Here is a 56,406-nt window from a genome sequence, read left to right as displayed (position 1 = left end):
GACCACGGCCCACCAGGGCGAGCTGCGCAGCACCTGCTCCAGCCACACCAGGGCGTGCAGCACGGGCTGGGACAGCGTCTCCAGGGTGTCGGCGTAATTGGTGACCAGATGATCGACGAACCCGTCGATGGCCCCGCGCACCTGACGCGCGGGAATGATTTCAGGAAACATGTTTTTGACTCCATTTCAGCGCGTTCGCCACGCGCCGCGCCGTGCGCCAGCACGGCATCCGGCACGCTGGCCGGGGCGGCGCCCCTCGCGGGGAACCGTCATCGGCGAGGGCGAAACACGCTTACAGTCCGACGCGGGAGCAATACCTCCCGCGCATGCCCGCCTGGCGGGCAGTCCGCCTGCCGGAGGGCTTTTTCCCCTTGGGGTCATCCCAAGGGGAAAAAGTCCAACCCGGCGGGCCGTCCCGGCAAGCCGGAGCGGCCCGCCGCCGGAAAGGCGGCGCGGGTTACAGCGCGCTTTGCACGCGCCCGGCGACGTCGGCGGGGACCCACTTGGTCCAGACGTCGGGCTTGTTCTTCAGGAACCACTTGGCCACGGCGCCGGACTCGTCGCCGGTTTCCTCCATGTGGGCCAGGGTCTCGTTCATCACGGGCAGCGGCACCGAGACCTTCGACAGGAACTCGGTCAGCACCGGCGCTTCCTGCGAGAACTTGGTGTTCACCGCGGTGAAGACGGGATTGTCGGGATAGGCGCTGGCCTCGGGCTTGGCGCACTTGGGCGACGTCAGGCACTTGTGCTTGTCGGCATCGTAGGGCGGCATTTCCAGCTTGACCAGGTCCATGGCGCCGACCAGCGGCGTGGGCGACCAGTAGTAGAAGACCACGTTCTGCTTGCGCTTGTAGGCCGACATCAGGGCCGCCTTCTGCGCCGCGCCGGTGCCCGGCGAGTACAGCGTGTAGGTGTCGTCCAGCTTGAGGGCGTGGAACAGGTTGGTGCTGGTGACTTCGCAACCCCAGCCGGCCGGGCAGCCGTAGAAACGGCCCTTGCCGGGTTCCTCGGGGTCCTTGAACTTGTCCTTGAACTTCGGCAGGTCGGCCGCGGACTTCAGCTCGGGCAGGCGCTCGGCGGTGTAGCGCGGGATGTACCAGGCCTCGCCGCCCATGTAGAGATCGCCGATCCGTTTGACGCGGCCGGTCTTTTCGGCGCGTTCCCAGGGGTCGGCGACGCTGTTCAGCCAGATCTCGGTGTTGATGTCCAGGTCACCGCGCTCGAGCGCGGCCAGGGCGGGCAGGGTCTCGGTGGGCAGGGTTTCGGTCTTGCAACCGTAGCCCTTTTCCATGATGAAACGCTCGACATCGACCAGGACCAGATTGGATTCCCAGTTCATGGCGCCGAAGTTGATCGGACGCTTGAGTTCGCATTGCGGCGCATCGGCGGCTTGGGCCGAACCGGCGAAGGCGAACAAGACGGCCGCGGCGGCCAGGGTCTTGACGGGGGTGAAACGCATTGGCTTTTGCCTCCATAGGTTCAGGGACACGACGGCGCTGGTCCGGCCGTGCCATGGAGCTAAGGGGGTTGTGCGGAAGACGGGCAGAACCGCCAATACAAACCGACACTAGCAACAAGAAAATCCGCGGGGTGCGGGGTCTTGCAAGACAGGAGCCTCAAAAACGGAGTTTTCGAGAACCCACAGATAGTGAACAAACTGAAAGAAGAAGGCGGCATCTTAACCGAAATTGATGCATGACCCAAGCCCTGGCCTGAACAAAACAGATACATTCAGACGGTAAAACGTCCGGACAAACCCTGATTCCCAGGAGACGATTTCCCGTTTTTCCCAGGGGAATCCCCCCTCGAAAACACAGATACATTCAGTTAATATTTTGTTCGTATAAATACAACTGGCGCCCCGAAATCGCCGCTTTAGCGGGCTTCGCCCGCGTCGTCGCGGTACATGTAATCGCGTCGCCAGGGGTAGGCCAGGTCCGGGGGGTTGTCCAGTTCGTCTGCCCGCCCGGTGGCCGGATGCTGGCCCAGCACCTGGTGCAAGGCAATCCAGCCATGCTCGAACCCCATGGCGCAGCCGGCCAGGTACAGCCGGTAGGCGCGCAGCGACCGCGCGCCCTGTTCGCCGCCGAGTATCTGCGCGGCCTCCGGCAGGCGCGCCTCGAGCGCATCGCTCCAGGCCCACAGCGTGCGCGCGTAGTGCGGCCGCAGATTCTCGACGTCGACTTCCTCCAGGCCGCCGTTGGTCATGGCCTCCATGACCACGCTGATGTGGGTCAGTTCGCCGCCGGGGAAGATGTATTTCTCGATGAATTCGCCCATGCCGCTGCCCAGTTCGGCGTTGTAAACGCCGGCCGCGGTGATGCCATGGTTCATGATCAGGCCGCCGGGTTTGAGCAGCCGCCGCAGCTTGGCGAAATAGCCCTCCAGCTGGGCCCGGCCGACGTGCTCGAACATGCCGACCGAGGCAATCTTGTCGAACGGCGTGGCCTCGTCGAGCTTGCGGTAATCCAGCAGCTCCATGCGCACGCGGCCACCCAGCCCCTTTTCCTGGATCAGCTTGGTGACATGCGCGTGCTGGTTGCGCGACAGCGTGATGCCGGTGGCATCGACGCCGTAGTGCTCGGCCGCCCACAGCAGCAGGCCGCCCCAGCCCGCGCCCACGTCGAGAAAGCGTTCGCCAGGCCGCAGCCGCAGCTTGCGGCATATATGGTCGAGTTTGGCCTCCTGCGCCTGCGCCAGAGTCATGCCGAGTTCACGGTAATAGGCGCAGGAATAGACCCGGCGCGGATCCAGCCACAACGCGTAGAAGTCGTCGGACAGGTCGTAATGGAATTCGATCTGGCGGGCATCGCGCTCCACCGAGTGGCGCCACACGGACATCACTTTGCGCACCAGCTCGGTCAGCCAGCCGCCGCGCGCCGCGTCCACCGGCGAACCCCGCAGCAGCGCCGAGGCCGCCGCCATCACGTCGCGCATCGAGCCTTCGATGTCGATGCGGCCCTCGACGTAATCCTGGCCCAGTACGCCGACCGCGCCTTCGGCCAGGTGGGCCAGGGCGGTCTTGTCATGCGTCACGAAGCGCACCTTGGGATCCGGCGGCCCCATCACGGTGCCGTCAGGCAACACCAGCTGGACGGTCACGGGCAAAGCCTGGAGCTTGCGTTCCACCACAGACAACAAAGGATTCACGACCTCTCCTCTGAAATACGTACGGACACGACAGACTGTATCGGAAATCGGTTGAAATTTGCGTGTAAGGTGCTCCGTGATACAGTCATCGGCTTGGTGCAAAACACGCAATAAAGCGCTTCGCACCCTGTCCCTCGCGCGAGCCTTCTCGCGATCCACATGCCCCCTACCCTTTCCTCACGCGGCGCCCTGCCGGGCTGGCTCATTCTCATGGGCGCCCTGACGGCGATCGGCCCCTTTGCCATCGACATGTACCTGCCGGCGTTCCCGACGATCGCCGCCAACCTCGGCGTGCCGCGCGGCGACGTCGAACGCACCCTGGCCGCCTATCTGATCGGCCTGGCCCTGGCGCAGGTGTTCTACGGCCCGATGGCCGACCGCTACGGCCGCAAGCCGCCGCTGATGGTCGGCCTGGCGCTCTTCATGGTGGCATCGCTGGGATGCGCGCTGGCCGGCTCGGTCGAGGCGCTGACCGGCTGGCGCGTGGTGCAGGCCATGGGCGGCGCGGCCGGCATCGTGATTCCGCGCGCCGTCATCCGCGACCACTACGAGACCCACGAAGCGGCGCGCGCCATGTCGCTGCTGATGCTGATCATGGGGCTGGCTCCCATCCTCGCGCCGCTGGCGGGCGGGCAACTGCTGGGCTTCGCCAGCTGGCGCAGCCTGTTCTGGGTGATGCTGGCCGGCGGCGCCATGCTGATGACGGCGGTCATTCTGATCATGAAGGAATCGCTGGCGCCCGAACGCGGCGTGCCGCTGCGCCTGCGCACCATCGTGCAGAACTACCGCGCCCTGTTCGCGCATCGCGGGTTCATGGCGCACAGCCTGGCCGGCGGTTTCGGCCAGGCCGGCATGTTCGCCTACATCATCGGTTCGCCCCGGGTGTTCATCGAGCTGTACGGGGTCGACCCCAAGTACTACGGCCTGCTGTTCGGCACCAACGCGCTGTCGCTCATCATCTGCTCGCAGATCAGTGCCCGCCTGCTGCGCAATCACACGCCGCGCCAATTGCAGCGCCGCGCCCTGACCTCGCTGGCCTGCGCCAGCCTGGCGGCGGTGGCATTGACGCTGGCAGGCTGGATGACGCTGCCGCTGCTGATGGCCTGCCTGATCTGCTACATGGGCAGCCAGGGATTCGTGAATCCCAACTCGGCGGCGCTGGCGCTGTCCGACCAGGGCAAGCGGCTGGGCGCGGCCTCGGCCCTGTTGGGGACGCTTCAGTTGTCCTGCGGCGCGCTGGCCGGCTTCGCCGTCAGCGCCTGGCAGACCGACAGCGCCCTGCCCCTGACGACCACGCTGGCGACCTGCGCCTGCCTGTCGTGGCTGTCGGGCCGCGTGGCGCAATCGCACCCGGCCTGAAGCCGGGGACGCAAGGCGCCGGGCGAGGCGGCAGCCTAGCGCCGGACGTCCGCCGTCCAAGCCAGCCCGCCGGCGCGCGCCGTCCGGACGCGCCTATCGCGGCAGGAACGCCACGCTTTTCCACGCGCCGCGCCCTGATACTTGATTTATCTCGATTTTTCGTATTAGAATCTACGTCTTCACATGAAGTTTCCCGTGCTGGACTACTATGCTTTGTAGTTCAACACTCTGACCCCCAAGCGCATTTTTGCGGATGGCAGGCAGCGGGTATAAGCACTGGGCGGGATCCCAGGGGTTGAAATCGGTAGTCTTGACGACGCGGCATTTCAACACGCAGGTTCCCCCCTCATCCACTAAGACTGGGTGGCCGGCAAGATGGCAAGAACCTCGGGCAAGTCCCGGCGGCAAGCCTCTCACAGCCCGGCGGCTGAAACCCTGTCTACCCCCCCCGGTGATGCGCAAGAATAAATGAGGTGCATCCATGGCACGCGTATGCCAAGTGACCGGCAAAGGCCCGATGGTGGGCAACAACGTTTCGCACGCGAACAACAAGACCAAGCGTCGCTTCCTGCCCAACCTGCAATCGCGCCGGTTCTGGGTCGAAAGCGAAAACCGCTGGGTGCGCCTGCGCGTCTCGGCCAAGGCCATCCGCACGATCGACAAGAACGGCATCGACGCCGTGCTGGCCGAAATGCGTGCCCGCGGCGAACTGGCCTAATCGGCCCCCCGCCAATCTGACATACTAGGAGCACGACATGGCCAAAGGTATCCGCGAAAAGATCAAGCTCGAGTCGACTGCCGGCACGGGTCATTTCTACACGACCACCAAGAACAAGCGCAACATGCCCGAGAAGATGCTGATCAAGAAGTTTGATCCGGTCGCTCGCAAGCACGTTGACTACAAGGAAACCAAGCTGAAGTAATTCAGCCGGTATCCGGAAAGCCGAAAAAGGCCCTGCATCGCAGGGCCTTTTTCTTTGGCCGAGCGCAACGGGGGAATCAGGTCGCCACGCCGTTTTCCCTGGCGCGAGGGCGCCGCGCATGCTTCAATTGGGCCGAAACTGCAATCGTGCCCTACATGAGCCCGGCTTCGATCGGGCTCTCTTGCCAGCGATACCCGCCATGCTCCGTCCTTGCCTGACCCTGCTGCGCCGCGCGCTCGCGCCCGCGCTCCTGGCCCTGGCGCTGACCCCGGTCGCGTCCGCCAAAGACACCAAAGAGCCGATCCGCATCGGCGAAATCAACAGCTACAAGGCGATTCCGGCCTTCCTGGGCCCGTACAAGAAAGGTTGGCAACTGGCGCTGGAGGAGGTCAACGCCTCGGGCGGGGTGCTGGGACGCAAGCTCGAAGTATTTTCGCGCGACGACAACGGCAATCCCGGCGACTCCGTGCGCGCCGCGCAGGAACTGCTGGCGCGCGAAAAAGTGGATCTGCTGTTCGGCGGTTTCCTCTCCAACACCGGCCTGGCGCTGACCGATTTCGCCAAGCAGCAGCAGGTCTTCTTCCTGGCCGCCGAACCACTGACCGACAAGATCACCTGGCAGGAAGGCAACCGCTACACGTACCGCCTGCGGCCGTCCACCTGGATGCACGTGGCCGCGCTGGCGCCCAAGGCGCTGGCGCTGCGCAAGAAGCGCTGGGCCATCGTCTACCCCAACTACGAGTACGGGCAGTCCGCCGTGGCCACCTTCAAGGCCATGATGAAGTCGTTCCAGTCGGACGTGGAATTCGTCGCCGAGCAGGCCGTGCCGCTGGGCAAGGTCGATGCCGGCGCGGTGGTGCAGGCCCTGGCGGACGCCAAGCCCGACGCCATCTTCAACGTGCTGTTCGCCGCCGACCTGACCCGCTTCGTGCGCGAAGGCAACACCCGCGGCCTGTTCGAAAACCGCGCCGTGGTCTCGGTGCTATCCGGGGAACCGGAATACCTGGAGCCGCTGGGCGCCGACACGCCTTCGGGCTGGATCGTCACCGGCTACCCCTGGTATGCCATCGACACGCCGGCCAACAAGACCTTCGTCGAGGCCTATCGCAAGCGCTACAACGAGACGCCCAAGGTCGGCTCGGTGGTGGGCTACGCCTCGCTGATGTCGATCGCACAGGGCCTGAAGGCCGCCGGCGAGGTCGACACCGAGAAACTGGTCGACGCCTTCGCCGGGCTGAAGGTGGACACGCCCTACGGCCCGATCCAGTACCGCAAGATCGACCATCAATCCACCATGGGCGTGTACATCGGCGTCACCGCGGTCGAGGACGGCAAGGGCATCATGAAGGACTTCGCCTACATCGACGGCGCGCGCCTGCAGCCGCCCGACGAGCAGGTTCGCAAGATGCGCCCGCGCTGATGAGCCTGTCCGGGCTGCTGTCGCAGCTGCTCAATGGCCTGGCCGACGCCAGCGCGCTATTCCTGGTGGCGGCCGGCCTGTCGCTGATCTTCGGCGTCACGCGGGTGGTGAACTTCGCCCACGGCTCCTTCTACATGCTGGGCATCTACCTGGCCTGGACCTTCACCCGCCACTTCGGCAATGGCGCCGGCTACTGGGCCGGCCTGCTACTGGCTGCGGTGGCCACCGGGCTGATCGGCGCCGCCGCCGAGCTGCTGGTGCTCAAGCGCCTGTATCGCGCGCCTGAACTATTCCAGTTGCTGGCGACCTTCGCGCTGGTGCTGATCATCGGCGACGCCGCGCTGGCCATCTGGGGCCCGGAAGACCTGTTCGCGCCCCGCGCGCCCGGCCTGGCCGGCGCGGTCGAGATCCTGGGGCGGCGCTTTCCGCAATACGACCTGCTGCTGATCGGCGCCGGCCCCGTGGTGCTGGGTTTGCTGTGGCTGCTGCTCAAGCGCACGCGCTGGGGCCGCCTGCTGCGTGCCGCCGCCGAAAACCGCGACATGCTGGCCGCGCTTGGCGTCAACCAGGCCTGGCTGTTCACCTCGGCCTTCACGCTGGGCGCCTTCCTGGCCGGACTGGGCGGCGCGCTGGCCGCGCCGCGCGTGCCCGCCACCCTCGGGCTGGACCTGGAGATCATCGCCAGCGCCTTCGTGGTGGTGGTGGTCGGCGGCCTGGGCTCGATCCCCGGCGCCTTCCTGGCGGCGCTGCTGATCTGCTGCGTCAAGGCGCTGTTCGTGTTCATCGGCCAGGCGCATATCGGCCCCTGGACCTTCAACCTGTCGAAACTCACCCTGCTGGCCGAATTCGCCGTCATGGCGGTGGTGCTGGTGGCGCGCCCCTGGGGCCTGCTGGGACAACCGCCGGCGCCGTCCTCGCAGACACCCGCCGCCGAGCCGCCCATCGCCCCGGCAGGCCCGCGCCTGCGGCGGGCCTACGGCGTGCTGCTGGCCCTGCTGGCGCTGGCCCCCCTGGCAACCGCGCACGCGCCTTACCTGGGCATCCTGCTGACCGAGATCCTGATCGCCGCCCTGTTCGCCGCCAGCCTGCACTTCCTGACCGGCCTGGCGGGCATGACCACCTTCGGCCATGCGGCCTGGTTCGGCCTGGGCGCCTATGGCGCCGCGTTGCTGCTGAAGCTGGCGGCGCTGCCGATGGAGGCGGCGCTGCTGCTGGGGCCATTCGCGGCGGCGTTCGGCGCGCTGGTGTTCGGCTGGTTCTGCGTGCGCCTGTCCGGCGTCTACCTGGCGATGCTGACGCTGGCGGTGGCGCAGATCTTGTGGGCGCTGGCCTATCAATGGGACGACGTGACCGGCGGCAGCAATGGCCTGATCGGGCTATGGCCATCGAGCTGGCTGGCGCGCGGCCCCTGGTTCTACTACCTGACGCTGGCGCTGTGCGCGCTCGGCATCGCCTGGCTGCGGCGCCTGGCTTTCTCGCCGCTGGGCTACGCGCTGCGCGGCGCGCGCGATTCCGTCCTGCGGGCCGAGGCGCTGGGCATGGACACGCGCCGCATCCAGTGGGCCGGTTTCGTGGCGGCATCGCTGGCGGCCGGCCTGGCCGGATCGCTGTACGCGTTTTCGAAGGGCAGCATCGCGCCCGACGTGCTCGCCGTCAGCCGCTCGGTCGACGGCCTGGTGATGGTGCTGCTGGGCGGCCTGCAGACGCTGGCCGGCCCCCTGGTCGGCGCGGCGGCCTACACCTGGCTGCAGGACGCGGCGGCACGCAGCACCGAATACTGGCACGCCGTGCTGGGCCTGGCCATCCTGGCGCTGGTCATGCTGTTTCCCGCCGGCCTGGCGGGCGCGGCGGCCCGCCTGCAACGGAGGCGATCATGACAGCCGCCCTGCCCTTGCTGCGGGTCGATGGACTGCGCAAATCCTTCGGCGGCATCGACGCCCTGGCGGACGTCTCGTTCCAGCTGGAAGCGGGCCGCATGCTGGCGCTGATCGGCCCGAACGGCGCCGGCAAGTCCACCTGCTTCAACGTGCTTGGCGGGCAGTTGCGGCCGGACGCCGGCTCGGTGCGGCTGGACGGCCGCGAACTCGTCGGCCTGTCGGCCGGCAGGATCTGCCGCCTGGGCGTGGGACGCACCTTCCAGACCGCCGCCACCTTCCGCTCGATGACGGCGCTTGAAAATGTGCAGACCGCCCTGCTGTCGCGCGACCGCCTGCTGTTCCGCCCCTGGCGCCGCGCCGAGTCGCACCGCGTCAACGAGGCGCTGGCGCTGCTGGAGCAGGTGCAGATGGCCGGCCAGGCCCGCGCCCATTGCGGCGCCCTGGCCTATGGCGAGGTCAAGCGGGTGGAACTGGCGATGGCGCTGGCGCACCGTCCGCGGCTGCTGCTGATGGACGAACCCACCGCCGGCATGGCCACCAACGAACGCCATGCCCTCATGCGCCTGACACGCGAACTGGCCGATACACAGCGCATGGCCGTGCTGTTCACCGAGCACAGCCTGGACGTCGTTTTCAAGCATGCCGACCATATCGCCGTGCTGGTGCGCGGCAGCCTGCTGGCCGAAGGCCCGCCCGACCGCATCGCGGCCGACCCGCGCGTCCAGGCCGCCTACCTGGGCGCCGACGCGCCCCTGGCCTGAACGGCGCTCAAGCGTCTGCCTGCGGGCTTTCCGGCTGGCATTCCCAGAACACCTTGGCGCGGCAACTGGCGCAGATGCCGCGATCCAGGCGGGCGTAGATGGCATGCAACGCCGTGGCCTTGTCGGGAAACACGTGATCCTCGCCCAGCCGCTCCAGAAAGCCCGTGCGGCGCCACATCGCCAGCACTTCCGGCCGCGGCCGATGGAAATACAGATCCCCGCCCATCGCGCGGCGCGCGGCCAGCTCGTCTTCCCAGACCTGGGCGCCGGCCAGATCGATGAAATTCATGCTCTTGGCCATCACCAGCAGATGGCGCGGCGCATCGGGCCCGGCGCGCAGTTCCTGCAAGCGCTGCGCCACGTGCGCGGCGGCGCCGAAGTAGACCGACCCCTCCATGCGCAGCAGCTTGAGCTGGGGGCACTCCGGCAGCGCCTCGGGCTGCCGCTCCAGCACCACGAAGCGGCGCTCCAGCCCGCGCGAATCGAAGCCCATGGTGCGCATCGCCGGCCGCGAGGTGCGGTGCAGGTACACCATCAGCGACAGCACGGTGCCCAGCAGGATCGCGACTTCCATGCGGAGGGTCACGGTGGCCGCCAGCGTGGCGGCGGCGATGGCGCTCTCGCCACGCTGGGTACGCATCAATTGCCGCCAGCGCGACGCGTCCAGCAGCGTCCAGGCCACCAGCAACAACAGCCCGGCAATGGCCGCGTGCGGGATCCGCGCCAGCAACGGTCCGCTCAGCGCCACCAGCGCCATCAGCAACAAGGCCGAGAACACCGCCGCCAGCGGCGTCTTCGCGCCCGCCTCGTAATTGGGAATGGAACGGTTGAGCGAACCGCAGGACAGATAACAGGAAAAGAAGCCGCCGACCACGTTCGACAGCCCCTGTCCGACAAATTCACGATTGGCGTCGATGCGCTGGCCCGAGCGCGCGGCCACCGCCTTGGCAATCGAAATGGACTGCGCCAGCGCGACGATGGTCAGCGCGAACGCGAGGCTGAGCAGATCGGGCAAGACGCGCCAGTCCACGCTTGGAATATGGAACGGCGGCCACGGCTGCGCCAGATCGCCCAACAGCGGCACGGCGGCCGCGCCCCAGCCCGGTGCCAGGGCATTGAACCCGGCCGCGGCCAACGCCCCCGCCGCCAGCCCCGCCAGCATGTACGGCTTGCGCTTGTCGAACCGCTTGAGCAACAGCGCCACCGCGATCGTCACCGCCGTGACCAGCAACGCGCCCGATTGCACCCGATCCAGGCCGGCGGCCAGGCCGAGCAGCAAGGCGCCCGCGCCGTGCGCCCCTGGCGCCGGCAAGCCGAGCGCATCCTTCAAGGCATGGATCGCGATCAGCAGGGCCGCGCCGCTGGTGAAGCCGAACAGCGCCGACGGCGAGATGAAATGCGCCAGCGACCCCAGGCGCAGGGCCCCGACCAGCCACTGCATGAGGCCGACCAGCACCGTCACCGCCAGGGCCAGCTCGATGTAGCCGGGGCTGCCCGCCGCCGCCAGCGGCGTCAGCACCGCGAACAGCGCCAGCGAATTGGCGTTGGTGGGACCGGACATGACATGCCGGCTGGAGCCGAACAGCGCCGCCACGATACAGGGCACGATGGCCGAATACAGGCCATACTGCGCCGGCAGGCCGGCCAGCGTGGCGAACGCCACGCCCTGTGGCAGCACCAGCAAGGCCCCGAGCAACCCCGCCGCCAGGTCGGCGCGCAGCGTCGCGGGGCCAACTTCCGGCACCCAATCGCCAAACACCCGCGCCAGCCACGCCCTGCTTCCCGCCGCCATCATTCCCCGTCCTTGTATTCTTTTCGATGCCGGGCGCGTTCAGCGCAGGAACCTGCGCTCCAGTTCGCGCATCCCCTTGTCGCCCTGCAAGTCGATGATATCGCGCACCGTGGGCAGGCCGGCATCCACGCCATGGATGCCGCCCTCGGCGCGGATGCGGGCGAAGACCTCGCGCATCGCGCCCACGGCGGCGCGGATCGCGTGATTGCCGTAGATCACCAGCCCCACCTTGCCCAGCGCCTTGATGTCGGCCTCGCGCAACTGCGGATAGGCGGTTGGCACCAGCACCAGCGGCACGCGGCCGGACCAGGCCGCGATGAAGGCCAACACCTCATCCGGCGTGGTCTGCTTGGAATGGATCAGGATGGCGTCGGCGCCAGCAGCCTCGTAGGCGGCTGCACGCGCCAGCGCCTCGGCCTGGCCGAGCCCCGCGATCAGCGCCTCGGTGCGGGCAATGACGCAGAAATCCGGATCGCGGCGCGCGGCGCAGGCGGCCTCGATCTTGCCCTGGAACTCGGCGACACGCACCAGTTCCTGGCGGCCGTCGGCGCGCAGGCTGGTGTCCTTGGGAAAGGTCTTGTCCTCCATCACCACGGCCGACACGCCGGCCGCCTCGTACTGGGGCACGGTATAAGCGACATTGATGGCATTGCCGAAACCCGTATCGATATCGGCGATGACCGGCACGTCAACGGCGGCAGCGATGGCCCGCATCATCTCCAGGTGCTGGCCAGCCGACAGGATGTTGGCATCCGGTACCGCGTAACTGGCCGACAGTTCGAACCCGCTGCCCCAGATCGCATCGAAGCCCGCCTCGGCCGCCAGCCGGGCCGACAGCGGATTGTGCGCCGACATGGCGTGCATCAGGGAGGGGTCCTGCAATTTCTGGCGAAAGCGCGCGTGACGGTGCATGGCATGAAGGTCTGGTGACCCGGCGCGAAGGGCTCCGGCTGGGGTCATTTAACACTAAAAGCGGGCCCTGCCCACGCCGGGATCTCAACCCGACTCAAGCGGTCCCGCCACCGCGCCGCGCCTTCATCGCCCTGCTGATCGCGGCCAGCGCGTCATCGGCCACCAGGCGCGCGGCCAGCGGCAGCAGTTCATCTTCTTCGCGCCGGATATGCTCGGCATAGGCCGTCGCGAACGCCTCCACCTGAGCCGCCGGCAGTTCGGCGGGACGGCCCGCGGCTACCGCTCCCAGGATCTGCCGCAGCGGCGTCCACAGCGCCGCTAGCCGCGCATGATCGGCCACCAGCCCGTCCACCAGCGCATGCAGGCAAACGGCGTCCGAACCGGCCATGGATTCGATCAGGGCCGGGAACAGGTCCTCCTCCTCGTCCTCATGGTGGTGCCGCGCGGCGGTCTCGAAATAGCGCACGACGGCCGCGGCGGCGACCTGGGCCGCGGCGTCGCTGCCGTGCGCGGGCAAGTGCGCGGCCAGCCGCCGCAGGGTGTCGCACTGGCGCGCAATGCGGCCGTGGCAGGCCGACAACAGGCCCAACGGATCATCAGGGGTCGGCGCCGCCGCCGGCCCGCCGGGAAAACTCACGGCCATGGCTCACCTCCCTCAGCCCGAATGCCCGCGCCACCACAGGCGAATCGAATCCCAGGCACGTCCGGCCAGGCCGGCCTCATCCACCGGCTCCAGCGCCACCACCGGAAACTGCATGGCGGGCTTGCCGTCGACCATCACGCGCAGCGAACCGACCGTGGCCTGGGCCGCGATCGGCGCCACCAGCGGGTCCTGCGGCGTCCATATCGGCTCGACCTTGGCGCCCGCCGGCACGGTGACGTAGGCGTCCCGCGCAAAACCGGCCTTGAACGTGTCGGCCTGGCCTTTCCAGACCTCGGGCGTGGCCACCGCCTGGCCCTTTGCGTAGAGCTTGATGGTATTGAACCCCTGGAAGCCCCATTCCAGCAATTCGCGGCTCTCCTGCGTGCGCAGCTTGTCCGACGCGGTGCCCACCACCACCGTGATCAGGCGTCGCTGCTCCTTGCCGTTGGGCCGGTGCGCAGTGGCCACGATGCAGTATCCGGCCGCGTCGGTATGGCCGGTCTTCAGGCCGTCGACGCTGGGATCGAGCCACAGCAACCGGTTGCGGTTGGGTTGCGTGATGTTGTTATAGGTGAAGGTCTTGGCCGAATCGTAGGTCTTGTACAGCTCGGGGTAATCGCGGATGAAGCGCGTGGCCAGGATCGACAGGTCGCTGACCGTGGAATACGTGCCCGGATCCGGCAGCCCGTGGGGACTGGCGAAGTGCGTGCCATGCAGGCCGAGTTGCACGGCGGTGTCATTCATGCGGGCCACGAACGCCTCGACGCTGCCCGACACCGCCTCGGCGAGCGCGATCGCCGCGTCATTGCCGGACTGGATCATCAGGCCGCGCAGCAGCTGGTCCACCGACACCTTGGAGCCCGGCTCCAGGAACATCTTGGAGCTGCCGGGCGGCACTTTCCAGGCGCGCGTCGAGATGGTGACCTTCTGGTCCGGCGACAGCTCCTTGTTGTGGATGGCGCCGAACACCACGTACGCCGTCATGATCTTGGTCAGGGAGGCCGGCTCGATCCGGACGGTGGCCGCGTGCGACGCGATCACCTGGCCGCTGGTCTCATCCAGCAGCAGCCAGGCCTTGGCCGACAGGTCGGGCTGAGGCATCGTTTGCGCCAGGGCGCCTGACATACACGCGGTCGCAACGAGCAGGCTCGCCGCCAACTTCTTCATCAACATAAGGGACTTCACTTCCATGCGGGGTAAGGATGGCACGCGGGCCAGCGCATGCAGGCAGCCCGCGGCCGCCTGCATGCGCTGGCCGACGCGCGGCGCGAAGCATTGGAACACGCCGACCCGGGATGGTTCAAAAGCCCCTTGCAAAAGCACTTTCGCGCAACGCGCGACGTCGATGCGCACGGCATTCGCGGCACTGAAAAAATCGCAGCGATTGTCACTGCATTTTGCAGAACCCCTTGCAGAAGGGGTTTTTCTGCCTGGAAAACAACAAAGAATGCGCAAAAGGCCTTGCGAAAGCGGCTACAACCGCCACTCTTCCGCTATCATCGGGCGCGTAGCGTTAAACGCCGATACCCGGCGCGCGCTGCCCCAATGTCCTCAACATACGGATTTTGACCATGGCCACGAAAGCTAAAGCTCCTGCCAAGAAAGTCACCAAGCCCGCCGCCAAGGCGCCCGCAAAGAAGGCTACCGCCGCCAAACCCGCTGTGAAGCCGGCAGCCAAGAAGGTCGTCGCCGCCAAGAAGGTCGCTGCCGCCCCCAAGGCTATCAAGGCTGCTCTGAACAAGACCCAGCTGATCGCCTACATCGTCGAGCAGTCCGGCGTTGAAGCCAAGGCGGTCAAGGCCGTCCTGGCCAGCCTGGAAACCTCGGTGCTGAGCTCCGTGGACAAGAAGGGCGCCGGCGAATTCACGCTGCCGGGCCTGTTCAAGGTTGCCGTGCAGAAGGTTCCCGCCAAGGCCAAGCGCTTCGGCAAGGATCCTTTCACCGGTGAAGAGCGCTGGTTCCCCGCCAAGCCGGCTTCGGTCAAGGTGAAGGTTCGCCCGCTCAAGAAGCTGAAGGACGCCGCGCAGTAATTCCGCACGGTTATCCGGTCAAGCCGGAAAGGGCCTGCCCCGCATGGGGCGGGCCCTTTCTTTTTTCGCGCCCGTGTTTTCTCCCGCCGTCCGCGCCGCCCCATCGCGCGCGCCTTGCGGGATTTCAGGCCGGCCTGCTAGAATTTATCTTTACGTAAAGATACTTCATATAAAAACATCATGAACGATCTGGTCGACCTGGTGCTGTCGCAGTGGGAGCGGGAATGCCCCAACCTGGACATCTCGCCGATGAGCGTCCTCAGCCGCGTGTTCCGCTTCCACGCCTTCGCCGCGCGCGACGTCGGCCAGGCATTCAAGCGCCACCACCTGCACCAGGGCGAATTCGACGTGCTCGCCACCCTGTACCGCAGCGGCGCGCCGCACGCCATGAATCCGCAGAAGCTGGTCGCCGCGCTGCTGTTGACCTCCGGCGCCATGACCAACCGGCTGGACCGCCTGGAACAGGCCGGCCTGCTGGCACGCACGCCCAACCCCGAGGACCGCCGCGGCGTCATCGTGGCGCTGACCGCCGAGGGCCTGCGCGTCATCAAGCAGGTGCTCAAGGACTACCTGCGCGAACTCGAAGCGCTGCTCGCCCCCCTCAATGCCGCCGAGCGCCGCCAGATGGCCGGCCTGCTGAAGAAACTGCTGATCCCGCACGACCAGGAAACGCCCGGCGGCATCGCCGCCTGAGCCTTCCCCCGCCACTCCCGACTCCCGCCCCACATGAACGCCGCTCCCGCCCAACCCGCCCCGCTCACCGCGCCCGTCATCCTGCTGATGTCCGTGGCCACCGGCCTGGCGGTCGCCAGCAACTATTACGCGCAACCGCTGCTGCACACCATCAGCCAGCAGTTCTCGCTGTCCAACGCCACCGCCGGCAGCATCGTCATGATCGCGCAGCTGAGCTACGCGCTCGGCCTGATCCTGCTGGTGCCGCTGGGGGATCTGTTCGAACGCCGCGGCCTGATCGTGCTGATGACCCTGCTGTCGTCCGGCGGCCTGCTGCTGTCGGCCTTCGCCCGCAACATCCAGATGCTGATGCTGGGCACCGCGGTGACCGGCATGCTGTCGGTGGTGGCGCAGGTGCTGGTGCCGTTCGCGGCCACCCTGGCGGCGCCGCACGAGCGCGGCAAGGCGGTCGGCACGGTCATGAGCGGCCTGCTGCTGGGCATCCTGCTGGCCCGCACCGCGGCCGGCGTACTGGCCGACCTGGGCAGCTGGCGCACGGTCTACTGGGTCGCCGCGATCCTGATGCTGGCCATGTCCGCCGCGCTCTGGAAGGTGCTGCCGCGCCACAAGAGCCAGGCCGCGATGAGCTATCCGCGCCTGCTTGGCTCGATCTTCCGCCTGTTCGCCGAGGAGCCCCTGCTGCGCGGCCGCTCGCTGCTCGGCGGCCTGCTGTTCGCGGCCTTCAGCATGCTGTGGACACCGCTGACATTCCTGCTGTCGGGCCCGGACTACGGCTTCAACAACACCACCATCGGCCTGTTCGGGCTGGCCGGCGCGGCCGGCGCCTATGCCGCCAACCGCTTCGGCAGGCTGGCCGACCGCGGCCTGGGCAACCAGGCCACCCGCATCGGCCTGCTGCTGCTGCTGGCGTCGTGGGGCCTGATGGCCTTCGGCCAGGCCTCGGTCATCGCGCTGCTGGCCGGCATCCTGATCCAGGACCTGGCGATCCAGGGCGTCCACGTCACCAATACCAGTTCGCTGTACCGTAGCCGGCCCGAGGCCCGCAGCCGCCTGACGGCCGGTTACATGACCAGCTATTTCATCGGCGGGGCCACCGGATCGCTGGTATCGTCCTGGCTGTACTCCCATTACGGCTGGCCCGGCGTGGTCACCGCGGGCGCGGTTCTGGCGGCCATAACCCTGGCCTACGGCATGCTGGGGGCCAGTGCCCGCATCCCGGAAACCGCCCCGCCCCCTATCCGCGCCTAGCACCTCCTATAATCAGGGGTTTTGGCCGCCCCCGCGCCTGGCGCGCGGGGGCGGTTCACCCATTTTTCGCCATCGCGCACGAGCCCATGCAGGAACGTTACCTCCCCACTACCGTCGAAGCGGCCGCCCACCAAGACTGGCAGGCCCGCGACGCCTATCTGGTCCATGAACACGCGAAGAACCCGGACGGCTCCGAGAAGCCGAAGTTCTACGCCTGCTCGATGCTGCCCTATCCCAGCGGCAAGCTGCACATGGGCCACGTGCGCAACTACACCATCAACGACATGATGGCGCGCCAGCTGCGCATGCGGGGCTACAACGTGCTGATGCCGATGGGCTGGGACGCCTTTGGCATGCCGGCCGAGAACGCCGCCATCAAGTCCAAGGTGCCGCCGGCCAAATGGACCTACGACAACATCGCCTACATGAAGAAGCAGATGAAGGCGATGGGCCTGGCGATCGACTGGTCGCGCGAGATGTGCGCCTGCGATCCCGAGTACTACAAGTGGAACCAGTGGCTGTTCCTGAAGATGCTCGAAAAGGGCGTCGCCTACCGCAAGACCCAGGTCGTGAACTGGGATCCGGTCGACCAGACCGTGCTGGCCAACGAACAGGTCATCGACGGCCGCGGCTGGCGCTCGGGCGCCCCGGTCGAAAAGCGCGAGATCCCGGGTTACTACCTGCGCATCACCGATTACGCCGACGAACTGCTGGGCGCGGTGCAGAACGATCTGCCCGGCTGGCCCGAGCGCGTGCGCCTGATGCAGGAAAACTGGATCGGCAAGTCCGAGGGCCTGCGCTTCGCCTTCCCGCACCAGATCGCCGGCCAGGACGGCCAACTGATCCAGGACGGCAAGCTGTACGTCTTCACCACCCGCGCCGACACCATCATGGGCGTGACCTTCTGCGCCGTGGCGCCGGAACATCCCCTGGCCACCCACGCCGCGCAGTCGAACCCGGCCCTGGCCGCCTTCATCGAACAGTGCAAGCTGGGCGGCACCACCGAGGCCGAACTGGCCACGCGTGAAAAGGAAGGCCTGCCCACCGGCCTGTTCGTGACCCACCCGATCACCGGCGACCAGGTCGAAGTCTGGGTCGGCAACTACGTGCTCATGACCTACGGCGACGGCGCCGTGATGGGCGTGCCCGCCCACGACGAACGCGACTTCGCCTTCGCCAAGAAGTATGACCTGCCGATCCGCCAGGTCGTGGACGTGGCCGGCAAGGCCTACTCCACCGACGCCTGGCAGGAATGGTACGGCGACAAGCAGAGCGGCCGCACCATCAACTCGGGCAAGTACGACGGCCTGTCGCACAAGGAAGCCGTGGACGCCATCGCCGCCGACCTCGGGGCGCGAGGCCTGGGCGAAAAGCAGACCACCTGGCGCCTGCGCGACTGGGGCATCTCGCGCCAGCGCTACTGGGGCACCCCGATCCCCATCATCCACTGCGCGGATTGCGGCCCGGTGCCGGTCCCCGAGAAGGACCTGCCGGTGGTGCTGCCGGACGACCTGATCCCGGACGGCAGCGGCAACCCGCTGGCCAAGAACGAAGCCTTCCTGTCGTGCGCCTGCCCCAGCTGCGGCAAGCCGGCGCGCCGCGAGACGGACACGATGGACACCTTCGTGGATTCGTCCTGGTACTTCATGCGCTACACCTCGCCGGGCAACAACACTGCCATGGTCGACGCGCGCAATGACTACTGGATGCCGATGGACCAGTACATCGGCGGCATCGAGCACGCGGTCCTGCACCTGCTGTACGCGCGCTTCTGGACCAAGGTCATGCGCGACATGGGCCTGCTCAACTTCGACGAGCCCTTCACCAAGCTGCTGTGCCAGGGCATGGTGCTGAACCACATCTACTCGCGCAAGAACGCCCAGGGCGGCATCGAGTATTTCTGGCCCGAGGAAGTCGAGAACGTCTACGACGCGCGCGGCGCCATCGTCGGCGCCAAGCTCAAGTCCGACGGTTCGGACGTGACCTACGGCGGCGTGGGCACGATGTCCAAGTCCAAGAACAACGGCGTCGATCCGCAATCGCTGATCGACACGCTGGGCGCAGACACCGCGCGCCTGTTCGTCATGTTCGCCAGCCCGCCCGAGCAGACGCTCGAATGGTCCGATTCCGGCGTCGAAGGCTCGAACCGCTTCCTGCGCCGCCTGTGGTCGATCAGCTACGCGCAGCGCGACACCGTCGCCCGCGGCCTGGCCGCCGGCGCCGACTGGACCGACGCGCCCGCCGCCGTCAAGGATCTGCGCCGCGAGGTCTACAACCTGCTCAAGCAGGCCGACTACGACTACCAGCGCATCCAGTACAACACCGTCGTGTCGGCGTGCATGAAGATGCTCAACGCCATCGATGACGCCAAGCTGCCGGAAGGCAAGCACGCCGACGCCGCCTACGCCGAAACGCTGGGCGTGCTGCTGCGCGTGCTGTATCCGGTGGTGCCGCACATCACCTGGCACCTGTGGCGCGACCTCGGCTACGCGCACGAGCTGGGCGACCTGCTCGACGCGCCGTGGCCGCACGTCGACGAGGCCGCGCTGGTGGCGGACGAAATCGAACTGATGCTGCAGGTCAACGGCAAGCTGCGCGGCTCGATCCGCGTCGCCGCCAAGGCCGCCAAGGAAGACATCGAAAAACTCGCCGCCGCCCAGGATGAAGTCGCCCGCTACCTGGAAGGCCGCCCGCCCAAGCGGGTCATCGTGGTTCCGGGCAAACTGGTCAACGTCGTAGGCTGATGAGGTCAAGCATGTACTTCGCCGGGCAACACACGCAATCCCCCCGCCAATCCTGGCTGCTGCGCGGCGCCTGCCTGGCGCTGTTCATGCTGATTTCGGCTTGCGGCTTCACGCTGCGCGGCGTTACGCCGCTGCCGTTCGAAACGCTGTATGTCGGCATTGCCGACAACACCCAGTTCGGCGCCGACGTGCGGCGCGCGCTGCGCGCGGCCTCGCCCGACACCAAGCTGGTTGCCTCGCCCAAGGATGCGCAGGCGATCCTGCAGGAAGTCTCCAACACGCGCGCCCTGCGCGAGGTGTCGCTGAACGCCCAGGGCCGTGTCGAGGAATACGAACTCGGCATCAATTACACTTTCCGCCTGATCGATGCGAAGGGCCGCGCCCTGATCCCGGACACGACCCTGTCGATCTACCGCGAAATGCCCTACGACGACCAGATCGTCCAGGCCAAGCAAGGGCAGATCGAAACGCTTTACATCGCCATGCAGCGTGATCTGGTTTCGCGCTTGCTCCGCCGCATGACGGCCCCGGAAGTGCGCAAGGCCTTCGAAAACCGTGAACAGCGGGCGGAAGACGGCGAGACGCCGCTATACGATCCCACCGCTCCGCAGCCTCGCCGCACGCCGACGCCGTGGCAGACGCCGTCCACCACCGACCCGGCCTACACGCGCTGACCGATGGCACAAGTCCTGGACGCGGATCGCCTGGCCGATCACCTGCAGCGGGCCGGCAACCGCCTGGCCCCGCTGTATACGGTGTCCGGTGACGAGCCCCTCCTGGTCACCGAGGCCGTGGATGCGCTGCGCGCCGCCGGGCGCGGCGCCGGTTATACCGAACGCCTGTCGATGGTGATGGACGCGCGCAGCGACTGGAGCGCGGTCATCGCCGCAACCCAGAGCGTGTCGCTGTTCGGCGATCGCCGCATCCTCGAACTCAAGATTCCGACCGGCAAGCCCGGCAAGTCCGGCGCCGATACCTTGGCGCGCCTGGCCGAGCAGGCCGAAAAGCAGGCGGACAACCCGGATACCCTGATCCTGGTGGCGCTGCCGCGCCTGGACAAGGCCACCCGCGAAAGCCGCTGGATGCAGGCCCTGGGCCGTGCCGGCACGATGGTCGACATCCCCAGCATCGAACGCGGCCGCCTGCCCGCCTGGGTCGGCCAGCGCCTGGCGCGCCAGAACCAGCGTACCGACAACGCCACCCTGCAATGGATGGCCGACAAGGTCGAAGGCAACCTGCTGGCTGCCCACCAGGAAATCCAGAAACTGGGGCTGCTTTATCCCGAAGGCCAGTTGGCGCCGGAGGACGTCGAGCGCGCCGTGCTCAACGTGGCCCGCTACGATGTATTCGGCCTGCGCGATGCCATGCTGGCCGGCGATATCGCCCGCACCATCCGCATGATCGACGGCCTGCGCGCCGAAGGCGAGGCCCTGCCGCTGGTGCTGTGGGCGGTGGGCGAAGAAATCCGTCTGCTGGCGCGCGTGGCCGAGGCCCGCAGCCTGGGACAGGACGCCAACGGCCTGATGCGCAGGCTGCGCATTTTCGGGGCGCACGAACGCCTGGCGCTGCAGGCGCTCGGCCGGGTCCGCCCCGACGTCTGGCCTGCCGCGGTGCAACACGCCCACGAGGTCGACCGTCTCATCAAGGGCCTGTCGGTGCCGGGGCGGCTATCCGACCCCTGGGAAGAAATGACCCGCCTGGCCTTGCGCGTGGCCGCCGCCGGCAACCGACCGTGAAGGCGGCCCCGGCCGCCACCGCTTCGTCTCCCCCGGCCCCCCTGGCCGGATAAACTATCCCTATCCGCAAGCGGCGCCCTGGCCGCCCTCTTTACTATGAACGACGCCGTCATGTCCTCGTCCTCTATCGAACAAGCCATGCTGACCCTGGGCGAGAATGCGCGCCGGGCCTCGCGCGCCATGATGCGCGCCAACAGCGCCGCCAAGAACCAGGCCCTGCTGGCCATGGCCGAAGCGCTGGCCGCCAACCAGGCCGAATTGCTGGCCGCCAACGCCAAGGACGTGGCCGCCGCCCGCGCCAATGGCCTGGAACCGGCCCTGCTCGACCGCCTGACCCTGTCGGAGAAGACGCTGGCGCACATGGCCGAGGGCCTGCGCCAGATCGCCGCCCTGCCCGACCCGATCGGCAGTGTCACCGCCACCACAGTGCGTCCCAACGGCATGCGCGTGGCGCAGATGCGCGTGCCGCTGGGCGTGATCGGCATCATTTATGAATCCCGCCCCAACGTCACCATCGACGCGGCGGCGCTGTGCCTGAAATCGGGCAACGCCGCCATCCTGCGCGGCGGCAGCGAGGCCTTGCACTCCAACGTGGCGCTGGGCCGCATTGTCCAGCTCGGCCTGGCCGCCGCCGGCCTGCCGCAGGACGCGGTCCAGGTGGTCGCCACGGCCGACCGCGCCGCGGTCGGCAAGCTCATCACCATGACCGAGCACATCGACGTCATCGTGCCGCGCGGCGGCAAGGGCCTGATCGCCCGACTGTCGCAGGAAGCGCGCGTGCCGCTGATCAAGCACCTGGACGGCAACTGCCACGTCTACATCGATGCGGCGGCCGACCCGGACAAGGCCCACGCCATCGCCTTCAACGCCAAGACCTACCGCTACGGCATCTGCGGCGCCATGGAAACCCTGCTGGTGGACGCGGTGGCCGCCGTCTCGATCCTGCCGAGCCTGGCCGCGGCGCTGACCGAACACGGCGTCGAACTGCGCGGCTGCCCGCGCACCCTGGCGCTGCTGCCGCACGCCAAGCCGGCCACCGATGAAGACTGGGCCACCGAATACCTGGGCCCGATCCTGGCGATCCGCATCGTCGACTCGCTCGACGACGCCATCGAGCACATTGCGCGCTGGGGCTCCGGCCACACCGACGCGATCGTCACCGAAGACCTGTCGGCGGCGCAACGCTTCCAGCGCGAGGTTGACTCCAGCTCGGTCTATGTCAACCTGCCCACCTGCTTCGCGGACGGCTTCGAATACGGCCTGGGCGCCGAGATCGGCATCTCCACCAATCGCCTGCACGCCCGTGGCCCCGTCGGCCTGGAAGGCCTGACCACCCTCAAATGGGTCCTGACCGGCGAAGGCCAGACCCGCGGCTGAACGCCTCTCCTTACCACCCTTAGTTCGCGGCGCTGCCGCGCGTTACCGGAATTTTCATGCACTCACCCGCCATGGCCATGGCCTTCAGCCTTTTCGTGCTGTGCTTCATCACCTGCTCGCTGAGCGGCCTGGTGCTGTTCTTCTTCAAGAGCAAGCAGATCAACGCCGCGCTCAAGCATCCCTATCTTCAGCACCGTCCCTTCGAACAATATCCGCTGGCGATCAAGGCTGCCATCATGCTGGATTATTTCTTCCGCCTGATGTTCCCCGGCACCCGTTTCTGGCTGATCGGCAACGCCAACGACCTGCTGGGCCATGTCGATCCCAAGAAGACGCCGCTGGCCCTGAAATGGCCGATCGTCGGCTTCTGGGGCTCGTGCTGGCTGGGCCTGATCGCCATGATCGTCCTGTGGACCCTGCTGTTCATGGGAATGTGACGCGCATGCGGCTCCAGATCGAAGACTATCCCGGCTGCGCCGAAGCGGCCCGCATCCTGATCGCCGCGCGCGAAGCCGGCATCGCCGGGCCGCGCCTGCCGGCGGACTGTCGCCCGCAGACCCAGGGCCAGGCCCTGGCGGTACAGCAGCGCACCGCGCGGTTGCTGCGCGAGACGCGCCAGGACGCCATCGCGGCCTGGAAAAGCGCCTTGCCGTCGCCCGAAAAAACCGTGGTGGCGCCGATCTATGCCTCGTCCGTGGCGCATGGCGATGTCGTCCCTGCCCGCGCGCCGGTGGTGCGCATCGAGCCTGAAATCGCGTTCGAACTGGCATGCGACCTGCCCACGCGGGACGAACCCTATACCCATGCGGAGATCGACGCCGCCATCGGCTCGGCCCGCCTGGCCTTGGAGATCCTGGGCTGCCGCTACGCCGCGCCGGAACACGCCAGCCTGCCGGAACTGCTGGCCGACCACATGTTCAACGCCGGCCTGGTGCTGGGACCGCGCATCGCCTCACCCGACGCCGCCCCCGCCAGCATGACCCTTACCCTCTCGGTTGACGGCGCCGAAGTCGAGCAGCACGCCGGCATCCATCCGAACAATCATGCAAAGGCCGGCCTGTACTGGCTCGCCAATTTCCTGCGCGAACAGGGCCTGGGCCTGAGCGCCGGCCAGCACGTCATCACCGGCTCCTACGCCGGTTTCCTGGACGTGCCCGCCAACCGCGACATCGCACTCGCCTACGGCGACCTCGGCGTCTTGAAACTGCGTTTCACTGCCGGTTAAGCGGGTAGCCGCTACCCACCACGGCTTCAACCATGCTGACCCTGCGCCCCTTCTCGACCACGGACTACGCCCAGCTCGCCAGCTGGTTCAATAGCCTCGCCGAGGTCGTGCAATGGGGCGGATCGCACGTGGCCTATCCGCTCGAAACGGCCGACATGGACGCGATGCTGCGCGAAGGCCAGGCACAGCCGCCGACACGCCGTTGCTGGATGGCCTGTCGCGACGGCCAGTCAATCGGCCACGCGCAACTGGCGTACGACTGGCGCGATGGCAACGCCCGCCTGGGCCGTGTCGCCATTGCCCCCGAGGCGCGCGGCCAGGGCCTGGCCCGGCCAATGGTGGCCCTGATGATCCGCGAAGCCTTCGGCACGCCAGGCATTGAACGGCTGGAGTTGAACGTGTACATGTTCAATACCCCCGCCATCCGTACCTACCAAGCCCTGGGTTTCACCCTGGAAGGGGTACGACGCTCGTCCACCCGCGCCGGCAATGACCGCTGGGACACCGGCATGATGGGCTTGCTGCGATCCGAATGGCAGGCGGCGCCACGTTGAGCCGCCGTGCCGGTCGGCGCTCCCGGCGGCGGGAAGCGGTGGCGCCACCGGCCAGGGTCAACGCGCCACCGGCTCCGCCAGCGTGACCATCGGCCCGGCCGCCTCGATGGCCTCCCCGGCGGCCAGGCACAGGTCTTCGCGATAGCGTCCCGCCACCACCTGCACTCCCACCGGCCGATCACCGGCGCTGCCCATGGCCACCGACAACCCCGGCAGGCCCATGAAGGGCAGCCCGATTTGCGTCATCTGCGCGCGCCAGACCCGTTCGTAAGCGGCATCGCCCTGCAGATCGAGATTGTCGGTGAAAGGCAGCTCGGCCGACACCGGCAGCAACAGCACCGGATATTGCGCCAGGAACAACTCCCACAGGCGCGTCAGCGTCGCGCGCCGCGTCAGCACCGCCGAGAACTTCGCCATGTCCATGTCCGCCACGCGCGCGCGCTGGCCTTCGAGCGCCGTCAACGCGCCACGGTCGCCTTCCTTGCGTGCCACCTCGACCATGCCCTCGTAGCCATCGGCCATCCACATGCGGATCTGCAGGTCCGCGGCTTCGCGCAACGGCGGCACCTGGTCGACCGTATCCACCGCCCAGCCGGCTTCGCTCAGGCGTCGGGCGGCATCCTGCAATGCCTTGACCACCGCGGGTTCGGTATCCATGCCATCCGGGCTCAGGCACAGCGCCGCCCGGCGCGGCGCCGCGGGTCCGGTCAGCGGCGCGGGGACCCACCATGGATCGCGCGGATCGGGCGCCGCCATCGCGGCCAGCCCCAATCGCAGATCGGCGATGCTGCGGGCCAAGGGTCCGGAAACCGCCGTGATCTGCCCCCCGATGGTGCGCTCAGGCAAGGCCGCGTTGAAGGCGGCCACCCGGCCCAGCGACGGCCGCAGGCCATGCACGCCGCAGGCATAGGCGGGATAGCGGATGGAGCCGGCGATGTCGGTGCCGTGGGCCAGGTGTCCGATGCCTGCCGCCACCGCAGACGCCGCGCCGCCGGACGAGCCCCCTGGGGTCAGGGAGGGATTCCGAGGATTGAGGGTGTCGCCGTGCAGCCGGTTGCCGGTGAACCAGCGCAACGAAAACGCCGGCGTATTGGTACGTCCGATAATCACCGCGCCGGCGCGGCGCAGATTGTCGACCACCGGATTGTTGACGCTGGCGACCACGTCCTTCTGCAGCGTCACGCCGTTGGTGGTGGCGTAGCCCGCCTGGTCGACGTTGACCTTGACGGTCACCGGCACGCCAGCCAACGCCCCCGGATCTTCTCCCCGGGCCAGGGCGCGGTCGACCTCGGCGGCCTGGGCCAGCGCGTCGTCGGGACGGTGATCGACCACGGCGTTGATCAGCGGATTCACGGCCTGCAGGCGCGCCAGCGCGTTTTGCGTGGCCTCGACTGCGGAAACATCACGCCGGCGGATGCGGGCGGCAAGCTCTACTGCGGACAAACGCCAAAGTTCGGACACACGACACTCCTGTTTCGACGACATGGAAGGCGGGCGGCGCAATGCCGCCGGACCGTCAAACCTTAGCGCCCCTCGCCCCTGCCCACAAGCCACGGTTTACCGCAGGTCAGCCGGCTTCGAACACGGCAATGATGGCGTCCGCCACCGCGCGCACCCGCGCCGTACGGTTCAGGTCGCCGTGCATCACCAGCCACAGGTCATAAGGTTCGCTGCGGTTCGGCCAGATCCGCACCAGGTCCGGATACTGCGGCGCCATATGGATCGGCAATTCACCAATGCCCAGGCCCGCGGCCACCGCTTCGATAATCAGCATTCCCGAATTCAGCTCCACCGCGATGCGGCCATTACCCGTCGGCTCGCCACAAAAGGTATCGGACCAGCCCGGCAGCACCGCTTGCTGATATGTCACCAGCGTATGGCCGGCGAACGCGGTGCCGGGACGCGGCTCGCCATGCGCCGCAATGTAGGACTTCGACGCATAGAGTCCGACCTCGCGCCGCGCCAGGTGGCGGTGAATCAGGTCGGGACTGTCCGGCTTGACATTGCGGATGGCCAGATCGGCCTCGCGCCGTGTCAGGTTGCTCAATTGGATCGACGTCGACAGCGCCACCCGGATATCGGGATGCTGGGCATGCAGGCGACGAATGGCCTCCATGATGAAATAGCTGGCGACCGTTTCGGAGGTCGCCAGCCGCACCACGCCCGAGAGCCGGTGATCCAGCCCCTGCATCTGCCGCTGCAACTGGTCGGCCGCCTGTTCCATGCGCTCGGCGGCGGCAAAGGCCTGTTCGCCCGCCGCGGTCGGCACATACCCCGACGGCGTCCGCAGGAACAGGCGCGCATCCAGCGACGTTTCCAACGCCGCCAGGCGGCGCCCGGCGGTGGCCTGGTCGATCTGCAACAGCGCGGCCGCGCCGCGCAGGGTGCCATTGCGATAGATCGCCAGGAAGATCCGTGCATTGTCCCAATCCATGACCCCAGCCTGCTCCCGTCGAGAATATCCACACGATGCGATTTTGCATCACAAGGAAGCGATTATTCCCCTTTTTTGCATCAGGGAAAGCGCCTAATCTGTGCGCCTCGGAAAGCTCCGGAAGTCCCCGCCATGCGCACCGCCTGCTCTGCCCCCTCCGTTCCGCCCCTGCCCGCCAACGCCTCCCCCCGGCCCGCGGCCACTGGATTGCTCCCCCTGGTCACGCTGGCGATCGGTTTCGTCATGGCGATGCTGGACGTCACCGTGGTCAATGTCGCCCTGCCCAGCATTGCGCAGCAATTCACCGTGCCGCTCACCGATCTCGTCTGGATCGTCGATGGCTACACCCTGACCTTCGCCGCGCTGCTGCTGGTGGCAGGCGCCCTGGCCGATCGCTACGGCGCCAAGACCATCTACCTGTGCGGCCTCGGCGTCTTCACACTGGCGTCGCTGCTGTGCGGCATCGCGCCGAATGGCGACCTCCTCATCGCCGCCCGCATGCTGCAGGGGCTGGGCGCCGCGCTCTTCATGCCCAGTTCGCTCAGCCTGCTGACCCATGCCTACGAGGACGAGCAGGTGCGCAACCGGATGCTGGCCGCATGGTCGGCCATCGTGGCGGTGGCCGGCGCCGCGGGCCCGCTGCTGGGCGGCGTACTGATCCATCAGTTCGGCTGGCGCGGCATATTTCTCATCAACCTGCCGCTGGGCCTGGCCGGCCTCTGGCTGGCACGGCAACGCATCCAGGCCGCGCCGAAACGCCCGCGCGCCCTGAACCCGATCAGCCACCTGCTCGGGGTCATCGCGCTGGCATCGCTGTGCTTCATCCTGATCCAGGGCAACGCCTACGGCTGGTCGTCTGCGCCCATTCTGGCGGCTGTGGCCTTGTGCGTCCTGGCCACCGTGGCGCTGGTGCGCCGTGAACGGCGACACGCGGAGCCGATCCTGCCGCGCGCACTGTTCCAGACCACCCAGTTCGCGGCGGCCAACGGCGTGGGGTTCCTGATCAACCTCGCCGCCTATGGACAGCTGTTCCTGCTCAGCCTGTTCCTGCAGCAGGCGCGCGGCGCCGACGCCCTGGAGACCGGCATCCAGCTGGTGCCCATGCTGGCGGTTTTTTCCATCGGCAACCTGCTATCGAGCCGCGTATCGGCGCGCTGGAACGTTTCGACCGCGTTGCTGGGCGGCATCTCGCTGGCGGCCGCGATGAGCGCGGTCGGCCTCTTCACGTTCGCTCCCGACATGGCCTACTGGCCCTTCGCCATGGTCGTGGCGCTCGCAAATCTGGGCGTGGGCGTCGCTGTGCCCGCCATGACGAGCGTCGTCATGCAGGTGTCGGGCAGGCACCATGCCAACAGCGCCGCGGCCGCGCTGAACGCCAACCGCCAATCGGGCGCGCTGGTGGGCGTCGCACTGATGGGCACCATCCTGCACCTGTTGCCGGACTGGCATGCAAGCCTGCCCGCCGCCTACGCCATCATCGCCGGCGGCTACCTGGGCGCCGGGTTGCTGGTGTGGCGTCATCTACGGGGCACGCGCAACGCGTAGCGCGCGCCTCGCTCAGGCCGGGCCCAGGATCGCCACGCCGCGCCCGGCGAAGAACCGGTCAAAGTCGGAGAGCGACACGCTGGCATCGGCCTGCGCGCCGGACTCGCCGGACGGATTGTGAAAAACCACGTGTTGCGGCGTGGCCCGGGTCACCAGCACCAGGTGGCCGCCCTTGGCGGGCGGCTCGCGGTCCGGCCAGCGGATCCACGGATGCACGGACGCCATGAAGTACTTTGCCTGCGTCATCAAGTCCGGCAGCGCGTCGGCGCGCAGGCCGACCCGCACTTCGGCACGCATGTCGAACTCCTGCGCGACGAAGCGCACGAACGGGGCGTAGATCAACCCCTTGATGACGCCATCCTCGGCCAGCGTGTAGGCGCCATACGGCAGACTCCGGCGCATCAGGGCCAAGGTCGGATGGACCTCGCCGGACTCCGCCGCCAGCACCATCTTCAGGCAAGCCATGCCACACACATGACTGGCCCAGCGCGCGTATTCGTCGACATCCCGCGCCCCGGATGCCCGCCACGCCGGATCGTCCTCCAGGCGCAACTCCTTGCGGATGATCGCGCCCGCCAGATCGGCTGATTCCCATTGGCAGAAATACGGTACCGCGGCGCGAGAGCCGGAGCGGGAGGCATTCATGTTGCGCGTCATGTGAAGAAGGAAGTACGGCGGGTGCCGGCATGGAGCGCATCTTGCCGCTCAACGGCGCGCGTGGCAACCCGATCGTCTTTGCTTCACAATGGACCTTCCCTTCGACCCATCCGGAGCGCCGCATGACCGACACGTCCCCCTTCCCCGCCATCCGCCGCGTCGCCATCGTCGGCGCCGGCACCATCGGTGCCAGCTGGGCCGCACTGTTCCTGGCGCACGGACTCGACGTCGTGGTCTGCGATCCCGCGGACGATGCCGAGCCGTTGACGCGCGCGCGCGTTGCCGCGGCCTGGCCAGTGCTGGCGGAGCTGGGACGCGTCGCCGCGGGGGCCTCACCCGACGGGCTGCGCTTCGAATCCGACCTGGCCATTGCGTTGCGCGACGTGGACTTCGTCCAGGAGAATGCGCCCGAGCGCGAAGATTTCAAGACCGACCTGTTCGCGCGCATGGACGCATTGCTGCCGCCCCACGCCATCGTCGCCTCCAGCTCATCCGGACTCATCATGAGCCGCCTGCAAGCGCGGTGCGAACATGCCTCGCGCTTCGTCATCGGCCACCCGTTCAACCCGCCGCACCTGATCCCGCTGGTGGAAGTGGTGGGCGGCAGGCAGACCTCCGCCGCCACCATCGACCGCTGCATCGACTTCTATCGCCAGTTGGGCAAGTACCCGATCCGCGTCAACAAGGAAGTCCCCGGCCACATTGCCAACCGCCTGCAGGCCGCGCTGTGGCGCGAGGCTATCCATCTGGCCGCCGAGAACGTCGCCAGCGTGGCCGACATCGACGCCGCCGTATCGCAAGGGCCCGGCCTGCGCTGGGCTTTGTTCGGCCCGCACATGACGTTCAACCTGGGCGGCGGCGCCGGCGGCATGGCGCATTTCATGAAACACCTGCTGGGACCGGTGCAGACCTGGTGGGATGACCTGGGCACCCCCGAGGTCACGCCTGAACTGCAGCGCCGGCTGATCGAAGGCGTCAACGCCGAGGCCGGCACGCGCAGCATCGCCGACCTGGTCGAAACACGCGATGCGCAACTGACCGCGCTGCTGAAAGCGCTGCAGCGCTGACCTTCCCGTAAGGCAATCCTCGGGCCTCGCTCCAGCGGGTTCACTCGACCCTCGCCGAAGCACCGTCGCGGTGCCGACGGCCGCGGGTCGCGCCACTGGTATCCTATGAAGGATGCCCGTCCCCCTGGGGCGTCCAATTTCACGCAGGAATTCCCATGGTCTCCGTCATCCACGACACCCAGCACTCCCGCTTCACAACCACGGTCGATGGCGTTCTGTGCGTGCTGGACTACCATCTGCGCGACGGCGTAATGACCATCACCCACACCGGCGTTCCCGGCCAGGTGGGCGGTCGCGGCATCGCCGCCGAACTCACCCGTGTCGCACTGGATTCCGCGCGCGCCCAGGGATGGAAGGTGCGGCCACAGTGCTCCTACGCCGACGTCTACATGCGCCGCCATCCTGAATACAGCGACCTGCTCGCCTGAAGCCCGCCGTGACCACGCCCGACCCGATCGCCTGTCCCTGTGGCTCGGCCAAGTCGTACACCGCCTGCTGCGGCCGCTGGCACGCCGGCCCCTTGGCGCTGCAGGCCCCCACCGCGCAAGACCTGATGCGCTCGCGCTACAGCGCTTTCGTGCTGGACAGGCTCGCCTACCTGCTCGACACCTGGCATCCCAGCACTCGCCCCGCGTCGCTTGAACCCAACCCGCCAGGCCTCAAATGGCTGGGCCTGACCGTCAAGCAGGCTCGCGACCAGGACGCCGACCACGCCACGGTCGAATTCGTCGCGCGCAGCCGCCTCGCCGGACGCGCCAGCAGAATGCATGAAGTCAGCCGCTTCGTGCGTGAAGCCGGTCGCTGGTATTACGTGGATGGCGATCTAAGCTGATGGCGCGAGGCCGGGCGAAGCATTGTCGTCCTGGCCCACTGCCCGCTTCAATACCGCCACCAGGTTGGCCACCGCATCGCCGGCGGCGAGGCGCGCTTCGCCCACGATCGCCAGTTCGGTTTTCGGCGCCGGCGCCAACCCCTGCGCGACGCCGAGTATTCCGTGCTCCGGCAGCCGCGCGAACGCCGGCAGCAGTGAAATACCCAACCCCGCGCTGACCGCCGCCTGCACGCCCGCCAGGCTCTGGCTGTGATACGCGGCGCGCCACGGCCGTCCGGCGCTCTCCAGCGCATAGATCATGCGCTTGCGGTAAATGCATCCGTGCGGGAACAACACCAGCGGCACCGGCCCCGCCTGCTGCAACAGACGCTTGTCGCCTGCCCAGACGAGGCGTTCAGGCCACGCCGCCAGGCACGGCCCCTCGCCAGGCTCACGCTTGATCAGCGCCAAGTCCAATTCCCCCGCCGCCAAGCGGGCCTTCAGATCCGAGCTCATCCCGCTGCCGGTTTCCAGGCGGATATCCGGATGGCTGGCGGCGAACCCCGCCAGCAATGCCGCGAGGCGCGACACGTCGAAGTCCTCGGGAATTCCCAAGCGGATCGCCTGCACGCGGCGCGGCGCGGACAACACCAGCTCCGCCTCGTCCGCCATCGCCAGCAACTTGCGCGCGTATGCCAGCATCAGCTCGCCATCCGCCGTGGCCGCCACCTGATTGCCCGCGCGGTCGCGCAGCAGCAGTGTCTTGCCGACCGCCTGTTCCAGCTTGCGCACCTGCTGGCTCACGGTGGACTGCGTGCGATGCACGCGGCCGGCGGCTCGCGTGAAGCTACCTTCGTCCGCGACGCACACAAGAGTCTTGAGCAATTCCAGGTCGAGCATGGGCTATCCAATCGGCGAGAGAGGGCTTAAGGATTCACGCCATGGGATATTCGTGATTCCACTGACATGAGTACTTTTATTAATTTTACAACTCACAGTGTCCCACCTAAGCTGACCTTTCCCGACCGGCTTTTCAAAAGGAGAATCCCATGCCCCTGGACCACCTGCCCCGCCCACGATGGCTGACCTTCGATTGCTACGGCACCCTCATTCAGTGGGACGAAGGACTACAGGCCGCGGTAGCGCGTATCCTCGCCGCCAACCCCCAACGCCATGCGCCGACACCCGCGCACTTCCTGCACGTCTATGACGAGCACGAACATCGCCTGGAACGCACGCCGCCCCACATGTCCTTCGCCGACATCTCCCGGGAATCCCTGCGCCTGACCATGCGCGACCTCGACCTGGCGTACCGGCCCGATGACGCCGCATTGCTCACGGACAGCATTTCCGCCATGCCACCTTTTCCCGAAGTGGTCGGTACACTGGCCGCGCTCAAGCGCGCCGGATTCCGCCTGTGCATCATCTCCAACACCGATGACGGCATCATCGCCGGCAACGTGGCGCAATTGGGTGGCCATATCGACCGCGTCATCACGGCCGAGCAAGCTGGCGCCTACAAGCCGTCGCGGCGGATCTTCGCGCATGCCCACGACAGCCTTGGCGTCACGCCCGATGAAGTGGTGCACATCTGCGCCAGTCCTCACCTGGACCATGCGGCCGCGCGCGATATCGGCTTTCGCTGCGTCTGGATCGATCGTGGCACCGGCCGCCAACCCTTGCCGGACTATCGCCCCGACGCTACTGTATCGACTCTGGATAAAGTCCCCGGCCTGTTCCAACAAGCCGGCTGGATGTAAGGCCGCATGGCCGGCGTCATATTCCATCGCCGGCCGGAGCACGCACAAAGCGGCGATCATCCGGGCGCCTTTACGGCGAGCCACTCAACGCAACACTTCCCTGTCGATCAACATTTCGGGCTGCCCATGAACAAAGATCCTCACTTCGCCGATGCGCTGTTCCATGCCGAACGCGTTGCCGGTCTGCGCGCCGACCTGGCACTGGCCCTGCGCGCCGCCGCGGCCCACGGACTGGGCGAAGGGGTATGCAACCACTTCAGCGTGGCGCTACCAGGTGACACTGATCACTTCCTGCTGAATCCCCGCGGGCTGATGTGGCACGAAGTGCAGGCGGAAGATATCGTGCTGGTCGACGCGCAAGGCCGCAAACTGGCCGGCCATCACGAGGTCGAGCCCACTGCAATGTTCATCCATGCAGCGATCCACCGCATCGCCGGCAAGGCCTGTGTGCTGCACACGCATATGCCTTACGCCACGGCCCTGACGCTCACGGCAGATCGCACGCTGGACACCACGTTGTCGCAGAACGCCATGCGCTTTCATGGCCGGGTCGCCGTGGATGGCGAATACAACGGCCTCGCCCTGGACGCCAGCGAAGGCGAACGCATCGCCCGCGCCATGCAGGGCGCCGATATCGCCTTCCTGGGCAATCATGGCGTGGTGGTATGTGGCGAGCGTCTCGACTACGCCTACGACGACCTGTTCTTTCTCGAGCGCGCCTGTACCGCGCAGGTACTGGCGCAGTCCACGGGACGGCCGCTGGTGCCTGTCGCTCCCGGACTCGCCGCCAAGGTCGCCGCCCAGATCCAGAGCGAACGCCTGCAATCGGAGCTGTTCTTCGCCGCTCTCAGGCGTCAACTGCCGGAGACGGCACGACACCAACCCGGCTGAGGCGGGCGGTTGGGATCCACAGGCGGCGTCGCGCGCTTACAATGCAAGGCCGCCCTGCCATGGGTCTTGTTCAAGGCCATAAAGAAAACCCCGCAGGCGTCAGCCTGCGGGGTTTTCTTCTGAATAACTGCCTGATACTGACCTACTTTCACAGACGTCCGTCCACTATCATCGGCGCGAAGGCGTTTCACTGTCCTGTTCGGGATGGGAAGGAGTGGTACCACCTTGCTATGGGTATCAGGCTTGACCTGCCGAGCATTCCGCCCCAAGGGCGAACGCTCCAATCCTGGGTACTGCATGGCCAGCTTCATGCGCGATGATCAGAGCTTGGCTCAATGATCATGCCGCACGCATAAACAGGCTTTTCACAAAGACAAAACCCCACAGGCGCGAGCCTATGGGGTTTTGAGCAATAAAAGCCTGACGATGACCTACTTTCACAGACGTCCGTCCACTATCATCGGCGCAAAGGCGTTTCACTGTCCTGTTCGGGATGGGAAGGAGTGGTACCACCTTGCTATGGTCGTCAGGCGTAACTGGTTGAGAGATTGTCTTTGAGGGACAACCGCTCCAATCTTGGAAGAAGCGCAACGTGTGGGGGATCAGAGACTAGCTCGATGATCCCGCACAGTGGGTGTAATTGGTGTTGGCTGGCTGCTGACGGGGCAGCCAGATTTTGTATTGAACGACACTTGGAACGCTATATCACCAGGTCATAACCATCAGTGTTATAGGATCAAGCCTCACGAGCAATTAGTATCGGTTAGCTTAACGCATTACTGCGCTTCCACACCCGACCTATCAACGTCCTGGTCTCGAACGACTCTTTAGGGGGATCAAGTCCCCGGGATACCTAATCTTCAGACGAGTTTCCCGCTTAGATGCCTTCAGCGGTTATCTCTTCCGTACTTAGCTACCCGGCAATGCCATTGGCATGACAACCGGTACACCAGAGGTACGTCCACTCCGGTCCTCTCGTACTAGGAGCAGGCTCCGTCAAGTATCCAACGCCCACGGCAGATAGGGACCAAACTGTCTCACGACGTTTTAAACCCAGCTCACGTACCTCTTTAAATGGCGAACAGCCATACCCTTGGGACCGGCTACAGCCCCAGGATGAGATGAGCCGACATCGAGGTGCCAAACACCGCCGTCGATATGAACTCTTGGGCGGTATCAGCCTGTTATCCCCAGAGTACCTTTTATCCGTTGAGCGATGGCCCTTCCATTCAGAACCACCGGATCACTATGTCCTGCTTTCGCACCTGTTCGACTTGTCAGTCTCACAGTCAAGCACGCTTATGCCATTGCACTATCAGCACGATTTCCGACCGTACCTAGCGTACCTTCGAACTCCTCCGTTACACTTTGGGAGGAGACCGCCCCAGTCAAACTGCCCACCATGCACTGTCCCCGATCCGGATAACGGACCAAGGTTAGAACCGCAAACAAACCAGGGTGGTATTTCAAGGATGGCTCCACGTGATCTAGCGACCACGCTTCAAAGCCTCCCACCTATCCTACACAGGCCGGTTCACAGTCCAATGCAAAGCTACAGTAAAGGTTCATGGGGTCTTGCCGTCTAGCCGCGGGTAGATTGCATCATCACAAACACTTCAACTTCGCTGAGTCTCAGGAGGAGACAGTGTGGCCATCGTTACGCCATTCGTGCAGGTCGGAACTTACCCGACAAGGAATTTCGCTACCTTAGGACCGTTATAGTTACGGCCGCCGTTTACCGGGGCTTCGATCAAGAGCTTGCACCCCATCACTTAACCTTCCGGCACCGGGCAGGCGTCACACCCTATACGTCGACTTTCGTCTTTGCAGAGTGCTGTGTTTTTAATAAACAGTCGCAGCCACCGATTCTCTGCGACCCCATCATGCTAAGCGCGCAGGCGCTTCACACTACCGGGGTATACCTTCTCCCGAAGTTACGGTATCAATTTGCCGAGTTCCTTCTCCTGAGTTCTCTCAAGCGCCTTGGAATATTCATCCCGTCCACCTGTGTCGGTTTGCGGTACGGTCTCGTACAGCTGAAGCTTAGAGGCTTTTCTTGGAACCACTTCCAATCACTTCGCAAGCAATGCTCGCTCGTGCCGTACCCTTGATTTACGCGCCCGGATTTGCCTAAGCGCCATCTTCGATACGTCAACAGGGACATCCAACACCCTGATGATCTTCCGCGATCCGTCCCCCCATCGCACTGTACGACGGTGCTGGAATATTAACCAGCTTCCCATCAGCTACGCATCTCTGCCTCGCCTTAGGGGCCGACTCACCCTGCGCCGATGAACGTTGCGCAGGAAACCTTGGACTTACGGCGAGGGGGCTTTTCACCCCCTTTATCGCTACTCATGTCAGCATTCGCACTTCTGATACCTCCAGCAGCCTTTACAAGCCACCTTCGCAGGCTTACAGAACGCTCTCCTACCGCGTGTACAAAGTACACACCCGCAGCTTCGGTTTATCGCTTAGCCCCGTTACATCTTCCGCGCAGGACGACTCGATCAGTGAGCTATTACGCTTTCTTTAAAGGATGGCTGCTTCTAAGCCAACCTCCTGACTGTCTATGCCTTCCCACTTCGTTTCCCACTTAGCGATAATTTGGGACCTTAGCTGGCGGTCTGGGTTGTTTCCCTCTTGAGTCCGGACGTTAGCACCCGGTGCTCTGTCTCCCAAGCTGTACTTGCGGGTATTCGGAGTTTGCCATAGTTTGGTAAGTCGCCATGACCCCCTAGCTATAACAGTGCTCTACCCCCCGCAGTAATACTTGAGGCACTACCTAAATAGTTTTCGGAGAGAACCAGCTATTTCCAGATTTGTTTAGCCTTTCACCCCTATCCACAGCTCATCCCCTAATTTTTCAACATTAGTGGGTTCGGTCCTCCAGCACGTGTTACCGTGCCTTCAACCTGGCCATGGATAGATCATCTGGTTTCGGGTCTACACCCAGCGACTGAATCGCCCTATTCGGACTCGCTTTCGCTACGGCTTCCCTATTCGGTTAACCTTGCCACTGAATGTAAGTCGCTGACCCATTATACAAAAGGTACGCAGTCACCCCACAAGGAGGCTCCTACTGTTTGTATGCATACGGTTTCAGGATCTATTTCACTCCCCTTCCGGGGTTCTTTTCGCCTTTCCCTCACGGTACTGGTTCACTATCGGTCGATCACGAGTATTTAGCCTTGGAGGATGGTCCCCCCATCTTCAAACAGGATTTCACGTGTCCCGCCCTACTTTTCTCACGCTTAGTTCCACACACAAAATTTCGTCTACAGGGCTATCACCTGCTACGGCCGGACTTTCCATTCCGTTCGACTATCTTGCATGCTAAAACGTGAAGGCTCTTCCGATTTCGCTCGCCACTACTTTCGGAATCTCGGTTGATTTCTTTTCCTCGAGCTACTGAGATGTTTCAGTTCACCCGGTTCGCTTCCACTGACCTATGTATTCAGTCAGGGATACTGCTTGCGCAGTGGGTTTCCCCATTCGGACATCTGCGGATCAAAGCTTGTTTGCCAGCTCCCCGCAGCTTTTCGCAGGCTACTACGTCCTTCATCGCCTGTGATCGCCAAGGCATCCACCATATGCACTTAGTCGCTTGATCCTATAACGCTGTAGGCTATAGGACCTGAGTATTAGCGTTTGTGCCGTTCATAAGTTTCAAAGCAGTCTGAGGTTATTCACCCCAGTCTTGAGAACTTGGAACAAAATTAATGCAATCACAACCCGTACCCATCTTCATCAGCAAGCTGATTACTCGATGAGCACATTTCGTTGTGCTTCTTCCAGATTGTTAAAGAACGAATATAGCTGTCAGGTAAAACCTAACTCATAAGACCGGGCAGACATTATCCGCACGACGCTATGAGTTAGCCTCTACATCCCACCAGGCACAGGTCTTGGTGGAGGTGAACGGGATCGAACCGATGACATCCTGCTTGCAAAGCAGGCGCTCTCCCAGCTGAGCTACACCCCCATATTCACGGCATCTCTACCTGCGAATACTTGGTGGGTCTGGTTGGATTCGAACCAACGACCCCCGCCTTATCAAGACGGTGCTCTAACCGACTGAGCTACAGACCCAAAACCTTCCCGGATCAGTAGTCAGAAGTCATGGACACAGGGAGGAGTCCCTCTACCCAAGCCCACAACCGATCCCAGCTATATCAAACAACCGATAAGAGTGGACGCTTAACACGAGCACTAAGCTCTGAAAGGAGGTGATCCAGCCGCACCTTCCGATACGGCTACCTTGTTACGACTTCACCCCAGTCATGAATCCTACCGTGGTAATCGCCCCCCTTGCGGTTAGGCTAACTACTTCTGGTAAAACCCACTCCCATGGTGTGACGGGCGGTGTGTACAAGACCCGGGAACGTATTCACCGCGACATGCTGATCCGCGATTACTAGCGATTCCGACTTCACGCAGTCGAGTTGCAGACTGCGATCCGGACTACGATCGGGTTTCTGGGATTGGCTCCCCCTCGCGGGTTGGCGACCCTCTGTCCCGACCATTGTATGACGTGTGAAGCCCTACCCATAAGGGCCATGAGGACTTGACGTCATCCCCACCTTCCTCCGGTTTGTCACCGGCAGTCTCATTAGAGTGCCCTTTCGTAGCAACTAATGACAAGGGTTGCGCTCGTTGCGGGACTTAACCCAACATCTCACGACACGAGCTGACGACAGCCATGCAGCACCTGTGTTCCGGTTCTCTTGCGAGCACTGCCAAATCTCTTCGGCATTCCAGACATGTCAAGGGTAGGTAAGGTTTTTCGCGTTGCATCGAATTAATCCACATCATCCACCGCTTGTGCGGGTCCCCGTCAATTCCTTTGAGTTTTAATCTTGCGACCGTACTCCCCAGGCGGTCAACTTCACGCGTTAGCTGCGCTACCAAGGCCCGAAGGCCCCAACAGCTAGTTGACATCGTTTAGGGCGTGGACTACCAGGGTATCTAATCCTGTTTGCTCCCCACGCTTTCGTGCATGAGCGTCAGTGTTATCCCAGGAGGCTGCCTTCGCCATCGGTGTTCCTCCGCATATCTACGCATTTCACTGCTACACGCGGAATTCCACCTCCCTCTGACACACTCTAGCCCGGTAGTTAAAAATGCAGTTCCAAAGTTAAGCTCTGGGATTTCACATCTTTCTTTCCGAACCGCCTGCGCACGCTTTACGCCCAGTAATTCCGATTAACGCTTGCACCCTACGTATTACCGCGGCTGCTGGCACGTAGTTAGCCGGTGCTTATTCTGCAGGTACCGTCAGTTTCACGGGGTATTAGCCCATGACGTTTCTTTCCTGCCAAAAGTGCTTTACAACCCGAAGGCCTTCATCGCACACGCGGGATGGCTGGATCAGGGTTTCCCCCATTGTCCAAAATTCCCCACTGCTGCCTCCCGTAGGAGTCTGGGCCGTGTCTCAGTCCCAGTGTGGCTGGTCGTCCTCTCAAACCAGCTACGGATCGTCGCCTTGGTGAGCCGTTACCCCACCAACTAGCTAATCCGATATCGGCCGCTCCAATAGTGCAAGGTCTTGCGATCCCCTGCTTTCCCCCGTAGGGCGTATGCGGTATTAGCTACGCTTTCGCGTAGTTATCCCCCGCTACTGGGCACGTTCCGATACATTACTCACCCGTTCGCCACTCGCCACCAGACCGAAGTCCGTGCTGCCGTTCGACTTGCATGTGTAAGGCATCCCGCTAGCGTTCAATCTGAGCCAGGATCAAACTCTTCAGTTTAATCTCTGTATTTGTTTCGTATTTCTTAGTTCCGAAGAACCGAGTCATACGTCGCTACTCAAAGGAAGTGAGGTATGTGCTTAGACTTGACATCTAAGGTACTTCACTTCTAGTGAGCACTTGATTTCATTGTGCTTGTGACGGGTTTTAAAACCAGTCACTGTGCACTCGTATCAAGCGCCCACACTTATCGGTTGTTTAATTGTTAAAGAGCGGTACTGCTAAATTCTGTACTACCAAACTACTTGCTGCATCTTCTGCTTTCTTCGGCGATTTCGCTTTCGCGTCGATCGCTGTGTCAGCAGCAGAGAAACGAGATTATGAAGAAGTTTTTATCGTTTGTCAAGTCAGCGTTGTTTGCTTCACTTCGCTGCCTTGCCTACGACCCCTTCAGGTCTCACCAGGCTCGCGCCCGGCTTTCTCTTTAGCAGCTATCGAAATATCAGGGTTAACCCTAATTTTTCGGTAACCGCCAAGCCTGAAACTATAACACAACTTTTGCAGATTATGCAACCGGCTTTTGCCTAATTTGCACTCTATCTTGCAACCCCACCACTTCGTGAATCGCTTCACTTTGCAGCAGCCCCGGATCGCTCCAGAGGTTGGTTACCGCCCAGTTGGCTTGCAACGCCATTCAGACCACCCTACCGGGTAAACCCTGATTCGCCGTCACCAGCCAAGCCCAAGACTATAGCACAATTTTTGCAGATCGTGCAACTGGCTTCTGCCTGATTTGCACCGACTTACGCAAAATTCGCTGACCGCCGGTTCGAGAGAATCATCGCTGACTCACCGCCTTGCTGCCCTGCGACAGATTCGTCGCCGTGGCGTCAAATCCGTTGCACTTGCCTAGCTTCGCGGCTCACAAAACTGCGTGAACTGCGAAGGAGCGAGACTATAGCACAGAAATTTGGGCTGTCACACGCCGGACGCAAAAAGTCTGATGAATTTTGCGCGGCGCCCCGATATCTGATTTCTACGGGCCGCCCTCTCCCCGCCGCGGCACTTGCCCAATGGTGCGTCTCTCTATATAGATAGGGCTATGCCCGCCTGCTCCACCGCGCGGTCACCGGAATCCATGCGGTGTCCGCCTGTCTATATATATAGATAGGTCGTCTTGCCCATGGGCTATCGCAATGCTTGCCCGGCGCTCCGCTACGTTTACTATTCGCCTTGCACTGCCCTTACCCTGGAGATGATGCCCCCATGCCCCCCACCATCGCGTTAAGCGAAGATATCCTGATCAACGTCACGCCCTTCGAGACCCGCGTCGCGCTGGTCGAGCAGGGATCGGTGCAGGAGCTGCACGTGGAGCGCAGCATCCAGCGCGGACATGTCGGCAATATCTATCTGGGACGAGTGGTCCGGGTGCTGCCGGGCATGCAGAGCGCCTTTATCGACATCGGCCTGGAGCGGGCCGCCTTCATCCATATCGCGGACCTGCGCGAGAACCGGAGCGAGCGCAGCCAGGGCCTGACGCCCACGCCCATCGAGAAGCTGCTGTTCGAGGGGCAGACCATCATGGTCCAGGTGGTCAAAGATCCCCTGGGCACCAAGGGCGCGCGGCTGTCGACGCAGATAAGCATGGCTGGCCGCATGCTGGTGTACCTGCCACATGATCCGCACATCGGTATTTCGCAGAAGATCGATTCGGAGTCCGAGCGCATCCAACTGCGGGAACGCCTGCAGGCGCTGATGCCGGCCGAAGAGAAAGGCGGCTTCATCGTGCGCACACAGGCCGAGGGCGCCAATGACGAGGAGCTTGCGGCCGACCTGGAATACCTGCGCAAGCTGTGGACCAGCGTACAGGCGGCCGCCCGCACCCAGCCTGCGCCGGCACTGCTGCACCAGGATCTGACGCTGGCGCAGCGGGTGCTGCGCGACATGGTCGGCCCGAGCACCGGCGCGATCCTGGTGGATTCCCGCACCACGACCGCGGCAATGCTGGAATGGGCGCGCATCTATACGCCATCCGTGGTTGATCGCATCCAGCACTACAGCGGCGAGCGCCCCCTGTTCGATACGGCCAATGTCGATGAAGAGATCGCGCGGGCATTGTCGCGCCGGGTCGACCTGAAGTCGGGCGGCTACCTGATCATCGACCAGACCGAGGCGCTGACCACGGTCGACGTCAACACAGGGGGCTTCGTTGGCGGCCGCAACTTCGACGACACCATCTTCAAGACCAATCTGGAAGCGGCGCAGGCCATCGCCCGCCAGCTGCGGCTGCGCAACCTGGGCGGCATCGTGATCCTCGACTTCATCGACATGGAGGAACAGGAGCACCGCGAGACCGTGCTGGCCGAACTGAAAAAGGCGCTGGCGCGCGACCGTACCCGCATGACGGTCAACGGCTTCACCCAGCTTGGCCTGGTGGAGATGACGCGCAAGCGCACCCGCGATTCCCTGGCGCATCAGTTGTGCGAACCCTGCCCCATGTGCGAGTCGCGCGGCAACGTGCGCACGCCGCGCACGGTCTGCTACGAGATCCTGCGCGAGATCCTGCGCGAAGCGCGCCAGTTCAATCCCAAGGAATTCCGCATCCTGGCGTCGCAGGACGTCGTGGATCTGTTCCTGGAGGAGGAAAGCCAGCACCTGGCGATGCTGGGCGACTTCGTGGGCAAGCGCGTGTCGCTGGAAGTGGAGAACACATACTCGCAGGAAAAATACGACATAATCTTGGTCTAATGCTCTGGACTTCTCAGCACCTATCACCGCCCCTCTGAAAGCCGCATAAATCCTTGCGGCTTTCTTTCCTGGATTCTCAGGCGTTATCCTCCCAGCTCACGAAAAATGGGTAGCTAGGTGGGTAGCCAGTCCGCCCAGCTACCCAAAACCGAGGGAACCATGGCGACGAAGCGCGTATTGCAGGGCCTGCTGACCGACGTCCAGATCAAGAGCTGGATCCGCGCCGGCGCGCCGCTGGCCAAGTCTGACGGTGGCGGCCTGACCTTCACCCTGTCCAAGGCGGGCACCGCGGCCTGGGTGCTGCGCTACCGCATGCCCGGCCGGCGGGCCGAGGCCACCATCGGCAACTACCCGGATATCACCCTGGCTGAAGCGCGCAAGGAGGCCAGCCGGCTGCGCGCCATGATCGACGCCGGCAAAGACCCGGCCGCCGAGAAGCGGGAAGCCAAGCAGAAGGCCCGCGCCGCCAAGACCATCGAATGGCTGGCCGACGACTACCGCGCCAAGGTGCTGCGCCACCTCGCGCCCAATAGCCAGAAGCTGTACGAGCGCCAGCTGCGCCGGATAGGGAAGGACTGGCGCGGCCGTGCCGTCGATGGTGTCGCGCCAGGCGACGTCATCGACCTGATCCGCAAGACGAAGGACGGATTCGCCACCGGCGCGGGCTGGCGCGAGACCGAGGCCCTGTACATCATCACCCGCGAGATGTTCAAGCACGCCGCGGGCCAGCACATCATCCAGGTCAACCCAGCCGTGGGCATCAGCCTGGAATCCCTGATCGGCAAGCGCCCCAAAGCAAAGGTGCGCCTTATGCTGACCGACGACGAGCTGGCCGAAGTCATGCGCGCCACCGGCATGAACCGGCAGAACCAGCTCAGCGTCTGGATCATCCTGGCCACCTGCGTGCGGGTGTCCGAATTCACCACCGCGCTGCGCGAGCATATCCGCGTCGACCAGCACACCGTGAAGCGCCTGGGCGCCGGCCTGTGGCATATCCCGGCGTCCAAGACCGGGCCAGCCATGGATATCCCCCTGGCGCCGCCCGTCGTGGAATGGTTCCGCGAGCTGGACGCGCTGGCGCTGGACTCCCGCTACATCGTGCCGGCGCGCTCGGTGGCGCGTCTGCGGAACGGCGGCGGTGATGCGCCGGTCAACAAAGACGCGATCTGGGGCGCCATCGGCTACTGGTTCGAGAATGCCGCGCCCAACGTGCGGCCGTTCACCCCCCACGACCTACGATCGACCGCGAAATCGCACATGCGCGCCCTGGGCGTCGACCGCGACATTTCAGAGATGTGCCTGAACCACAAGCTCAAGGGCGTGGAGGGGATCTACGACCAGTACAGCTACTGGAAAGAGCGGCGCGATGCGCTGGCGATGTGGGCCGACCACCTGCTGGCGTGCCGCGGCGCGGACGTCGAGGCGGCTGGCACCGCCCGCAACGCCCTGGCCGCCCTGCGCGCCGCGTCTTGAGCCGCCATATACTGGCCTTTCCCACGGGAGGCCCCTATGTGCAGCCACTACCAGACCCTGAAGGATGCCGAGCTGCTGCTGAAGAAGTTCGGCGCGCCCAACAAGCCGGCCGGCGGCAAGTACGACATGTGGCCGCGCTACCCAGGCGTTTTCATCCGGCGGCCGGTCGAGCATGACGCCGGCGACGAGGCCGTGCCGGAGCTCGAGGCGGTCGTGGGCCGGTGGGGACTGATCAGCGCCATGACCAAGGCGGACGGCCTGGACAAGGCCGGCAAGCTGTCGACGTTCAACGCGCGCAGCGAGACGGCGGCCAAGTCCTTCACCTTCGGCAACGCCTGGCGCCGGGCTCAGCACTGCATCATCCCGGCCGATGCCATCTTCGAACCTGACTGGAGGTCGGGAGCCGCGGTGGCTACCCGTTTCACCCGGGCCGACGGCGCGCCGCTGGGCATCGCCGGCCTGTGGGATCGCTGGCGCGACGCCGCCGGCCAGCTGCAGGAGAGCTACACCATGCTGACGATCAATGCGGACGAGGATCCACTGTTCCGCGACTACCACCAGGCCGGCAAGGAAAAGCGGATGGTCGTCATCCTGCCCGAGGGCGCCTACGGCGACTGGCTCACCGCGCCGGCTGATGCGACACGGGATTTCCTGGTGCCCTTCCCGGCCGACCGGCTGGTGGCAACCCCTATGAAGTGACCCCGATTATTGCGGAATATACTGGATGCACAACCAGTGTTTTCCGCCATGCCGTTCAAAGACCCACTATCCGCCGAACAGCTGCGCGCCATCCGCGAGCGCCAGCCCTGGAATCCCGATGTGATCGCCCTGCTCTGGGAGGTCAAGCGGCTGCGCTCGGTGCTGCTGCGCCTGCATCAGGTATCAGGCGACCTTAAGCGGCCGCCCAGCCTGATGGGCCAGATCTACGACGACCTGATGGAAGGCTTGGCCGCCGAGCCCTGTGTGATCGAGCGCGACCAGATGACGGCCGAGCTGCTGGAAGAACCGCGGAAGCTGCGCAAAGGCATGGGGCCGAGGTAGGCGCGTGACTTATTTTGCTACACATGGCACATTTGTCCGTCCCAAGCCATGGAGACGGAAATGGATTTGAGCAACGCCGATGTATATGTGCAAAAAAGCGATGGGAGTCGCACTGGCCCTTACAGGGGAACGCTTTCCGCGAAGAGCCTGATCGTAAAGAACAAGGACTTTGACGTCGAGGAAGGCGACCACATAGTTCGAAAGCTGCCCAACGGCCGAGAGGAGAGTTACTTGGTTCTTTCCGCCCAGTTTTACAACGGCATGGGAGGAATCCCTGCAAATTGGCAGCTCACAATCGAAAAGACAACCGCATTGCGATCGCCGAACGCAGCATCGTCGACCACAGTGAACATCCACGATTCGACTGGCATTCAGGTGGGAAACAACAACCTGATGAATTTTCAGGTGGCGATCAACGAGATGATTAAGAAGATCGACGATTCCAACTCATCCCCGGAAGAAAAGGCGGAAGCAAAATCACGCCTGCAGGCATTCCTCACGCACCCTCTGGTTATCAGCATTGCCGGGGGCATCGCTAGCGCATTGATATAAACGCAAGCAGGGCTTACCGGGCGTAGCGTAGGCCCCGTATATAGCCCTGCAGACCGTTCACCTGGTCGGCCCATCCTGCGGCGTCGGCAGCCAGGTCTCCATATTCCGCGTAGCACGCTGCAAAACCTCCGATCCAGTCGGGGCCGGCTTCATCAGGTCGGCGGCCGGCTCGGGGATTCGCGGGATCACGGCCGGCGGCGCGGAGCACGCGGTCAAGGTCAGCACGGGCAGCAGCCAGGCCAGCTTTCGCAGCCTCGCGCGCCAGGACGGCACCACGGTATTGGGCATCAGCACGATCTTTCTCCAGTTGGTAGGCTTCGGTGATGGCGCGCTGCGCGGCCTCAGCGCGGGCGCGCTCCTTGGTGACGCCGGCGGTTTCCCGGTGGGCACCGTACAGCACCACGCCCGCGCACAGCACCATCACCACCGCGGCGCCGCCGATCCAGGGCGCGGCCATCTTCCAGAACGGGTTCACGACTGCACCTGCGCGGTGGCCTGGCGGTACAGATCCGGCCAGGTCTGCTGGTGCGGCTTGCCCGGGCGCCAGGTGCGCAGGTACAGCGCCCAGGCCGCGTCCGCGTCACCCACGGCCGGCAGCGCCTTCGGGTCAGTCCACAGCAGCAGCCGCGCAACGCCGGCGGCCAGCACGTCGTCGTACTCCAGCGCCGAGTAGATCGCGTCCGGGTCGCAGGCCACACTGCGGGCCTTGCACAGCGCCGCCAGGCGGTCCTTGCTGGCCGGGTGCAGGAACACACCCCACACACCGCCGCGGCTCGCCCGCGAGCCCTTCTCGAATTGCCAGAAGCCGCGCGCCGGGCCGCCGATCTGGCGCCGGTGCACGAAGCGACTTTCCTGCAGGCCGATGGCCAGCAGCATGACGCGCGCGGCAGGCGTGTCCATGCCGGGCGGCAGCAGCGCCAGCGCCGGATTGAGGGCGCCGGAAACGATGGTATCCAGGGTCATAGCGTGGGTTTCCTGATGTGCTTTGCCGTCACGGCGGCAACGTAGAAAGCGGCCGACGCGGCAAGCGCGGCATCGCCAGCGCTGGCCCAGCCGGCCATGAAGATCCGGCACGCGGCGCCGGTGGCGGTCAGGCTGACGGCGGCCAGGCCGATCCGCTCGAACGTGGTGTCCTTGATGGCGCGCGAGAAGATGGCCAGCACCGCACCGCCGGCGACTATGAGCCAGCTCACGAAGGCCAGCACGGCCCACAGGGTCAAGTAGATGGTGCTGTCCATGTCACACCCCTTTGCCGCGCACGCGGTCAATCACTGCCTGCCACAGCGCGCCGATGGGCGCCGCCTGCACGGCCTCCCACGCGCGCGACACGATGGCCATGCCGAACATGCCAGTCAGGAAGCCGGCCAGGCCCTCCGGAATGCCCAGCAGCAGCGACAGGTAGGGCGAGGCGTAATAGGCCACCAGCGAGCCGCTGGCGGCCATACTCAGGCGTGCGGGCCACGATCCCTGCAGGTAGCGCATGGACACGGCCGCGCCCAGCACACCAGCGAACTTTGCCGCGAAGGCGTCGAAGTCTTGGATGTTCAATCGCGTCCCCTATAGACGAAAAAAAGCCCGCCGAAGCGGGCAATGGTTCTTGTGGCGTAGCGCCTACTTCGTGGCGGCGAGCGCAAAAAGATCGTCAAGACCGGCGCTCGTACCGCCCAGGTCTACCCAGAGCTGAACGAGGAACTGGTTGCTGCGTTCCCACGTGTCAGCCTCGTATTCAATCTGGGCGGCGCGCCGCTTGGTCGGGTCTTCGATAGCGGAGATGGCGCCTTCCACCGCGTCGAGACGTCCGACTTCGAGCAGGGCCAGCCGGCCCTGCCGCCGACTAACGCTTGCGGGGACTTGAGCGCCAACCGGCGGCGCCTCGTCCACAAATTGTGTGAGGTTGAACCCAGGCTGCGGCTCATCCGACCAGCCAGGGTTCGTGCCAGTGGGGTCGATGTATGGCATCTCAATCTCCGATAAAGTCGGTGTACCCGTTGGTGCTCAGATAGAAGCCGCTGGGGATGGAGCCAGCACCACGAGAGTTAACTTGTGCGTTCGTATCAGTCATCACAAAAATGCTACCCGTGCCGACGGTAGAAGGACTCGACGCCACGTTTGCGTAAGCAAGTACAGAGCGGTCCGTGTCGCCTGGCGAGAAGACAAAGCCGAACGCGGCTGCGGACTGGGCGGTAAGAGTCAAGCCTAGGTATGCTCTCGTTCGGACCCCGAGAGGAGCACTCACTGTGGCCACGGTGAGGCTGGTGTCCGGGAGCGCGGAATTGTTGAGATTATTGACCGGAACAAGGTAGCGAAAGACGTCATCGGTTTGGATGAATGGACGGATTCCGCCGGACGATTGATTAAACACAGCACCGAGTCGTCGATAGGCAGTCCAGCCTGACGGTCGGTTAGCGGCTATGGGCGAAACGTCGAAGCCAATATCGACGGCACCGGTGGCATCATTTCGAATTGCATGCACGTGGTACCACGTACTCGTCGCAGCTGCTCCAGAAAACAAGCCATTGTTGCCAGTTCCGGCGGCCCATGCCCCCGATGTTTGAAGCGTCTTTGTCATCGAGGTAGAGAGAATCACGTCTGAATCCCCAGCCGCGGCTCGCCAAGCCCCAGGGGCTACCGTCACACTCGTCGACGCGGATGTCAGCGTCCCACCAGTCCTGTACCGAGTGGGAAGACTGTTCGGCACATACCGGGCTCCAATCCACGAATGGCGGCCTAGCCCTTGAACAAAGATGTCGCCCAGATCTGAAGTGGGGATGTCTCCAGACGCATACATAGTTAGGCCCAGATGGAACAACGCGGATTCGGCTATCCATGCGGTTCCCGCCGCATTTCGCCGACGCAGCATGCCCGTCGCTGTATCTGCCCAAGTCATAAAAGGGCCGGCCAGCGCCGCGGGATCGGACGGACCCGAAAAGTCCGAAGCGATGGTAGCCAAAGCACTGTTTACCTGCTGTACCATCTGCAGCCCCGGGAGGGGAGGAATTTCAGAGATTGCAATAGGTTCTTGCATGTCAATATCCTTGGGCGAGCCAGTTAACTACACGCTCAACGGGCGTGGACCCATTGAACATTTGAATATCGAAGCCGAGCATAGGATCAACGTCCTGCCGCACGACCGCTCGGTCTCCAGCCACCGCATCGAGGATGGTGACCTGCAGATTTGGCTTCATGTGAAATTGCTTCGGAAAGATCACCCTGGTGCCAGCTGGCGGCACCGTGAGTGCGGTCCCGGACTGAAGAAGGTCAGGAACGTCCACCGTCCAACTAAAGCGGCGGACAAAAGGAACAATGGTTGGATCATCAGTCTCCAGCACCAATCGCACATTGAAGAACCGTGCATTTATGGTTCCGGGGATATAGTCCTGCCATGCCCCGTAAACCCCATCGTCACCAGCAACTTGGATTTGGGGCCTCACTTGGTAGTGCTGCCGATTCGTTCCATTAAGCACGTCGGGCTCTACCAGCACATCCACGATGGCCAAAAAGTCCTCGGAAAAGTTGAGGGCGTATTCATCGATCGTGAAATCGACGCGCACTGGTGCCACATATCCCATATCGATGATGTTGGCCACATCCGTCGTATACGCACCGCCACTTTGCACGCCGCCAAACCACAGGACATCCCCAAGACCGATGACGTCAGGCGCCGCGAGGATGTCGCCGGTACCGGCAAGCGTCAGTTCGTTGTTATGAACGAAGGCGCCACCGGACAGCGCGCCAGTCCAGGCAGGATCTTCCTGCACAGTGATCAGCACATTGCGAACCAGTACAGCGCCCGAGATCTGGATGCTGTCCGAAGCCCCGTAGATAGTCGTGCCCTTCAACTGAAAACGCGCCGCCACGAAATAGCTGCCGTTTCCCACCGCGAGCATGTCTAGGTTCCGCGTCACTCCAATAGTACGAGCGTTCGACCATGACGTTCCTAGCCTGACCTCATACACCGGATTGCGAGCATCGACCACCGGGGACCAGATGAGCGTGGTCAAGCCATCGCGGAACACCGCAGTCAGGCCATTCACTGGGGGTAACGGAGAAAAAAGACCCTGAACCGTATAAGTCAAGGTAAACGGCTGCCCAGCGCCGGTCGAACGCACTGGGCGGATTGTGGCAACAATCACATCGCCGGTCTTTGCTGAAATCGTAGTTTGGCGTTCCTCCGTCGTAATCGGCTGTTGTGCAATTGCGTTTATCGAATAGTTGATCTGTACGCGGCCAGGCGTAGATATCACCCAACTGAGTTGGGCCGATATGTCGTCGTTCTGAACACTACGAATCGCTTCCGTAAAGGAGGCTGCGAAGATCACGCCAGCAAGAAGAGTTCCGTCTTTCGGTGGCGTGTACAGATAAGGATTGCTCTCGCATAGGTAATACTCGGGGTCGTCGTCCACCGCTTCGAATCTTAGCCCGTCACCCGCCGGCATTACGCTGGTTATCTTGAACCGTCGACCAGGTGTGGAAATTGGGTCGAACTGCCAAGCCCAATCCAGCGGCGAGCAATCTTCATAGCCGGCGTCGCCGGGCATCGGGAACCCGTCGAGATCGGTCGTAATCGTCAGCTCATCGACTTCACCCGTGGCAGATACCACCGATACCGTCTTCATGTTGCCGTCAGGGTCACGCAGAAGGACGATCCCGATACCGCCGCTGGGGACTCGATTCTGCAATCGCATGAGCGTCCCGCCGCTGCCAGGCATAAGGCGGCCGCTGTATCCCCACACCGTTAGGTCGTGGGAGAACGACACGACGTCGCCGCGCGTTGCCACAAGGCCCTCGATATCTGTTTCCCACTCCACTCGTCGCCGCTTCCAAACCTGAGACGCCGCAAGTAGGTTCGCCTCGCGGCCGGCCATGTCCTGATGAACGCAGCCATCGAGATCCAACTGCAGAGGGTTGTTGGTCGCCAGCGCACCCGGCACCTTGGCCCGCACTTCGTCGAGGATCCACCCCTTCTCCGCATTCACGAAGTTGCCGACGATCTCATCGACCGAGCCTTCGTTCAGGTATGCCACTTTGAAGGATCCGGCCTTGACGTTGAACGGCCCGAACATGGCTGTCACCGGGATACCTTCGGCGTCCCAAACAACGCCAAGCTTCCCGGTCTGGTAAGTCATGGATGCGCGACCTGCGCGCGCGATCATCTGCAGCACCGCCGCTGTGCTCATCTTTTGATCGAGGACATAATCGAATGTTAGCGACTTGGCAGTACACCACACCGCCCAGGCCTTGATCGACTCGATGTCAATCTGCGCATCCGTCAGACCCCCACCAAACAAGCGCTGCCCCCCCTGGTCACGCCTGCCGCGCGCGAACCAAAGAAACCACCATGCAGGATTGGAAGTCTCCTGAGTAGCCCAGGAAATGCCGTTCCATACGGGGCAAACAGCGCTAGCAATAGCATTGAACTCATCAACGCTGCCGTTCAGCTGCCCGGTTGCCTTGATTCTTAGGGCCACTCTCGCCTGGCCTCTATAATCGCCGCGATCAATTTGATGGACGAGGATTTGGCTCACTGCCGTTTCGTTAGATTCGCGGCTATCGCTTACGTCGGGCGTCACCTTCATGACACGAATTTCGTACTGACCATCCGTGACATTCCAATTGATCTGAGCGCGGGTCGGCTCTTGCCTATTCCCCCACATGCGAAACCCGGGCGCACCTGGAGTGAGAATTGGATCCGGCGCGATTCCTTCCCAAGGCTGCCCGAGTTGGTACGGATGAGGAACCCACTTCCACTGTCCGCGATAATCCTCTCCTGTAGTTGGGTCGGTTTCATACCAAAGCTCACCATCCGCATGATCAGAGCGGTTTGTCGAACCCATTCGAACTTGGGTGGCCCCTCCAGGAAGCAATCGTCCTGACCAATAGTGAGTTGCGTAAGTTGCGCCGATGTATCCCAACTCTATCCAATTTGGTGCCCCCACTTCGCGATACTGAATGCGGAAATCCACCACGCGGCTATCCAAGCTCCCGTCGTCTTGGACTCGAAACAGTCGCGATGCAATCTCGACCGATAGGGTTCCTACCCCGGGTGGGGTCGTCCTGGAGATCCATCCATCATTTGAACTGAGCGCAAACCCTTGGAGGGTATCCACGTTTCCCGCGAACATGGTCAGGGCGCCGTCTGGTGCAGACCGTTGCAGCTGCACGCCGGCGTACGACTCCAACGGCGAGCTGCCGATCTTGAAGTCGGTGAGATTGAGCTCCATGCCCTGGAGGCCGAAATTGAACACTTGGTTCAGATATTGGTCGTCTCCAACCTGATTCGTCCATGGGGTGGCGCCAAGGTCGGGAACGACCTTATGCCGGCCAAATACCAGGGTCATCGGTTCCCAAGGCCGCGCACGATTCCGTCCTCCTTGGATGGAGTATGTGGGGCTGCTCTCGTACTTCTGGCCGGTGCCAAGCTTTGCCGCGGTGGGCGTGGGCATCGGGAGCAGAGCGTTGACCAGCAACGAACCGCCAATCATGATGCCAGCAGACAGCAATGCACCACCAGCGGTTCCCGCACCCACACCCCACGCAGCAGGCGCCAAGTACGGCGCGACGATCGACACAACTACGACAGCGATAAGCGCCACCGTGCGCAGCACCTTGTTCCCGCCGCCACCACCCAGCCCACGCGCGCTGATGACGACCATGTCGCCATGCCGGGGAATCAGGCGCTGCCACAGCGCCAGCGGAACCTCGCGGCCATTATGCTCGACGCGCAGCACGCGCGACGGAACCGTGATGCCTACACGCCGGACGTAGGCGCCCAGAGTCTCACCAGGCGCGAAGCATTCGAAATGCTCACTGCGCTCGCCGCCCAGGGGCTTCGGATAGACCACCATGGAAGGGGCCGCAACAGGGCCCACAGACCGCTTCTTCACGCCTTCCATTGGTAGAACCCCTCCAGCTTATAGTCGACCATCAGCATGCGCCGCAGGGGCTGACGGATCACCGCGCCGAAGCCCTTGTCGGCGTGCAGCACCCACCACTCATTTGCCAATCGGCACATCACGCCGATATGGAAGAGGTCGCCGCGCGAGCGCAGCAGTACCGGATGGCCCTCGATGGGTTCGGGTACCTCTTCGGCGAAGTCCCCCCGGTGAGCGCGGATCTGAGCGGCCTGCGCACGCAACGCCGTCGCATGGCCATCAGGAAGACCGACCGCGATGCCGAGGTGTTCCCGGGCCACTCTCTCGGCGAACGCGGCGCAGTCGCCCGTCTCTGGCACGTAGGGCTGGTTCACGTACTTGTCGGACCAATGCATATCAGAATATTCCGGGCGAAGTCGTGGGGTCATAGCGAACAGCCACCGCCGACTGCATAAGTGTGTTCTTGAATCCTAGATTTCCTGACACACGGAAATTGGTGATTTCCAAGCCGGTCAGGTCCAGAGTCATATCGAATTCCAAATTGCCAGGGTTGGACCGAAGGATCATGAGGATTCGGCACTTGGCTCCCTTGCCCCCCTGGCTCTGTTCGAGCCATTGCGTCAAGTCGCGGCCGATGTTGTCGACCTCGAGACGAGCTTCTGGCACCTGCTCGTCCTGGTCGTCCGGCAGCGTGAGATCGAAGCGACACGCGAAGAACGTATTGCCCTCGATGGTGATGTCCTGCGTGTCGTTCACGAAGCGCGCCGGCACCTCCAGCTCGGGGTGCGTGATCTCGATAGCGGCCAGCAGCGGCTCTTCGGCAGACGTGGCCAGGACGTTGCGCGCAGCGGCGCTCGACAATGATCTGGTCATGTCAGCCCACCGTTTCCAGCTTTGCCGAGCCGGTCCAGACGACACCGGGCGTAGTCCAGGACACGTCTCCGGCCACGAGACGCGCCTTCTTGACCACGCCGCTCTCGTCCGTCCAGTCGAACCAGCCAGCGCCACCGCCGATCTCGTCCGCCATCCAGGCGTCGAAGGCGTCGCGGTCATCTACGCTCTGCACCAGGATGGTGACCGCCCTGGTGATAATGGGCGTAGTCCAGCGTGGGCGCTGCTTGGCGATGCCGCCGTCCATGTCGGTGCGCAGCACGCCGTAGTCGGACTTCTTCGAATAGCCCGCGTCGATGATTCGAGCGTAGGAAGGAAAAGTTGCCATTTATGCAGGCTCCTGCAGTTGGCGACGGAAGCCGCGATCCTTGCGCGCCCGGGCCAGGACCACGTCGCAAATCCATGTAGAAAGCCCGGCGTCCCACCGGGAGCCGCCCTGCTGCGCTTCCATCTGTTCGCCGCTCTGATTGATGAGGTTGATCTGGACTTTGGGCGCCTCGCCGCCCTGCGCGGCCGTGCCAGTAGTGACCGGCGTGGCACTACCGCCGCCGGAATCCGACATCGGCAGAGGGCCGCCGGCGTTCAGCGCGTCCAGCGTCCCGCGGCCCAGGCGAGCGGTGGTGGCCGTCTCGTTGGCCAGGACGCTTTTTTCGTCGGCCGTGAGTTGGTCCTTGGCCTTCAGGTCGGCGATGCGCTGCTCGAACTTGACCAGCTCCTGGCGCGCCGTGGTGATCTTCACCGCGCTTTCCAGCTGGGCGCGCAGCACCGCCTCCTGCTGGCGCGCCTGCTCCAGCTCGCGCACGCCGGCGGCAACCGTTCCGCCGCCCTTCGGGCCCGCGAACTGCTTCTGGATCTGCGCCACACGGTCGGTGTGCGCCTTCAGGGCGTCCTGATACTCCTGGCTGTCCTGCGAAAACTCCGACGTTGCCTTCTTGAACGCCTTGTTCTCCGCCTCCAGGGACGCGGTCAGGGACGTTCCCTTGCGCGAGTCCATGTAGCTGTCCAGGTCGCGGCGCGCCTGGATACCGCGCGCCACCGCGCCGGCTTCATCGGCTTGTGCCTTGGCGGCGGCGTTCTGCCACTTGACCAGCTCCTGCAGGCCATTCAGCTGGGCGCGCAGCGCATTGGCACGGTCCTGGTGGAAGAACGACGTACCGATCTGGTCCAGTTCCTTCTGGATCTGGCCGATACGATCCTGGGGCGTAAGGTCGCGGCCGATGCCCAGCATCGCGTCCCAGGCCTCTTTTGCCACGTTCTTGGCGCCGTTCCACGCCTTCTCGATGTAGCCGACGTTCTGGACGACCTGCTGCGAGCGCTCCTCCATCGCCTGCGAGTACGTCGTCAGCGCCAGGCGCGCGGCGTCCTGCTGGCGGCCCTCCTTCTCCAACGCCGCGATCTGCTCGTAGACCGCCAGCGTCAGGAAGTGGTAACGCTCGTTGAGCTTGGTAATGGCCTCTGTGGGCGCGTCGGCGATGCGCTCATAGTCCTTGACCATGTCGTCGACGCTGCGCCCGGTGGCTGCCTGCGTCAGGATGGCAGCCCGGCCCAGGCCCTCGATCGAGTCGGCGCCCAGCTTGCCCGTGTCCACCAGCTTGGTTAGCGCCTCGGCCGCGGCGGCGGTCGTGCCGCGCACGTCGCCGATGCGCTTGGCCATGGCGCCCAGCTCATTGGCCGTCACGCCAGCGGCGCCGCCGGTCATCGTGATGGCATTCTGGAACGCTCGCACCTCGTTTGCGCCCTTCTCGAACGCAAACGCCATGGCTACCACGCCCGCAGTGACTAGCGTGATGGGCGTGAGCAGCCCGGCCACATAGCCCACCACCGCGCGGATCGCGGGCCCGATGCCGCCGAACATGTCTTTCAGCTGGCCGCCTGACCCTTTCCCCAACGTAGCACCCTGGAGCCCTGCCCCATGTTCTCGATTACCGAGCAAACCGCAACCCTGGCGCACATCAACGTGCGCACCGAGCGCCACGGCGAAGAGCCGGCGGGCGCCGCTGACCTGAAGATCCAGTTCACCGCTGGCAACGGCGTGCTGTCCGAGTTCCACCCGCGCCTGCGCCATGCCCTCTACAAGGCCGAGGAGAACCCCGCCCAGGGCAGCGTCGACGGCGTCATGCCCGAGCCCACCGTGCGCGTGTTCGGCGACCTCATCGAAAAGATCCGCCTCAAGCACGAGCTGGTCGGCGCCAAGGTGCTGATCGACTTCGGCCTGGGCGGCGATTCCGACATCGAGCTGGACACGGCCGACGTGGACGGCTTCGCGGTGGAAATGATGGAAGGCGGCAGCGTGGTCACCACCTTCCGCGTGAAGTGCCACCCGAGCGGCGAGCAGGTCAAGAAGCTCTACGAGGTGCTGGGCAACGAAATCACCATCAGCATCACGCCGGCGGCCGAGAAGCAGGGCTCGCTGGGCCTGGGTGGCAACGAAGACTGATCAATGGCCGGCCCGGCGGCGGGACTCCCTCCCCCATCCGACCGCCGCCGGTGCCCGGCCTCCATATACCGAGAAGACCATGACCGAACCCCTCAAGATCCAGGAACTGGAGAAAGTTGGCTACGTGGGCAGTTGCCAGTCCAGCCCGGCCAGCTACGCGAGCTACATGGACAGCCGGTGGAGCACGCCGACTCCCGAACGAGTCGCGGCGCACGCCCTGGCCAAACTGGAAGAGGCACGCCAGAAGGACCTCGCCGCGCATGAGCTGAACATCCCCCGGATCGACATCAACAAGGCAATTCACGACCGCGTCACGGCCATGATGGCCGAGATTGGCATGCCCAGCAGTTGGAGCGAGCCTGACCGCAAAAGCCGCTCGCGCTATCCCAAGTCCATCCGCCATGACGCCGGCTACCTGCTGGACCTGCGCCGCGAAGCGAAGACGAGCGACGGCTTCGACTACGCCACCACCACCTATGAAAGCCTGAAGAAGAGGTACGAGGAATACGCCGAGGATCTGATCCGCCAGACCCAGATCAAGGCCGAACTCGAAGCCGGCGCCGCGCGCGCCACTGGAGCCTGACCATGACGAATTCCTACGACGTTGACCACGGCCTGAGCCAATGCCATCCGGGCGCGCTGGAGCCGATTGAACTGCCGAAGGTGGCGGCCCAGCAATTCCGCAAGAAGCCTGTCGTTGTTCAGGCAAGCCAATGGTTCAAGAATGGCGATCACCCCCTGGACTACAGCAAGACGCACGATGGACTGGAAAATGGCGCACTCCGCCGGTTCTCGCCTGAAGAGCGCCGGGCCAATGGCTGGGAAGGAGACATCGTGCGCTACTACCGCCATCCGGACGATTCCGGCGAGCGGCCCTGCCAGCACTGCGGTAACACCATGCACGTGCACGGTTGGATCGACACGAAGGAAGGCGGCCACATCGTGTGTCCTGGAGACTGGATCGTCACCGGCGTCCAGGGCGAGCGCTACCCCTGCAAGCCCGACATATTCGCCGCGACCTATGAGGCCGCCGCCCCTGGCGTATCCACGGTGGAGAAGCGGCGGCCCGCCCGTGACTGGGAATTGACCT

The 56,406-nt window shown here is 64.4% G+C and carries 52 protein-coding genes, 2 tRNA genes, 4 rRNA genes and 1 pseudogene (2 of these 59 only partly in view); 31 read left to right on the top strand and 28 right to left on the bottom strand.

Translation table 11 applies throughout. The features are described from left to right. The 3 genes from AruCF_RS06795 to AruCF_RS06785 all read right to left on the bottom strand — a co-directional run. Positions 1-171, bottom strand: partial view of an ABC transporter permease gene (locus AruCF_RS06795; RefSeq protein ID WP_049072699.1) — the 5' portion only. The gene continues 687 nt to the left of window position 1, outside the view; 171 of the gene's 858 nt are visible here — the first part of the coding sequence; the start codon lies at positions 169-171; the stop codon falls past the left edge of the window. A gap of 286 nt (positions 172-457) precedes the next feature. Then, positions 458-1,459, bottom strand: a complete 1,002-nt coding sequence (locus tag AruCF_RS06790) for an ABC transporter substrate-binding protein (RefSeq protein WP_049072697.1) — start codon at positions 1,457-1,459, stop codon at positions 458-460. Between the two features lie 416 nt (positions 1,460-1,875). Further along, entirely contained in the window at positions 1,876-3,150 is a 1,275-nt protein-coding gene (locus tag AruCF_RS06785) for a class I SAM-dependent methyltransferase (RefSeq protein WP_144419103.1), read from the bottom strand. A 210-nt stretch (positions 3,151-3,360) separates the two neighbouring features. On the opposite strand from AruCF_RS06785, the gene AruCF_RS06780 reads away from it, so the two are divergent. From AruCF_RS06780 to AruCF_RS06755, 6 genes are all read left to right on the top strand, one after another. Further along, positions 3,361-4,509 carry a Bcr/CflA family multidrug efflux MFS transporter gene (locus AruCF_RS06780; protein WP_049072696.1) on the top strand — a complete coding sequence of 383 codons (1,149 nt, stop codon included), beginning with the start codon at positions 3,361-3,363 and terminating at the stop codon, positions 4,507-4,509. Between the two features lie 481 nt (positions 4,510-4,990). Next, a complete protein-coding gene (rpmB, locus tag AruCF_RS06775) occupies positions 4,991-5,227 on the top strand; it encodes a 50S ribosomal protein L28 (protein WP_006385639.1) in 237 nt (78 codons plus the stop codon). A gap of 37 nt (positions 5,228-5,264) precedes the next feature. Further along, positions 5,265-5,432, top strand: coding sequence for a 50S ribosomal protein L33 (rpmG, locus tag AruCF_RS06770; RefSeq protein ID WP_003810296.1), 168 nt, complete (start codon positions 5,265-5,267; stop codon positions 5,430-5,432). A 199-nt stretch (positions 5,433-5,631) separates the two neighbouring features. Continuing rightward, positions 5,632-6,852 carry an ABC transporter substrate-binding protein gene (locus tag AruCF_RS06765; RefSeq protein ID WP_080977360.1) on the top strand — a complete coding sequence of 407 codons (1,221 nt, stop codon included), beginning with the start codon at positions 5,632-5,634 and terminating at the stop codon, positions 6,850-6,852. Then, complete coding sequence (locus AruCF_RS06760) at positions 6,852-8,729, top strand: ABC transporter permease (RefSeq protein ID WP_049072694.1); 1,878 nt, start codon at positions 6,852-6,854, stop codon at positions 8,727-8,729. The genes AruCF_RS06765 and AruCF_RS06760 overlap by 1 nt, the downstream gene beginning before the upstream one ends. Continuing rightward, on the top strand, positions 8,726-9,490 hold the full coding sequence (locus tag AruCF_RS06755; RefSeq protein WP_049072693.1) for an ABC transporter ATP-binding protein: 765 nt from the start codon (positions 8,726-8,728) through the stop codon (positions 9,488-9,490). The genes AruCF_RS06760 and AruCF_RS06755 overlap by 4 nt, the downstream gene beginning before the upstream one ends. A 7-nt stretch (positions 9,491-9,497) precedes the next feature. Here the strand turns inward: AruCF_RS06755 and AruCF_RS06750 are convergent, their stop codons facing one another. From AruCF_RS06750 to AruCF_RS06735, 4 genes are all read right to left on the bottom strand, one after another. Next, positions 9,498-11,282 carry a SulP family inorganic anion transporter gene (locus AruCF_RS06750; RefSeq protein WP_049077611.1) on the bottom strand — a complete coding sequence of 595 codons (1,785 nt, stop codon included), beginning with the start codon at positions 11,280-11,282 and terminating at the stop codon, positions 9,498-9,500. 39 nt (positions 11,283-11,321) lie between these two features. Next, the gene (locus AruCF_RS06745) at positions 11,322-12,194 is read right to left on the bottom strand and encodes a phosphonopyruvate hydrolase (RefSeq protein WP_049072691.1); all 873 of its coding nucleotides are present in this window, start codon (positions 12,192-12,194) and stop codon (positions 11,322-11,324) included. 94 nt (positions 12,195-12,288) lie between these two features. Then, positions 12,289-12,837 (bottom strand): hemerythrin domain-containing protein, encoded by a 549-nt coding sequence (locus AruCF_RS06740; RefSeq protein ID WP_049072690.1) that lies wholly within the window; start codon positions 12,835-12,837, stop codon positions 12,289-12,291. Positions 12,838-12,849: 12 nt separating this feature from the next. Then, entirely contained in the window at positions 12,850-14,010 is a 1,161-nt protein-coding gene (locus tag AruCF_RS06735) for a D-alanyl-D-alanine carboxypeptidase family protein (RefSeq protein WP_080977555.1), read from the bottom strand. A gap of 73 nt (positions 14,011-14,083) precedes the next feature. Between AruCF_RS06735 and AruCF_RS29065 the strand changes: the two genes are divergently transcribed. From AruCF_RS29065 to AruCF_RS06685, 11 genes are all read left to right on the top strand, one after another. Then, positions 14,084-14,425, top strand: coding sequence for a hypothetical protein (locus AruCF_RS29065; protein WP_144419102.1), 342 nt, complete (start codon positions 14,084-14,086; stop codon positions 14,423-14,425). Next, the gene (locus AruCF_RS06730; RefSeq protein ID WP_049072689.1) at positions 14,409-14,867 is read left to right on the top strand and encodes an HU family DNA-binding protein; all 459 of its coding nucleotides are present in this window, start codon (positions 14,409-14,411) and stop codon (positions 14,865-14,867) included. Before AruCF_RS29065 ends, AruCF_RS06730 begins: the two co-directional genes overlap by 17 nt. Positions 14,868-15,047: 180 nt before the next feature. After that, complete coding sequence (locus tag AruCF_RS06725) at positions 15,048-15,560, top strand: MarR family winged helix-turn-helix transcriptional regulator (RefSeq protein ID WP_049072687.1); 513 nt, start codon at positions 15,048-15,050, stop codon at positions 15,558-15,560. A gap of 33 nt (positions 15,561-15,593) precedes the next feature. Next, complete coding sequence (locus AruCF_RS06720) at positions 15,594-16,808, top strand: MFS transporter (RefSeq protein WP_049072686.1); 1,215 nt, start codon at positions 15,594-15,596, stop codon at positions 16,806-16,808. A gap of 86 nt (positions 16,809-16,894) precedes the next feature. After that, on the top strand, positions 16,895-19,552 hold the full coding sequence (gene leuS, locus AruCF_RS06715) for a leucine--tRNA ligase (protein ID WP_049072685.1): 2,658 nt from the start codon (positions 16,895-16,897) through the stop codon (positions 19,550-19,552). Between the two features lie 11 nt (positions 19,553-19,563). Continuing rightward, the gene (locus AruCF_RS06710; protein WP_049072684.1) at positions 19,564-20,226 is read left to right on the top strand and encodes an LPS-assembly lipoprotein LptE; all 663 of its coding nucleotides are present in this window, start codon (positions 19,564-19,566) and stop codon (positions 20,224-20,226) included. 3 nt (positions 20,227-20,229) lie between these two features. Next, on the top strand, positions 20,230-21,288 hold the full coding sequence (gene holA, locus AruCF_RS06705; protein ID WP_049072683.1) for a DNA polymerase III subunit delta: 1,059 nt from the start codon (positions 20,230-20,232) through the stop codon (positions 21,286-21,288). 96 nt (positions 21,289-21,384) lie between these two features. After that, positions 21,385-22,665 carry a glutamate-5-semialdehyde dehydrogenase gene (locus AruCF_RS06700; protein ID WP_049072682.1) on the top strand — a complete coding sequence of 427 codons (1,281 nt, stop codon included), beginning with the start codon at positions 21,385-21,387 and terminating at the stop codon, positions 22,663-22,665. Between the two features lie 56 nt (positions 22,666-22,721). Next, positions 22,722-23,102, top strand: coding sequence for a hypothetical protein (locus AruCF_RS06695; RefSeq protein WP_169536588.1), 381 nt, complete (start codon positions 22,722-22,724; stop codon positions 23,100-23,102). Positions 23,103-23,107: 5 nt separating this feature from the next. Beyond that, positions 23,108-23,890: a 2-keto-4-pentenoate hydratase gene (locus tag AruCF_RS06690; RefSeq protein ID WP_049072680.1), complete on the top strand. Its 783-nt coding sequence runs from the start codon at positions 23,108-23,110 to the stop codon at positions 23,888-23,890. 32 nt (positions 23,891-23,922) lie between these two features. Then, on the top strand, positions 23,923-24,444 hold the full coding sequence (locus tag AruCF_RS06685; protein WP_049072678.1) for a GNAT family N-acetyltransferase: 522 nt from the start codon (positions 23,923-23,925) through the stop codon (positions 24,442-24,444). Between the two features lie 57 nt (positions 24,445-24,501). Here the strand turns inward: AruCF_RS06685 and AruCF_RS06680 are convergent, their stop codons facing one another. Continuing rightward, positions 24,502-25,905 (bottom strand): amidase family protein, encoded by a 1,404-nt coding sequence (locus tag AruCF_RS06680; RefSeq protein ID WP_049072677.1) that lies wholly within the window; start codon positions 25,903-25,905, stop codon positions 24,502-24,504. A 106-nt stretch (positions 25,906-26,011) separates the two neighbouring features. Continuing rightward, entirely contained in the window at positions 26,012-26,878 is an 867-nt protein-coding gene (locus tag AruCF_RS06675) for a LysR family transcriptional regulator (protein ID WP_049072676.1), read from the bottom strand. Positions 26,879-27,010: 132 nt separating this feature from the next. Between AruCF_RS06675 and AruCF_RS06670 the strand changes: the two genes are divergently transcribed. Beyond that, positions 27,011-28,423, top strand: coding sequence for an MFS transporter (locus AruCF_RS06670; RefSeq protein ID WP_080977359.1), 1,413 nt, complete (start codon positions 27,011-27,013; stop codon positions 28,421-28,423). A gap of 12 nt (positions 28,424-28,435) precedes the next feature. Here AruCF_RS06670 and AruCF_RS06665 read toward each other — a convergent pair whose 3' ends face one another. Next, complete coding sequence (locus AruCF_RS06665) at positions 28,436-29,068, bottom strand: cysteine peptidase family C39 domain-containing protein (protein WP_049077607.1); 633 nt, start codon at positions 29,066-29,068, stop codon at positions 28,436-28,438. A 134-nt stretch (positions 29,069-29,202) separates the two neighbouring features. Here AruCF_RS06665 and AruCF_RS06660 point away from each other — a divergent pair, with 134 nt between their 5' ends. From AruCF_RS06660 to AruCF_RS06650, 3 genes are all read left to right on the top strand, one after another. Beyond that, a complete protein-coding gene (locus tag AruCF_RS06660; protein WP_049077606.1) occupies positions 29,203-30,147 on the top strand; it encodes a 3-hydroxyacyl-CoA dehydrogenase NAD-binding domain-containing protein in 945 nt (314 codons plus the stop codon). Positions 30,148-30,302: 155 nt separating this feature from the next. Further along, the gene (locus AruCF_RS06655; protein WP_049072674.1) at positions 30,303-30,575 is read left to right on the top strand and encodes a GNAT family N-acetyltransferase; all 273 of its coding nucleotides are present in this window, start codon (positions 30,303-30,305) and stop codon (positions 30,573-30,575) included. An 8-nt stretch (positions 30,576-30,583) separates the two neighbouring features. Beyond that, positions 30,584-30,979 carry a YchJ family protein gene (locus AruCF_RS06650; protein ID WP_049072673.1) on the top strand — a complete coding sequence of 132 codons (396 nt, stop codon included), beginning with the start codon at positions 30,584-30,586 and terminating at the stop codon, positions 30,977-30,979. Here the strand turns inward: AruCF_RS06650 and AruCF_RS06645 are convergent. Then, positions 30,971-31,858, bottom strand: a complete 888-nt coding sequence (locus AruCF_RS06645) for a LysR substrate-binding domain-containing protein (protein WP_049072672.1) — start codon at positions 31,856-31,858, stop codon at positions 30,971-30,973. The genes AruCF_RS06650 and AruCF_RS06645 overlap by 9 nt on opposite strands. 149 nt (positions 31,859-32,007) lie before the next feature. Between AruCF_RS06645 and AruCF_RS06640 the strand changes: the two genes are divergently transcribed. Both AruCF_RS06640 and AruCF_RS06635 read left to right on the top strand, forming a co-directional pair. After that, entirely contained in the window at positions 32,008-32,718 is a 711-nt protein-coding gene (locus AruCF_RS06640) for a haloacid dehalogenase type II (RefSeq protein ID WP_049072671.1), read from the top strand. A gap of 126 nt (positions 32,719-32,844) precedes the next feature. After that, entirely contained in the window at positions 32,845-33,609 is a 765-nt protein-coding gene (locus AruCF_RS06635) for an aldolase (protein ID WP_049072670.1), read from the top strand. A gap of 129 nt (positions 33,610-33,738) precedes the next feature. Here the strand turns inward: AruCF_RS06635 and rrf (AruCF_RS06630) are convergent. The 6 genes from rrf (AruCF_RS06630) to AruCF_RS06605 form a co-directional block, all read right to left on the bottom strand. Beyond that, positions 33,739-33,851 (bottom strand): 5S ribosomal RNA (gene rrf / locus AruCF_RS06630). Between the two features lie 176 nt (positions 33,852-34,027). Then, positions 34,028-34,140 (bottom strand): 5S ribosomal RNA (gene rrf / locus AruCF_RS06625). Positions 34,141-34,341: 201 nt separating this feature from the next. Next, positions 34,342-37,222 (bottom strand): 23S ribosomal RNA (locus tag AruCF_RS06620). A gap of 296 nt (positions 37,223-37,518) precedes the next feature. Beyond that, positions 37,519-37,594: transfer RNA gene (locus AruCF_RS06615), tRNA-Ala, on the bottom strand. Positions 37,595-37,624: 30 nt separating this feature from the next. Continuing rightward, positions 37,625-37,701: transfer RNA gene (locus tag AruCF_RS06610), tRNA-Ile, on the bottom strand. Positions 37,702-37,831: 130 nt separating this feature from the next. Further along, a 16S ribosomal RNA gene (locus AruCF_RS06605) occupies positions 37,832-39,362 on the bottom strand. Together the 16S, 23S and 5S rRNA genes with 2 tRNA genes alongside form the textbook arrangement of a ribosomal RNA operon. 1,206 nt (positions 39,363-40,568) lie before the next feature. Here AruCF_RS06605 and rng point away from each other — a divergent pair. From rng to AruCF_RS06580, 5 genes are all read left to right on the top strand, one after another. Next, a complete protein-coding gene (rng, locus tag AruCF_RS06600) occupies positions 40,569-42,050 on the top strand; it encodes a ribonuclease G (RefSeq protein WP_049072669.1) in 1,482 nt (493 codons plus the stop codon). Between the two features lie 159 nt (positions 42,051-42,209). Next, a complete protein-coding gene (locus AruCF_RS06595; RefSeq protein ID WP_049072668.1) occupies positions 42,210-43,523 on the top strand; it encodes a tyrosine-type recombinase/integrase in 1,314 nt (437 codons plus the stop codon). Between the two features lie 36 nt (positions 43,524-43,559). Further along, entirely contained in the window at positions 43,560-44,222 is a 663-nt protein-coding gene (locus AruCF_RS06590) for an SOS response-associated peptidase (RefSeq protein ID WP_049072667.1), read from the top strand. Positions 44,223-44,270: 48 nt separating this feature from the next. Next, positions 44,271-44,564 carry a hypothetical protein gene (locus AruCF_RS06585; RefSeq protein WP_049072666.1) on the top strand — a complete coding sequence of 98 codons (294 nt, stop codon included), beginning with the start codon at positions 44,271-44,273 and terminating at the stop codon, positions 44,562-44,564. Between the two features lie 60 nt (positions 44,565-44,624). Further along, entirely contained in the window at positions 44,625-45,116 is a 492-nt protein-coding gene (locus AruCF_RS06580) for an RIP homotypic interaction motif-containing protein (RefSeq protein ID WP_049072665.1), read from the top strand. A gap of 13 nt (positions 45,117-45,129) precedes the next feature. On the opposite strand, the gene AruCF_RS06575 is transcribed toward AruCF_RS06580, so the two are convergent. The 11 genes and pseudogenes from AruCF_RS06575 to AruCF_RS06530 form a co-directional block, all read right to left on the bottom strand. After that, positions 45,130-45,591, bottom strand: a complete 462-nt coding sequence (locus tag AruCF_RS06575) for a hypothetical protein (RefSeq protein WP_235432753.1) — start codon at positions 45,589-45,591, stop codon at positions 45,130-45,132. Beyond that, positions 45,588-46,079, bottom strand: a complete 492-nt coding sequence (locus tag AruCF_RS06570; RefSeq protein ID WP_083036586.1) for a hypothetical protein — start codon at positions 46,077-46,079, stop codon at positions 45,588-45,590. The genes AruCF_RS06575 and AruCF_RS06570 overlap by 4 nt, the downstream gene beginning before the upstream one ends. Next, a complete protein-coding gene (locus tag AruCF_RS06565; protein WP_083036585.1) occupies positions 46,076-46,354 on the bottom strand; it encodes a hypothetical protein in 279 nt (92 codons plus the stop codon). The genes AruCF_RS06570 and AruCF_RS06565 overlap by 4 nt, the downstream gene beginning before the upstream one ends. Before the next feature lies 1 nt (position 46,355). Beyond that, on the bottom strand, positions 46,356-46,664 hold the full coding sequence (locus tag AruCF_RS06560; RefSeq protein ID WP_068953375.1) for a hypothetical protein: 309 nt from the start codon (positions 46,662-46,664) through the stop codon (positions 46,356-46,358). 63 nt (positions 46,665-46,727) lie between these two features. Further along, a complete protein-coding gene (locus tag AruCF_RS06555; protein WP_076412516.1) occupies positions 46,728-47,075 on the bottom strand; it encodes a hypothetical protein in 348 nt (115 codons plus the stop codon). 1 nt (position 47,076) lies between these two features. Beyond that, on the bottom strand, positions 47,077-47,703 hold the full coding sequence (locus AruCF_RS29060) for a hypothetical protein (RefSeq protein WP_157130034.1): 627 nt from the start codon (positions 47,701-47,703) through the stop codon (positions 47,077-47,079). Positions 47,704-48,142: 439 nt separating this feature from the next. After that, entirely contained in the window at positions 48,143-52,009 is a 3,867-nt protein-coding gene (locus tag AruCF_RS06550) for a TipJ family phage tail tip protein (RefSeq protein WP_254431175.1), read from the bottom strand. Beyond that, positions 51,997-52,383: a hypothetical protein gene (locus tag AruCF_RS06545; protein ID WP_083036584.1), complete on the bottom strand. Its 387-nt coding sequence runs from the start codon at positions 52,381-52,383 to the stop codon at positions 51,997-51,999. Before AruCF_RS06545 ends, AruCF_RS06550 begins: the two co-directional genes overlap by 13 nt. Position 52,384: 1 nt before the next feature. Then, entirely contained in the window at positions 52,385-52,861 is a 477-nt protein-coding gene (locus AruCF_RS06540) for a DUF1833 family protein (RefSeq protein WP_083036582.1), read from the bottom strand. A gap of 1 nt (position 52,862) precedes the next feature. Then, complete coding sequence (locus AruCF_RS06535) at positions 52,863-53,207, bottom strand: hypothetical protein (RefSeq protein ID WP_083036581.1); 345 nt, start codon at positions 53,205-53,207, stop codon at positions 52,863-52,865. Positions 53,208-53,480: 273 nt separating this feature from the next. Continuing rightward, positions 53,481-54,752 (bottom strand): annotated as a pseudogene (locus AruCF_RS06530) (phage tail length tape measure family protein); the annotation flags it as partial. 39 nt (positions 54,753-54,791) lie between these two features. Between AruCF_RS06530 and AruCF_RS06525 the strand changes: the two are divergent. The 3 genes from AruCF_RS06525 to AruCF_RS29055 all read left to right on the top strand — a co-directional run. Then, positions 54,792-55,316, top strand: coding sequence for a hypothetical protein (locus AruCF_RS06525; protein WP_083036578.1), 525 nt, complete (start codon positions 54,792-54,794; stop codon positions 55,314-55,316). A gap of 79 nt (positions 55,317-55,395) precedes the next feature. After that, positions 55,396-55,899, top strand: a complete 504-nt coding sequence (locus tag AruCF_RS06520; RefSeq protein ID WP_083036577.1) for a hypothetical protein — start codon at positions 55,396-55,398, stop codon at positions 55,897-55,899. Positions 55,900-55,901: 2 nt separating this feature from the next. After that, positions 55,902-56,406, top strand: the 5' portion of a protein-coding gene (locus AruCF_RS29055) for a hypothetical protein (protein WP_157130033.1). It continues 380 nt past the right edge of the window; only the first 505 of its 885 coding nucleotides appear in the window; its start codon is at positions 55,902-55,904; its stop codon lies off the right edge, out of view.

It is taken from the genome of Achromobacter ruhlandii, from assembly GCF_002082135.1.
Classification (GTDB): domain Bacteria; phylum Pseudomonadota; class Gammaproteobacteria; order Burkholderiales; family Burkholderiaceae_B; genus Achromobacter; species Achromobacter ruhlandii.
The sequence above is the reverse complement of the archived record's forward strand: the minus strand, read 5'-3'. Positions and strand labels throughout refer to the sequence as shown.

Excerpts from the sequence above, each read along its gene's own strand:
- AruCF_RS06740 (WP_049072690.1), bottom strand. The coding sequence starts at position 12,837 with ATGGCCGTGAGTTTTCCCGGCGGGCCGGCGGCGGCGCCGACCCCTGAT.
- AruCF_RS06655 (WP_049072674.1), top strand. The coding sequence starts at position 30,303 with ATGGTCTCCGTCATCCACGACACCCAGCACTCCCGCTTCACAACCACG.
- AruCF_RS06725 (WP_049072687.1), top strand. The coding sequence starts at position 15,048 with ATGAACGATCTGGTCGACCTGGTGCTGTCGCAGTGGGAGCGGGAATGC.
- AruCF_RS06580 (WP_049072665.1), top strand. The coding sequence starts at position 44,625 with ATGGATTTGAGCAACGCCGATGTATATGTGCAAAAAAGCGATGGGAGT.
- holA (WP_049072683.1), top strand. The coding sequence starts at position 20,230 with ATGGCACAAGTCCTGGACGCGGATCGCCTGGCCGATCACCTGCAGCGG.
- AruCF_RS06545 (WP_083036584.1), bottom strand. The coding sequence starts at position 52,383 with ATGCATTGGTCCGACAAGTACGTGAACCAGCCCTACGTGCCAGAGACG.
- rpmB (WP_006385639.1), top strand. The coding sequence starts at position 4,991 with ATGGCACGCGTATGCCAAGTGACCGGCAAAGGCCCGATGGTGGGCAAC.
- AruCF_RS06700 (WP_049072682.1), top strand. The coding sequence starts at position 21,385 with ATGAACGACGCCGTCATGTCCTCGTCCTCTATCGAACAAGCCATGCTG.
- AruCF_RS06780 (WP_049072696.1), top strand. The coding sequence starts at position 3,361 with ATGGGCGCCCTGACGGCGATCGGCCCCTTTGCCATCGACATGTACCTG.
- rpmG (WP_003810296.1), top strand. The coding sequence starts at position 5,265 with ATGGCCAAAGGTATCCGCGAAAAGATCAAGCTCGAGTCGACTGCCGGC.
- AruCF_RS06730 (WP_049072689.1), top strand. The coding sequence starts at position 14,409 with ATGGCCACGAAAGCTAAAGCTCCTGCCAAGAAAGTCACCAAGCCCGCC.
- AruCF_RS06585 (WP_049072666.1), top strand. The coding sequence starts at position 44,271 with ATGCCGTTCAAAGACCCACTATCCGCCGAACAGCTGCGCGCCATCCGC.
- AruCF_RS06720 (WP_049072686.1), top strand. The coding sequence starts at position 15,594 with ATGAACGCCGCTCCCGCCCAACCCGCCCCGCTCACCGCGCCCGTCATC.
- AruCF_RS06685 (WP_049072678.1), top strand. The coding sequence starts at position 23,923 with ATGCTGACCCTGCGCCCCTTCTCGACCACGGACTACGCCCAGCTCGCC.
- AruCF_RS06540 (WP_083036582.1), bottom strand. The coding sequence starts at position 52,861 with ATGACCAGATCATTGTCGAGCGCCGCTGCGCGCAACGTCCTGGCCACG.
- AruCF_RS06690 (WP_049072680.1), top strand. The coding sequence starts at position 23,108 with ATGCGGCTCCAGATCGAAGACTATCCCGGCTGCGCCGAAGCGGCCCGC.
- AruCF_RS06520 (WP_083036577.1), top strand. The coding sequence starts at position 55,396 with ATGACCGAACCCCTCAAGATCCAGGAACTGGAGAAAGTTGGCTACGTG.
- AruCF_RS06535 (WP_083036581.1), bottom strand. The coding sequence starts at position 53,207 with ATGGCAACTTTTCCTTCCTACGCTCGAATCATCGACGCGGGCTATTCG.
- AruCF_RS06645 (WP_049072672.1), bottom strand. The coding sequence starts at position 31,858 with ATGCTCGACCTGGAATTGCTCAAGACTCTTGTGTGCGTCGCGGACGAA.
- AruCF_RS06590 (WP_049072667.1), top strand. The coding sequence starts at position 43,560 with ATGTGCAGCCACTACCAGACCCTGAAGGATGCCGAGCTGCTGCTGAAG.
- AruCF_RS06755 (WP_049072693.1), top strand. The coding sequence starts at position 8,726 with ATGACAGCCGCCCTGCCCTTGCTGCGGGTCGATGGACTGCGCAAATCC.
- AruCF_RS06565 (WP_083036585.1), bottom strand. The coding sequence starts at position 46,354 with ATGGACAGCACCATCTACTTGACCCTGTGGGCCGTGCTGGCCTTCGTG.
- AruCF_RS06570 (WP_083036586.1), bottom strand. The coding sequence starts at position 46,079 with ATGACCCTGGATACCATCGTTTCCGGCGCCCTCAATCCGGCGCTGGCG.
- AruCF_RS06640 (WP_049072671.1), top strand. The coding sequence starts at position 32,008 with ATGCCCCTGGACCACCTGCCCCGCCCACGATGGCTGACCTTCGATTGC.
- leuS (WP_049072685.1), top strand. The coding sequence starts at position 16,895 with ATGCAGGAACGTTACCTCCCCACTACCGTCGAAGCGGCCGCCCACCAA.
- AruCF_RS06790 (WP_049072697.1), bottom strand. The coding sequence starts at position 1,459 with ATGCGTTTCACCCCCGTCAAGACCCTGGCCGCCGCGGCCGTCTTGTTC.
- AruCF_RS06595 (WP_049072668.1), top strand. The coding sequence starts at position 42,210 with ATGGCGACGAAGCGCGTATTGCAGGGCCTGCTGACCGACGTCCAGATC.
- AruCF_RS06670 (WP_080977359.1), top strand. The coding sequence starts at position 27,011 with ATGCGCACCGCCTGCTCTGCCCCCTCCGTTCCGCCCCTGCCCGCCAAC.
- AruCF_RS06555 (WP_076412516.1), bottom strand. The coding sequence starts at position 47,075 with ATGCCATACATCGACCCCACTGGCACGAACCCTGGCTGGTCGGATGAG.
- AruCF_RS06695 (WP_169536588.1), top strand. The coding sequence starts at position 22,722 with ATGCACTCACCCGCCATGGCCATGGCCTTCAGCCTTTTCGTGCTGTGC.
- AruCF_RS06675 (WP_049072676.1), bottom strand. The coding sequence starts at position 26,878 with ATGGATTGGGACAATGCACGGATCTTCCTGGCGATCTATCGCAATGGC.
- AruCF_RS06665 (WP_049077607.1), bottom strand. The coding sequence starts at position 29,068 with ATGAATGCCTCCCGCTCCGGCTCTCGCGCCGCGGTACCGTATTTCTGC.
- AruCF_RS06760 (WP_049072694.1), top strand. The coding sequence starts at position 6,852 with ATGAGCCTGTCCGGGCTGCTGTCGCAGCTGCTCAATGGCCTGGCCGAC.
- rng (WP_049072669.1), top strand. The coding sequence starts at position 40,569 with ATGCCCCCCACCATCGCGTTAAGCGAAGATATCCTGATCAACGTCACG.
- AruCF_RS06660 (WP_049077606.1), top strand. The coding sequence starts at position 29,203 with ATGACCGACACGTCCCCCTTCCCCGCCATCCGCCGCGTCGCCATCGTC.
- AruCF_RS06710 (WP_049072684.1), top strand. The coding sequence starts at position 19,564 with ATGTACTTCGCCGGGCAACACACGCAATCCCCCCGCCAATCCTGGCTG.
- AruCF_RS06765 (WP_080977360.1), top strand. The coding sequence starts at position 5,632 with ATGCTCCGTCCTTGCCTGACCCTGCTGCGCCGCGCGCTCGCGCCCGCG.
- AruCF_RS06745 (WP_049072691.1), bottom strand. The coding sequence starts at position 12,194 with ATGCACCGTCACGCGCGCTTTCGCCAGAAATTGCAGGACCCCTCCCTG.
- AruCF_RS06735 (WP_080977555.1), bottom strand. The coding sequence starts at position 14,010 with ATGTTGATGAAGAAGTTGGCGGCGAGCCTGCTCGTTGCGACCGCGTGT.
- AruCF_RS06525 (WP_083036578.1), top strand. The coding sequence starts at position 54,792 with ATGTTCTCGATTACCGAGCAAACCGCAACCCTGGCGCACATCAACGTG.
- AruCF_RS06750 (WP_049077611.1), bottom strand. The coding sequence starts at position 11,282 with ATGGCGGCGGGAAGCAGGGCGTGGCTGGCGCGGGTGTTTGGCGATTGG.
- AruCF_RS06550 (WP_254431175.1), bottom strand. The coding sequence starts at position 52,009 with ATGGAAGGCGTGAAGAAGCGGTCTGTGGGCCCTGTTGCGGCCCCTTCC.
- AruCF_RS06635 (WP_049072670.1), top strand. The coding sequence starts at position 32,845 with ATGAACAAAGATCCTCACTTCGCCGATGCGCTGTTCCATGCCGAACGC.
- AruCF_RS29065 (WP_144419102.1), top strand. The coding sequence starts at position 14,084 with ATGCGCTGGCCGACGCGCGGCGCGAAGCATTGGAACACGCCGACCCGG.